The sequence below is a fragment of the Nostoc sp. 'Peltigera membranacea cyanobiont' 210A genome, assembly GCF_002246015.1.
Lineage (GTDB): Bacteria > Cyanobacteriota > Cyanobacteriia > Cyanobacteriales > Nostocaceae > Nostoc.
Genome location: NZ_NOLJ01000004.1, coordinates 136357 through 194027 on the forward strand (window position 1 = coordinate 136357; position 57671 = coordinate 194027).

The 57671-nt window shown below is 41.6% G+C and carries 56 protein-coding genes and 3 pseudogenes (1 of these 59 running past the window's edge); 28 read left to right on the plus strand and 31 right to left on the minus strand.

Features of this window, described 5'->3' with window-relative positions; genetic code table 11:
* Nucleotides 1-145 precede the first annotated feature (145 nt).
* From CDG76_RS37280 to CDG76_RS13540, 3 genes are all read left to right on the plus strand, one after another.
* Nucleotides 146-286 (plus strand): hypothetical protein, encoded by a 141-nt coding sequence (locus tag CDG76_RS37280; RefSeq protein WP_190240844.1) that lies wholly within the window; start codon nt 146-148, stop codon nt 284-286.
* Between the two features lie 61 nt (nt 287-347).
* Nucleotides 348-605: a cytotoxic translational repressor of toxin-antitoxin stability system gene (locus CDG76_RS13535; RefSeq protein WP_094349525.1), complete on the plus strand. Its 258-nt coding sequence runs from the start codon at nt 348-350 to the stop codon at nt 603-605.
* A gap of 317 nt (nt 606-922) precedes the next feature.
* Entirely contained in the window at nt 923-2509 is a 1587-nt protein-coding gene (locus CDG76_RS13540; RefSeq protein ID WP_094349526.1) for a glucose-6-phosphate isomerase, read from the plus strand.
* A 211-nt stretch (nt 2510-2720) separates the two neighbouring features.
* Here the strand turns inward: CDG76_RS13540 and CDG76_RS13545 are convergent, their stop codons facing one another.
* The gene (locus tag CDG76_RS13545) at nt 2721-3380 is read right to left on the minus strand and encodes a Nif11-like leader peptide family natural product precursor (RefSeq protein ID WP_094349527.1); all 660 of its coding nucleotides are present in this window, start codon (nt 3378-3380) and stop codon (nt 2721-2723) included.
* Nucleotides 3381-3855: 475 nt separating this feature from the next.
* Between CDG76_RS13545 and CDG76_RS13550 the strand changes: the two genes are divergently transcribed.
* A complete protein-coding gene (locus CDG76_RS13550) occupies nt 3856-4173 on the plus strand; it encodes a hypothetical protein (RefSeq protein ID WP_094349994.1) in 318 nt (105 codons plus the stop codon).
* The gene (locus CDG76_RS13555) at nt 4170-4532 is read left to right on the plus strand and encodes an aspartyl protease (protein WP_094349528.1); all 363 of its coding nucleotides are present in this window, start codon (nt 4170-4172) and stop codon (nt 4530-4532) included. The genes CDG76_RS13550 and CDG76_RS13555 overlap by 4 nt, the downstream gene beginning before the upstream one ends.
* Before the next feature lie 107 nt (nt 4533-4639).
* On the opposite strand, the gene CDG76_RS13560 is transcribed toward CDG76_RS13555, so the two are convergent.
* Genes CDG76_RS13560 through CDG76_RS13570 form a run of 3 tightly spaced genes read right to left on the minus strand, consistent with a single transcriptional unit; the run spans nt 4640 to nt 8623 of the window.
* Complete coding sequence (locus CDG76_RS13560; protein WP_094349529.1) at nt 4640-6019, minus strand: DUF1802 family protein; 1380 nt, start codon at nt 6017-6019, stop codon at nt 4640-4642.
* 10 nt (nt 6020-6029) lie between these two features.
* A complete protein-coding gene (locus tag CDG76_RS13565; protein WP_094349530.1) occupies nt 6030-7934 on the minus strand; it encodes a hypothetical protein in 1905 nt (634 codons plus the stop codon).
* Between the two features lie 38 nt (nt 7935-7972).
* Nucleotides 7973-8623 (minus strand): hypothetical protein, encoded by a 651-nt coding sequence (locus CDG76_RS13570; RefSeq protein ID WP_094349531.1) that lies wholly within the window; start codon nt 8621-8623, stop codon nt 7973-7975.
* A gap of 339 nt (nt 8624-8962) precedes the next feature.
* On the opposite strand from CDG76_RS13570, the gene CDG76_RS13575 reads away from it, so the two are divergent.
* The gene (locus CDG76_RS13575) at nt 8963-9457 is read left to right on the plus strand and encodes a hypothetical protein (protein WP_094349532.1); all 495 of its coding nucleotides are present in this window, start codon (nt 8963-8965) and stop codon (nt 9455-9457) included.
* Nucleotides 9458-9550: 93 nt separating this feature from the next.
* Complete coding sequence (locus CDG76_RS13580) at nt 9551-9880, plus strand: translation initiation factor (protein ID WP_094349533.1); 330 nt, start codon at nt 9551-9553, stop codon at nt 9878-9880.
* A gap of 113 nt (nt 9881-9993) precedes the next feature.
* Here CDG76_RS13580 and CDG76_RS13585 read toward each other — a convergent pair.
* The 6 genes and pseudogenes from CDG76_RS13585 to CDG76_RS13610 all read right to left on the minus strand — a co-directional run.
* Nucleotides 9994-10215 (minus strand): annotated as a pseudogene (locus CDG76_RS13585) (malate dehydrogenase); the annotation flags it as partial.
* Nucleotides 10216-10383: 168 nt separating this feature from the next.
* Nucleotides 10384-11958: a group II intron reverse transcriptase/maturase gene (locus tag CDG76_RS13590; protein ID WP_094349534.1), complete on the minus strand. Its 1575-nt coding sequence runs from the start codon at nt 11956-11958 to the stop codon at nt 10384-10386.
* A gap of 542 nt (nt 11959-12500) precedes the next feature.
* Nucleotides 12501-12728, minus strand: a complete 228-nt coding sequence (locus tag CDG76_RS13595) for an NAD(P)H-quinone oxidoreductase subunit O (RefSeq protein ID WP_094349535.1) — start codon at nt 12726-12728, stop codon at nt 12501-12503.
* Nucleotides 12729-12814: 86 nt separating this feature from the next.
* On the minus strand, nt 12815-13675 hold the full coding sequence (locus CDG76_RS13600; protein WP_094349536.1) for a DNA-formamidopyrimidine glycosylase: 861 nt from the start codon (nt 13673-13675) through the stop codon (nt 12815-12817).
* Between the two features lie 251 nt (nt 13676-13926).
* Nucleotides 13927-14142: a photosystem I reaction center subunit IV gene (locus CDG76_RS13605; RefSeq protein ID WP_094349537.1), complete on the minus strand. Its 216-nt coding sequence runs from the start codon at nt 14140-14142 to the stop codon at nt 13927-13929.
* 371 nt (nt 14143-14513) lie between these two features.
* Nucleotides 14514-15098 (minus strand): PAP/fibrillin family protein, encoded by a 585-nt coding sequence (locus CDG76_RS13610; RefSeq protein WP_094349538.1) that lies wholly within the window; start codon nt 15096-15098, stop codon nt 14514-14516.
* 244 nt (nt 15099-15342) lie between these two features.
* Between CDG76_RS13610 and CDG76_RS13615 the strand changes: the two genes are divergently transcribed.
* A complete protein-coding gene (locus CDG76_RS13615; RefSeq protein WP_094349539.1) occupies nt 15343-15585 on the plus strand; it encodes a DUF3134 domain-containing protein in 243 nt (80 codons plus the stop codon).
* 79 nt (nt 15586-15664) lie between these two features.
* Nucleotides 15665-16756 carry a phospho-N-acetylmuramoyl-pentapeptide-transferase gene (gene mraY / locus CDG76_RS13620; protein ID WP_094349540.1) on the plus strand — a complete coding sequence of 364 codons (1092 nt, stop codon included), beginning with the start codon at nt 15665-15667 and terminating at the stop codon, nt 16754-16756.
* 332 nt (nt 16757-17088) lie between these two features.
* Here the strand turns inward: mraY and CDG76_RS13625 are convergent, their stop codons facing one another.
* The 5 genes from CDG76_RS13625 to CDG76_RS13650 all read right to left on the minus strand — a co-directional run bounded on the left by CDG76_RS13625 (nt 17089) and on the right by CDG76_RS13650 (nt 22134).
* Entirely contained in the window at nt 17089-18840 is a 1752-nt protein-coding gene (locus CDG76_RS13625) for a diguanylate cyclase (protein WP_094349541.1), read from the minus strand.
* 137 nt (nt 18841-18977) lie between these two features.
* A complete protein-coding gene (locus CDG76_RS13630; protein WP_094349542.1) occupies nt 18978-19490 on the minus strand; it encodes a MogA/MoaB family molybdenum cofactor biosynthesis protein in 513 nt (170 codons plus the stop codon).
* Between the two features lie 88 nt (nt 19491-19578).
* Nucleotides 19579-19920, minus strand: coding sequence for a photosystem II reaction center protein Psb28 (psb28, locus tag CDG76_RS13635; RefSeq protein WP_094349543.1), 342 nt, complete (start codon nt 19918-19920; stop codon nt 19579-19581).
* Nucleotides 19921-20324: 404 nt separating this feature from the next.
* Nucleotides 20325-20777: a D-aminoacyl-tRNA deacylase gene (dtd, locus tag CDG76_RS13645; protein WP_094349545.1), complete on the minus strand. Its 453-nt coding sequence runs from the start codon at nt 20775-20777 to the stop codon at nt 20325-20327.
* 238 nt (nt 20778-21015) lie between these two features.
* The gene (locus tag CDG76_RS13650; protein WP_094349546.1) at nt 21016-22134 is read right to left on the minus strand and encodes a CobW family GTP-binding protein; all 1119 of its coding nucleotides are present in this window, start codon (nt 22132-22134) and stop codon (nt 21016-21018) included.
* 245 nt (nt 22135-22379) lie between these two features.
* Between CDG76_RS13650 and cysS the strand changes: the two genes are divergently transcribed.
* From cysS to CDG76_RS13665, 3 genes are all read left to right on the plus strand, one after another.
* On the plus strand, nt 22380-23825 hold the full coding sequence (gene cysS / locus CDG76_RS13655; RefSeq protein ID WP_094349547.1) for a cysteine--tRNA ligase: 1446 nt from the start codon (nt 22380-22382) through the stop codon (nt 23823-23825).
* 140 nt (nt 23826-23965) lie between these two features.
* Nucleotides 23966-25405 (plus strand): TldD/PmbA family protein, encoded by a 1440-nt coding sequence (locus CDG76_RS13660; protein ID WP_094349548.1) that lies wholly within the window; start codon nt 23966-23968, stop codon nt 25403-25405.
* 240 nt (nt 25406-25645) lie between these two features.
* Nucleotides 25646-26992 carry a TldD/PmbA family protein gene (locus tag CDG76_RS13665; RefSeq protein WP_094349549.1) on the plus strand — a complete coding sequence of 449 codons (1347 nt, stop codon included), beginning with the start codon at nt 25646-25648 and terminating at the stop codon, nt 26990-26992.
* A 400-nt stretch (nt 26993-27392) separates the two neighbouring features.
* On the opposite strand, the gene CDG76_RS13670 is transcribed toward CDG76_RS13665, so the two are convergent.
* Nucleotides 27393-28259, minus strand: a complete 867-nt coding sequence (locus tag CDG76_RS13670; protein WP_094349550.1) for an FG-GAP repeat domain-containing protein — start codon at nt 28257-28259, stop codon at nt 27393-27395.
* A 191-nt stretch (nt 28260-28450) separates the two neighbouring features.
* Here CDG76_RS13670 and CDG76_RS39610 point away from each other — a divergent pair.
* A pseudogene (locus tag CDG76_RS39610) lies at nt 28451-28558 on the plus strand (DUF6887 family protein); the annotation flags it as partial.
* 116 nt (nt 28559-28674) lie between these two features.
* On the opposite strand, the gene CDG76_RS13680 reads toward CDG76_RS39610, so the two are convergent.
* The 3 genes from CDG76_RS13680 to coaD form a co-directional block, all read right to left on the minus strand.
* Nucleotides 28675-29001, minus strand: coding sequence for a Ycf66 family protein (locus CDG76_RS13680; protein WP_094349551.1), 327 nt, complete (start codon nt 28999-29001; stop codon nt 28675-28677).
* A gap of 145 nt (nt 29002-29146) precedes the next feature.
* Nucleotides 29147-29815: a DivIVA domain-containing protein gene (locus tag CDG76_RS13685; RefSeq protein WP_094349552.1), complete on the minus strand. Its 669-nt coding sequence runs from the start codon at nt 29813-29815 to the stop codon at nt 29147-29149.
* Nucleotides 29725-30276 (minus strand): pantetheine-phosphate adenylyltransferase, encoded by a 552-nt coding sequence (coaD, locus tag CDG76_RS13690; protein WP_094349553.1) that lies wholly within the window; start codon nt 30274-30276, stop codon nt 29725-29727. The genes CDG76_RS13685 and coaD overlap by 91 nt, the downstream gene beginning before the upstream one ends.
* Before the next feature lie 295 nt (nt 30277-30571).
* On the opposite strand from coaD, the gene lgt reads away from it, so the two are divergent.
* From lgt to CDG76_RS13720, 6 genes are all read left to right on the plus strand, one after another.
* Nucleotides 30572-31363 (plus strand): prolipoprotein diacylglyceryl transferase, encoded by a 792-nt coding sequence (lgt, locus tag CDG76_RS13695; RefSeq protein ID WP_094349554.1) that lies wholly within the window; start codon nt 30572-30574, stop codon nt 31361-31363.
* Between the two features lie 262 nt (nt 31364-31625).
* The gene (gene cobM / locus CDG76_RS13700) at nt 31626-32444 is read left to right on the plus strand and encodes a precorrin-4 C(11)-methyltransferase (RefSeq protein WP_094349555.1); all 819 of its coding nucleotides are present in this window, start codon (nt 31626-31628) and stop codon (nt 32442-32444) included.
* 22 nt (nt 32445-32466) lie between these two features.
* The gene (locus CDG76_RS13705; RefSeq protein ID WP_094349556.1) at nt 32467-32907 is read left to right on the plus strand and encodes a hypothetical protein; all 441 of its coding nucleotides are present in this window, start codon (nt 32467-32469) and stop codon (nt 32905-32907) included.
* A gap of 84 nt (nt 32908-32991) precedes the next feature.
* Nucleotides 32992-33345 carry a phenylpyruvate tautomerase MIF-related protein gene (locus tag CDG76_RS13710; protein WP_094349557.1) on the plus strand — a complete coding sequence of 118 codons (354 nt, stop codon included), beginning with the start codon at nt 32992-32994 and terminating at the stop codon, nt 33343-33345.
* Between the two features lie 79 nt (nt 33346-33424).
* On the plus strand, nt 33425-34519 hold the full coding sequence (gene rlmN, locus CDG76_RS13715; RefSeq protein ID WP_094349558.1) for a 23S rRNA (adenine(2503)-C(2))-methyltransferase RlmN: 1095 nt from the start codon (nt 33425-33427) through the stop codon (nt 34517-34519).
* 140 nt (nt 34520-34659) lie between these two features.
* Nucleotides 34660-35112: a hypothetical protein gene (locus CDG76_RS13720; protein ID WP_094349559.1), complete on the plus strand. Its 453-nt coding sequence runs from the start codon at nt 34660-34662 to the stop codon at nt 35110-35112.
* Nucleotides 35113-35481: 369 nt separating this feature from the next.
* Here CDG76_RS13720 and CDG76_RS38290 read toward each other — a convergent pair whose 3' ends face one another.
* Both CDG76_RS38290 and uvrC read right to left on the minus strand, forming a co-directional pair.
* The gene (locus tag CDG76_RS38290; protein ID WP_094349560.1) at nt 35482-35661 is read right to left on the minus strand and encodes a replication restart DNA helicase PriA; all 180 of its coding nucleotides are present in this window, start codon (nt 35659-35661) and stop codon (nt 35482-35484) included.
* Between the two features lie 1309 nt (nt 35662-36970).
* Nucleotides 36971-38848, minus strand: coding sequence for an excinuclease ABC subunit UvrC (gene uvrC / locus CDG76_RS13730; RefSeq protein ID WP_094349995.1), 1878 nt, complete (start codon nt 38846-38848; stop codon nt 36971-36973).
* Between the two features lie 679 nt (nt 38849-39527).
* Between uvrC and CDG76_RS13735 the strand changes: the two genes are divergently transcribed.
* Nucleotides 39528-39707 carry a hypothetical protein gene (locus CDG76_RS13735; protein WP_094349561.1) on the plus strand — a complete coding sequence of 60 codons (180 nt, stop codon included), beginning with the start codon at nt 39528-39530 and terminating at the stop codon, nt 39705-39707.
* Nucleotides 39708-39728: 21 nt separating this feature from the next.
* Here the strand turns inward: CDG76_RS13735 and CDG76_RS13740 are convergent, their stop codons facing one another.
* The 8 genes from CDG76_RS13740 to CDG76_RS37290 form a co-directional block, all read right to left on the minus strand.
* The gene (locus CDG76_RS13740) at nt 39729-40151 is read right to left on the minus strand and encodes a response regulator (protein ID WP_094349562.1); all 423 of its coding nucleotides are present in this window, start codon (nt 40149-40151) and stop codon (nt 39729-39731) included.
* Between the two features lie 554 nt (nt 40152-40705).
* Entirely contained in the window at nt 40706-42328 is a 1623-nt protein-coding gene (locus tag CDG76_RS37285) for an NF038130 family PEP-CTERM protein (RefSeq protein ID WP_190240845.1), read from the minus strand.
* Nucleotides 42329-42746: 418 nt separating this feature from the next.
* On the minus strand, nt 42747-44003 hold the full coding sequence (locus CDG76_RS13755; protein WP_190240846.1) for an LL-diaminopimelate aminotransferase: 1257 nt from the start codon (nt 44001-44003) through the stop codon (nt 42747-42749).
* 59 nt (nt 44004-44062) lie between these two features.
* Nucleotides 44063-44398 carry a thioredoxin family protein gene (locus CDG76_RS13760; RefSeq protein ID WP_094349563.1) on the minus strand — a complete coding sequence of 112 codons (336 nt, stop codon included), beginning with the start codon at nt 44396-44398 and terminating at the stop codon, nt 44063-44065.
* 174 nt (nt 44399-44572) lie between these two features.
* Nucleotides 44573-45364: a PspA/IM30 family protein gene (locus CDG76_RS13765; RefSeq protein ID WP_094349564.1), complete on the minus strand. Its 792-nt coding sequence runs from the start codon at nt 45362-45364 to the stop codon at nt 44573-44575.
* A gap of 163 nt (nt 45365-45527) precedes the next feature.
* Nucleotides 45528-46277: a PspA/IM30 family protein gene (locus tag CDG76_RS13770; RefSeq protein ID WP_094349565.1), complete on the minus strand. Its 750-nt coding sequence runs from the start codon at nt 46275-46277 to the stop codon at nt 45528-45530.
* A 311-nt stretch (nt 46278-46588) separates the two neighbouring features.
* Nucleotides 46589-47950 carry a hypothetical protein gene (locus tag CDG76_RS13775; RefSeq protein WP_094349566.1) on the minus strand — a complete coding sequence of 454 codons (1362 nt, stop codon included), beginning with the start codon at nt 47948-47950 and terminating at the stop codon, nt 46589-46591.
* Nucleotides 47904-48167, minus strand: coding sequence for a hypothetical protein (locus CDG76_RS37290; RefSeq protein ID WP_190240847.1), 264 nt, complete (start codon nt 48165-48167; stop codon nt 47904-47906). Before CDG76_RS37290 ends, CDG76_RS13775 begins: the two co-directional genes overlap by 47 nt.
* A 121-nt stretch (nt 48168-48288) precedes the next feature.
* Here CDG76_RS37290 and CDG76_RS13780 point away from each other — a divergent pair, with 121 nt between their 5' ends.
* Nucleotides 48289-48843, plus strand: coding sequence for a DUF721 domain-containing protein (locus tag CDG76_RS13780; RefSeq protein ID WP_094349567.1), 555 nt, complete (start codon nt 48289-48291; stop codon nt 48841-48843).
* Between the two features lie 427 nt (nt 48844-49270).
* Nucleotides 49271-49585, plus strand: a complete 315-nt coding sequence (locus CDG76_RS13785; RefSeq protein WP_094349568.1) for a hypothetical protein — start codon at nt 49271-49273, stop codon at nt 49583-49585.
* A 126-nt stretch (nt 49586-49711) separates the two neighbouring features.
* On the opposite strand, the gene menB is transcribed toward CDG76_RS13785, so the two are convergent.
* The gene (menB, locus tag CDG76_RS13790; RefSeq protein ID WP_094349569.1) at nt 49712-50545 is read right to left on the minus strand and encodes a 1,4-dihydroxy-2-naphthoyl-CoA synthase; all 834 of its coding nucleotides are present in this window, start codon (nt 50543-50545) and stop codon (nt 49712-49714) included.
* A 141-nt stretch (nt 50546-50686) separates the two neighbouring features.
* Between menB and CDG76_RS13795 the strand changes: the two genes are divergently transcribed.
* From CDG76_RS13795 to CDG76_RS13820, 5 genes and pseudogenes are all read left to right on the plus strand, one after another.
* Nucleotides 50687-51559 (plus strand): Rpn family recombination-promoting nuclease/putative transposase, encoded by an 873-nt coding sequence (locus tag CDG76_RS13795; RefSeq protein ID WP_094349570.1) that lies wholly within the window; start codon nt 50687-50689, stop codon nt 51557-51559.
* 116 nt (nt 51560-51675) lie between these two features.
* Nucleotides 51676-52546: pseudogene (locus CDG76_RS13800) on the plus strand (Rpn family recombination-promoting nuclease/putative transposase).
* 619 nt (nt 52547-53165) lie between these two features.
* A complete protein-coding gene (locus CDG76_RS13810) occupies nt 53166-54212 on the plus strand; it encodes a hypothetical protein (protein WP_143854085.1) in 1047 nt (348 codons plus the stop codon).
* Entirely contained in the window at nt 54202-54615 is a 414-nt protein-coding gene (locus CDG76_RS13815; protein ID WP_094349572.1) for a hypothetical protein, read from the plus strand. The genes CDG76_RS13810 and CDG76_RS13815 overlap by 11 nt, the downstream gene beginning before the upstream one ends.
* A gap of 2 nt (nt 54616-54617) precedes the next feature.
* Nucleotides 54618-55280 (plus strand): hypothetical protein, encoded by a 663-nt coding sequence (locus CDG76_RS13820; RefSeq protein WP_094349573.1) that lies wholly within the window; start codon nt 54618-54620, stop codon nt 55278-55280.
* A 123-nt stretch (nt 55281-55403) separates the two neighbouring features.
* On the opposite strand, the gene menD is transcribed toward CDG76_RS13820, so the two are convergent.
* Nucleotides 55404-57182, minus strand: a complete 1779-nt coding sequence (menD, locus tag CDG76_RS13825) for a 2-succinyl-5-enolpyruvyl-6-hydroxy-3-cyclohexene-1-carboxylic-acid synthase (RefSeq protein WP_094349574.1) — start codon at nt 57180-57182, stop codon at nt 55404-55406.
* A 167-nt stretch (nt 57183-57349) separates the two neighbouring features.
* Here menD and folB point away from each other — a divergent pair, with 167 nt between their 5' ends.
* Nucleotides 57350-57671, plus strand: partial view of a dihydroneopterin aldolase gene (gene folB / locus CDG76_RS13830; protein WP_094349575.1) — the 5' portion only. Its footprint extends 47 nt past the window's final position; the window shows 322 of its 369 coding nt (coding positions 1-322); its start codon is at nt 57350-57352; the stop codon falls past the right edge of the window.

Below are 57671 nucleotides of genomic sequence, written 5' to 3' on the forward strand. Positions count from 1 at the left end.
TGTGACGCAAAATCTTGTAAATTGCCTCAACTTGGTCTGATGCGCCTGCCTTCTCGGCGAGTTCGTCAAGAGAAAGGGGAGTTTTTTCTTTTTGTAGTACTGCAACTACTCGTGTTTGTAAATCGAGCAGTTAGGCGATGACGATTTGCAAGATATTTGGAACGTTCTGGAAGGTTTATATTATGACTTTTATATGCTCAAAGCGATACAAAAAGTCAAGCGATCGCAGCAACCGTGGGATATCTTAACCCATGAAGAAGCGGTAAGACTGTTGATGTTTTTCTGATTCAGCAGCGCTTTTGAGCTAGTACCAGTGGCCCCTCAAGTTTTGGTGAAGGTAACGCCCAGTGAGTCTGGAAATGCGCTATGCCAGGTCTTTTTTGCTAGACCTGAAGAATTTAGAACCTGCCGCCTACGAGCGGGTGCATGATTTTGTTTTTATTGAGTTAGCCCAAAAGTGGCAACTGACTGATTTAAAAGAACTGCGACAGCTTGATAGTGAAGGCATTTTTCACCGCTTCACCCTAGATAATTATCTGATTGGTATAGAAATCAGGGGTGAAATTGTGAAATTTCTGCGTGTCATCCCTATACCAGATGTTTAAAGTGAGGAGTCAATCAATTTTGGATTTTGGAATTGCGGATTTTGGATTTATTTCACCCACGTTCGCTTTCTTGGCACGTTCGCGGTAGCGTCTGGTAAAGAAGTGCGGGGCATCAACCGAAATAATTTTTAATCTAAAATCTAAAATCGTTCGACTGAGCGTAGCCGTTCGCGTAGCGTTCCGCAGGAAAGTCTAAAATCTAAAATTGGCACGGTTAAGGGAACACTGAAAACTGTAAACTGTATAAGGCTAGGCAGGGATCGCTATAACCTTACATTAAACTGGTTTTTGAAAAACACTTTATTTGAGATTTCCCTATGGATGCTAGGGCACTTTGGCAACGATACCAAAACTGGTTATATTTCCACGAGGGATTGGGGCTGTACTTAGACGTGAGTCGGATACGGTTCGATGATGCCTTTGTGGAATCGTTGCAGCCGAAGTTTGACAAGGCGTTTGCGGATATGGCTGAACTAGAAAAGGGTGCGATCGCAAATCCCGACGAGAACCGCATGGTTGGACACTACTGGCTGCGAAATCCTGATTTAGCGCCAGCTCCAGAACTTACACAAGAAATAGTCCAAACCCTAGAACTAATCGAAGCCTTTGCGGAAAAAGTCCAAACAGGTGCTATTCATCCTCCCAGAGCAAGCCGCTTCACGGATATTATCTCCATCGGCATTGGTGGTTCCGCTCTCGGCCCCCAATTCGTCGCGGAAGCTCTCGCTCCTGATTTCCCACCCCTGAAACTTCACTTTATCGATAACAACGATCCCGCAGGTATCGATCGCGTTCTCAATCATCTCCGAAATAACCTCGCCAGCACTTTGGTTTTGGTGATCTCCAAATCTGGGGGAACGCCGGAACCTCGCAACGGCATGATTGAAGTTAAAAAAGCCTACGCTGGACACAATTTGGAGTTTGCCCAATATGCGGTAGCAATTACCAGCGTTGATAGCAACCTCGATAAGCTGGCCAAAGATGAAGGCTGGCTGGCGAGATTTCCGATGTATGACTGGGTAGGCGGACGCACCTCAGAAATGTCTGCTGTGGGGCTAGTACCAGCCGCATTACAAGGCATTGATGTTCGCGCCATCCTAGATGGTGCAAAAGAAATGGATGACGCTACTCGCATCCCAGATGTGAAAAATAACCCAGCAGCCTTGCTTGCTTTGTCTTGGTACTTTGCAGGTAACGGCAAGGGCGAAAAAGATATGGTTGTTCTACCTTACAAGGACAGCTTATTTTTATTCAGTCGCTATTTGCAACAGCTGGTGATGGAATCCTTGGGTAAAGAAAAAGACTTAGACGGCAACGTTGTCCATCAAGGTATCGCCGTTTACGGCAACAAAGGCTCAACAGATCAACACGCTTATGTCCAGCAGTTACGCGAGGGTGTAGCGAATTTCTTTGCTACCTTCATCGAAGTGTTGGAAGATCGTCAAGGCCCATCCACTGAAATAGATCCAGGAGTTACATCAGGCGATTATCTTTCCGGTTTTCTCCAAGGAACCCGACAAGCGCTTTATGAAAATCATCGCGATTCAATTACAGTCACGATTCCCCAAGTTAATCCCCGAATTGTAGGGGCATTAATTGCTTTGTACGAACGTGCTGTTGGTTTATATGCTAGTTTGGTCAACGTCAACGCCTACCATCAACCAGGAGTAGAAGCTGGCAAAAAAGCTGCCGCCTCCATTCTCGATTTACAAACACGAGTAGTTGCAGTACTACAAAAAGAAAAAACTCCCCTTTCTCTTGACGAACTCGCCGAGAAGGCAGGCGCATCAGACCAAGTTGAGGCAATTTACAAGATTTTGCGTCACATTCATGCCAATCAGCGGGGTGTAGTTTTACAAGGCGATCTTCAGAAACCCGGTAGTTTGACGGTTTCTGCTAGCTGATAGCTCTAATCTAAATCTCAGATTTTGTCCAGAATTGTTGTCTCAACAACAATTTTTTATTGTGAAGCATCCTAGATAGAAGATATATCTTCTATTTAGGATGCTTCACTGTATAATTCGTAATTCGTAATTCGTAATTAAGTTTTATTACTCAATACCGTTTCGTCTAAGTATTGCTTTCTTCTCTTCCTTTCCCTAATTACAAATTATTTTAATTATGAATTGCCATCAGGCGTTGATTAAAGTAACTCTTAGGTAAGAAACAGCGATCGGGTAAAAAAGGATTGTTAAGATTTTGACATAAGAAAGTACTGGGTTTATCCCGATGACAAAATGGTGGCACAATTCCCCAGTGTTCTGCTAGCCAAATCCAGTATCCTGTTTCAATTCTGCCGTAGCTTGATACCGTGAGAATCTCTCCAACGCTGTTGTTAATAGATACTAAATCTGACGATGATTTGATTTCAATTAACAACCAAGCTAACTCATCTACAGAAAAGTAATAGCCATTTTCGGCAGCGATGTCGATGAACCGCTGTGGCTCTTTAGCTATTAGTAATTCTTCTTTGAGAGATGGCGTTTTTTGGGCAAAATCAAAAAGATCCCAAATCTGTCTTCTCGTAACTAGAAACCAGGCAAGTTCTTCTGCGGTCAGATTGTAACCGTTTTCTCTTGCTAACTTGAGAAACGGCTCAAGGCTATCGGTTTCTGCTAGTTGACTTTTTAACTGGAAAGTTTGCTCTACTAATGACAAGAAATCAGTAATCTTTTGCCATGTCACTTTGTCAAAGTTTTTATTAACTTTTATTTTTTCTTTCCAATAAATGTATTTATCTTCTTTAAGAAAGAAATTCCAAATTTGATAATACATGGGTCATCTTGCCTAAATTTCAACTTGTTAGAGGTTTGTGATTAATGAACACCAGTGTAGTAAGTATAATGTGTTTCTTCGACAGTACTAAACTTTTGTATCATGTAAATGAAGTTACACAGTGGCTAAGTATAAAGTTTCTGTAAAGTTTATCACCATGAATAATATATACTGAGAAAAAGATGAAAGATTGCGATAGTTGCAGTGGGCTACGATTACGCTCATTATTGATTCTCATAAAATAAAATTAAGTCAATAGATAGTATTAATTATTGATGAATGAATCAACTACACAAAACCTGCACTTCAGTTATTTTTAAACGAACCGCCAAGACGCAGAGAACGCAGAGAGAAGAAAAGAGATATATTTTACTATCTTTAGTTAATAAGTAAATTGCGGAGAAAGTAAAAGCGATCGCCTTTATTTTTCTGTAAAATAAAGTTAAGGCAGCATTAACAAATGGGGTTAATTACTATGACTGAATCAACTGCAAAACGACCTGCACGTCGAGGCAGAATATTTCCAGAACGCATTTTACCACCAGAAGAACTTGCTAGACGCAAAGCTGAAGATGAGGCATTTCATAAGCTTTGTCGGGCAATATTTGAGCGTGTAAGTCCAGAATATATCGAAAAAAACTATGGCTGGTATATTGCAGTAGAGCCAGATAGTGGAGATTATTTCATTGATGAAGATATAGAAATAGCTAGCCAGAAGGCACGCATTAAGCACCCAAATGCTGTACATTGTATGTTTTGTTTAAATGAGACTGGAGCCACTGGCACAATATGATACAGGGGTCTTTTGGCAGCAATGGGCAGCTATTTTTTGAAATTGATTTGATTACATCTGATGGATTAAATTTACCTGTGGATACTATGTTAGATACTGGCTTTACAGGTTTTTTAGCTATTAATAAACAAGATTTAGATGGTTTGGACTGGCAATTTATTCGTGGTCAAGAACTACGAACAGCACAGGGTGAAAAAATTTTTGATTTGTATTTAGGTAAGGTGCAGTTGAATACACAGGAGTATGAGATTCCAGTTTTTGCAGGTGACGAAATTATAGAAGTTTTGTTAGGTTCAGAGTGGCTAAAAATTCTGCCGTTGGTGGTGAATTATCAGGCTGGTATATTAACTTTGGGATAAGTGCGATGCTCACGGCTGGCTACGCCTACGCACTTCAGTTATTTTGAAACGAACCGCAAAGTACGCCAAAAGCGCGAAGGGAAGGAAAAAGATATATTTTGCTACATTTAGTTAATAGGTAAATCGCGGAGAAAGTAAAAGCGATCGCTCTTCCAATCACTACCCTTAATTCGCCCCAAATATCCTGTTAATGGTGAAGAAAGTTCAATCAGAATTTCGTGCATTTCTGGTGTTTTTATCGGCTGTGGCGGATTTGAGCCAAAATACGCACCATGTAGAGATTCAACACCAGCAGATTCTATACCTGAGTTTTCTAAATAGTTTTTGACAAGCTGGATAATGTGCGATCGCAATTTAATCTCTCTCTCCGCTTTATCAATATATTCACCGATTTTATAGTCAACTTGCCCAGGTTCTAGATATTGCTGTAATTCGACTAAATTAATAGCACCTGGATATTTTGCTTTGAATTCAACTAGCTTTTGTAGAGTCATTACATTTATAATACTGATTTTCGATATTTCAGCAGATTCTTTCAGATTTTTAGTGGGTTTACCTGGGCCAATAATTAACCTTACAGCTTGAAGATAATTTTCTTTTAGATGCCTTTTGCCAATCCTATCTAATTCTTCTACTGCACGATCAGGAATGCTTTTACCTGCTTTACATTCGCAAACAAGAGGATAAGGTTGTGAGCAAAATAAGTCTAAGCCACCTGCACCGCCTTTGTAGTTTTCTTCAACCTTGAATCCTAAAAAATCGAGGCTACGGCGTGCGATGATTTCAAAATCTGTACCAGCTTGATAGTTATTTTTACCCTCGTCTAGCTCTATGCTGCGATCGCCCAGTTTTACAATATTATTTATCCAAGCTAAATTTGGAGCGGGTTGCTTAATTAGCTTGTCACTACTCCAACCTAAGAATACTTTGATATCGTCGTCTAATTGTTTCGCTGCTGGTTGGCTAATGGTTAAGGATGCGATCGCACTCTGCAATTCTTCCAATTCAGGATGTAGCGAGGGTTCTAGCTTTTCTAATTGGCGTTTGCGTTGGGTAAAGGTGCGATCGGTCATTACTGGGTTGACTTCAGAAACCGTTAGAGAATTAGGTAAACTAACAAATTTTCCTAGCTTTTCCTGAATCTTGGGATTGACTGATATTTCTTGTAACTGAGGTAACTGATAGACACGCAAGTAAGCCAGGAAAAGATACTGTTGTTTTTGTAGTATCTCCTTTAATACTTTTGGTGTCCATATTGTTAATTTAGACAAAATTTCTAATGGTTTAGTCTCGTCTAAGATTTGGCAAAGTTCACATTTAGCCCAAGCTTTAATTGAAGCTGAAGAATCAGCAGGATAAAGTGCAAATCTCTGCCCAGGACGAATAAACATTTTCGGTAAAGCTACAATTGTTCGCCCCTGTATTAAGGCTTCAATATCAGGGACGGGTAGACACAGAGCCGTTGGAATTGAAAACTGCTGATTCATTTATAGTTAGCTATAGATTGAGGTCGATATTATCAGCATTAGCGACACTTTGAGGAATACTAATAGGTAATCCATCATCAGTTAAATTAGTAGGTTCTTGCCCAGAAGGATCGCTAAGTATTTCTCGAATCAAAGGATTGTTGATTGCTAGTTGCTTCTGCTCAATAAAATCAAATACCTCTTCTTCTGTAAGTTCGTAACTATCTTTGTTATACCAAACAAAATAGATAGCTAATAAAGGTTTAATATCTTGGCTTTGCAAGCTTACCCACTCTCCACCCTTTTCTTTCAACAGTATTCTTAAACGTTCTCTAGCTAATCCTGCACCTGAATTAATCTTTTTTGAACGAACCAAACAACCGCGAGTTAGATCAAACCTTCTGTAGTCAATTAATCGATTCAATGCTGCACCAATAAACTTGCCGTCTTGCTGAACTACAGTTACTCCAATTCTCACTTTTCTATTTTTGTCAACAATTCTGAAATCTATATAGCCATCATCTGCTGCACTAGCTGTTATTTCTTCAATGTCTTCAATTGTTACTCCCCCTACAGTTTCACCAATTAAACTATTGAAAGCCAGCCAAAGAGCATTAGCAATTGTTGCTTCTTCTTCTATTAATGAATCAATAGAAGCTTCAACATTTGCTAGTTCACTATTGAAATACGGTTTAACTGGATGTAGTGGTTGTGGAGGCAGTATTACAGGTGGTGGCAGAGGAGGCAATATTTTGCCATCTGGAGGTAAAAGAGGTACAAAATTCTCTGCACACCATTTCAAAACTGACCTAACAGTAGGTCTACTCTTACCAAGTTCTCTGAGTTTAGTTTCATCAAATGGGTAGAGACGATGAGGCGGGGTTTGTTGATGTTCCTCATAAAAATCTTGTAACCATTGACTAACTAGAGCAACAATATCATCAGAATTTAGATATTTTAATGCAATTGGTTGCCTATCAGCTTGTTCACTTGCTAATCTATCAACAACTGCTTCAGCTTCTGGTAAAGCCTTGATTTGATCTTCCCAGGTACGAGGATACATTGCTAACAGTAAAACACCTTGTTTAAGACTGTTATATAAATCCTTAACTAAGTTTGCGATAACTTGTGCTGCTAAAAATCCATTATCAGCAGCATCTGCAATATCTAATTCGTCAAAACAAATCACTGGAACTCGATAATAGCTAGTGATATCTAGAATTTGACGAACATTGCTTAATGCTTCAGCTTCTCTATCCTCGCTTTTAGGATTTGGCAACCCCATTGCTTCAGCTTGTGATTGTGCTAATTCCAAACCAGATAGCCAATAGCTTGCATAATTAATATGGACTGGAGAAAGTGTCCATAAAATTGCTTTCACTATGTAAGGGTTGGTTATTTCAGGTTTGACTTTCAGAACACTTTCTGTCAAATGAACTATCGCCTTAGTTGAGTGTTGGCTCAACCAACCTGGATACATATTAATATATTGTTGTGGTGTATATTCCCACTGTTTGGCTTCGTTAATTAAAGCTGCTGCAATTTCCTGCCATTGCATTACTTTTTGACTACCAAAAGCTCTGAGACTAGATGCGACACTTTGCAGAAAGAGAGACTTAATTTGATTCAAGTTATCATACTTACTCATATAGATAAATAAGCTACCATCCCCTGTCTGTAATTGATGGCGAATCCGACTAATAATATGGCTTTTACCTAACCCTTTTTCTGCTGTAATTGTGATACCTACAGTTTCACGTTTTCCTTTACGGACTTTATCAACAGCATCAAAAACTGCATTAGAAGCATGAGCATTAATTGAGGGAACATCAGGAAAACTTTTACCCCATATTTGTTGCGGTCTGACCACAATATGTCCTGCAAAAGGGTTTTGATTTTGAATCAGATCATCAATGGTAGATGTGGTGACAGTCATAGTGTTGTGAAGTTAATGTGTGAAGAGTCAAATAAGGTTTAAGATTTCAGGCGTGTAGCGTAGCAGCGCAATCCATCTAATTCTGTAGCTACCGAATCTTCAATTTTGTCGGGTGCGCTGTCTTCTACACTGCCGCCTTGCAGTTGCAAAATGTCTTCGGCTTGCGTTTCCAGCAGCCAATCATTAAACTCTGTACGACTCACGCGATCGCCAATTCCTCTTCTAATGCGATAAATTGGCACAAGATTATTAAAGTTGTACTCATAGTTCAACTTGTCGTAGACTTCCAACGCCACAGATTTAAACTCGTCGTAAGATGCGATCGCCCTACTTTTTCCATTAACTGGTACATCTGCACCAGTTACCGCCACATCAATCTGATTAATCCACTTCACCAACGCATTGGCCGCCCAAGTTCCGACAATCGTCCCTTCAAACTTAAACTCGCCACTTCTCAAACCCTCACCCAATACCTCTACACCCTTGCCAGATGTCAGAGAATATCCCTTTTTGGAAATTGCGATCGCACCCTGCTTCTGTAATTCCTCGAATATGCCCTGATAATCTGCTACCTTCTGGCTTTTGGCTACAATTCGCTTAGTGAGTTGACCCTTCTTAACTTCCTGCTGCGTTCCTCCCAAATCCCACAAAGCCAAAAGAAGACGAGTGCTAGTGTTTTTTGATGTCATATTGAGTGTACTTTTTGACAAAAAGCATCATAGTAACTGTATCTTTCTAAGTTATTTATGCAGAAAAAATAACCGAGAAATTGCTGAAGATTTCGGCGTTTCAGCTAAATAGACTCATAAAAAATCAACAATATATTTCCTTGGGATGAATACGATTTCTCTCAAAGGCGGGATGTAATACTTGAGAAAATCCATGAATATGAAAGAGAAACGCTGTAGCTGTGCAGTTGTAAATTGAGTGGTAATATGTTTTTTCAATTCCCAGCGAAATAACAGGAATTCCCACTTTGTTTTTGCAACAGCAAGGCTTTTAGCAAATACAGGTGAGAACGAAATCCAATGAACACAATATATAAAGAACGTAAAATAGTTTCGCGTCTATTTGCAGTGCTGCTTTCGGCATTGTTAATGGTGCCCTTGCTGAGTAGCTGCGGAGGCGGTTCTCAAAAGGCTAATGTGCCACCACCAGTAGATGACACCATTGGTAGAACAGTAAGCGATCGCAAGACTGCAAGCCAACCTGAAGCTAAGAAAGGATTGGGTACAGGGCAAAAAGTGGCACTTTTGGCGGGTGCTGCTGGACTTTATTATCTCTACAACCAGCATAAAAATGCTTCACAAGAAGGAGCGCAAGGTAAGTACTATCTTTCCAAGAACGGGCGTGTATACTACCGCGATGCTGAACATCGCGCTCACTGGGTAACGGCACCAGCAGAAGGAATTCGAGTACCGGAATCTGAAGCACAAAAATATCGGCAATTCCAAGGCTATAACCGGAGTGCCACAGGTCGCGATCTCACTGGTATAACTTCAGAGGCAGCTCCGGCTCTCTAGATCAGGGAAGCGTGTGTAAATATAAAGCGGGTTTCCCGGAGGATAACGCCATCGCGCACGTCGGAAACACGAACTTAAATCAGGAGACAGATTATGGTAGATGAATTTTTCCGAAAGGCGAAGGATTTACTTTTGGGGTCGGACAGCGATCAAGCTGAAGATGCTGAATTCCGCGATCGCGATGTACGTCCAGCCAGCGAAGATCCCTACGGCGATCCCGCAGATCCGGCATCTTACGGCGATGTCCGCCCAGCCAGTGAAGACCCTTACGGCGATCCCGCAGATATCTCATCTTACGGTAATGTTCGCCCAGCTAGCGAAGACCCTTACGGCGACCCCGCCGACACAGGGGAGTTTGGTGATGTCCGTCCAGCCAGCGAAGACCCCTACGGCGACCCCGCAGATCAGGATTCTCGCCGTTAACGCAAAACCAATCTGGTGATATTGGTTTTTATAGGGTGATGAATTTTGGAATAACAAATAAGGCAGTGGGATTTGAACCTACTGCTTTTTATTTTGGCTACTATTTATAAGAATTACGAATTACAAATTATTTCCTGTGATCGCTCAATATTTTGACGCACAGATTGAGCCGAAGTATGCAAACACTCTCTTTCTTCATCAGTAAGCGTTAATTCCAAAATACTCTCAATTCCACCCCATCCCAACCGACAGGGAACACCAATTACAACATCTTCTAAACCGTATTCACCTTGCAGATACGCCGCCACAGGCAATAACCGCGACTGATTTAAGATGCGATTTTTCTCAGCAAGAATTCAGGAGTCAGAATAAATGCTGAATTCTGAATTCTGACTCCTGAATTCTTTTTACTTATTTGGTTGAGTCGATGGCGGGTATTATCCCGCGCACCTCTCAGTTAAATCTGGGCGTGCGACTTTCGCCGCACCCAGCTTCCGATGTTCTTAGCTTGCGCTTTTGCTCATGTGTTTGTAATCGTGGCAACTCTCATGAATTGCTTCAAGATTATTTTTCTTCCAGTTGGCGTGATTTCCGTCGATGTGATGCAGGTGAACCCGTTCCTCATCGAAAAATTTTAAGCCGCAGGAAACACATTTATGGTTTTGCTTTTTGAGAGCTTTAGAGGTTTCCCCGTCGTAGAGCTTACTTTTGCGTTCGCTCCAGTAGGCTATATCTCCGTCGTAAGGTGATTTAGTTCCTTTGACAGAAACGTGTTTGTTTTCGGAGTAGGAAACTGTTGGGAATGCTTTGTCTAGTAATTTCTTGCTAGAGTAGCGGGTTTGCTTGGTTTCCTTGTTAAATACCTTGTAAGCTCTTGTTTTGATGTGGTATAGCGAGTTTTTCGACCCGTCCATCTTGCAGAACTTATGGTAATTTCTCCAACCTCTGACTACCGGGGCTAATTTCTCAGCCTTTGTGGTAGCACCATAATTCGAGTTGTTGACGATGTGTTTTACTTTCTTACGAAAAGCTTTGAAGTTATCCACTGAGGGAGTGCTTCTGAACTTTCCGTTTTTCTGCACTTTGAAGTGCCAGCCGAGGAAATCAAACCCATCTGTCGTGGCGGTAACTTTGGTTTTCTTTTGGCTTACATTCATTCCGCGTTTGCGGAGGAACTCGCTGATTCTTTCAAGTATCTCTGTCGCATCATCTTTGGGTCGGAGTATAATAACCATGTCATCCGCATATCGGATTGATGGCTCGGTGATATCACTGGCTGAGGTTTTGTCAGTGATTTTGTATCCTTGGTTCACATGGTATCTGTGTATACTTTCAATCCCGTTGAGCGCGATGTTAGCTAGTAGGGGACTGACCACTCCCCCTTGGGGCGTTCCTTGTTCGGGGAATTCTGGATTAACCCCCGCCTTGAGGCATCGGAAGATACCGAGTTTTAAGCCTTTGGGGGCAATGAGTTCGTCCATTATTGCTGAGTGATTAATCCTGTCGAAGCACTTTTCGATATCGAGTTCGATTACTCGCTTATTTATTCCGTTGGCTTTGGAATTGAGGTTATTAAAGATGTACCTTTGTGCATCATGGGCGGCACGCCCAGTTCTGAACCCATAACTCCGAGCGTGGAAAGTGGCTTCGTGTGCTGGCTCCAGTGCATATTTTGCTAGGCATTGCCAAGCTCTATCCGCGATGGTTGGTATTTTAAGCATTCTGGTTGTTCCGTCCTTTTTGGGGATGGGGATTTCCCGTAAGCCTTGATGTTTCCAATTCCCGTTCTTGACTTTGAGTAATTCTTCTAAATTGAAGCGTTCCTCAAATGAGAGGGATTTCTTACCATCGATACCAGCCGTCTTTTTACCAGCATTTAGCTGAGATACTTGTCTTATTGCAAGAAATCGAGCCGAGGTGGATTTTAGAATAAGCTTTTGGAGTGACCTAGCTTTCCGCTTGTCTCCAACTTGAACAGCTTTAAATACGCGCTTTTGGAGGCGGAAAAGATTTCGGCGGAATTTCTTCCACGGTAGGGCTTTCCAAGATTCACTAGTTTTATAACTGTGTCTAATCATCTTCTCTTCTAGAGTTTGTATTTTCTGAACACCTCAGACCAATTACGGTCTGTCCTACCCTAACTGTGGGGATTCCTCCGCTCGTCTGGTCTACCTGAGATTCGACTGTCTCAAGACCCACAGTTAGTTTTTATTCGTTCCCTCGGAGAGATTGATTGTTCCGTTAGATGTAGCCAATTCGACTACTGGATTCCCTGGACTCTTTGCCGTTACTGAGCTTCTGTTCGGCGGGAATGAACTCCAGTGAGGTCAGGGGGTTTTGAGTTGCGCCCTGTCTCTCGCTAAGTCGCTTTTATAGGCTCGGTTTCATCATGGGAACTCCCTATTAGTGCCAGTGTCAACCCGCAACGGTTGTCTGATTGCACCCTGTTCCCAGCTTCACTCTACAAGAACCGAGCTTGTTCGGTGTGGGCAGATAAGGAGTCAAATCTGAGTCTGATTGGTAGGGCTTTCACCTACATCTGACCGAGAGTTCAGCCTTTGATGACAGTAATCTGCTGTCGGGCTGGATTGGTTATTTACGGATTGGGTACCGTGATTCACTAATCAACGAATCGCACAAACTCTTCAAGTTGATCCACACGTAACCAAACATTTGGTGTTGGAACTTTCCCAAACTTAATCAGGGCGTAATCACCTTTGATATCGACAATTTCGCCCTTGGTTTCAAACAAATAAGAAGGAAAGCGAGTATCACTGGCTTTAGCCTCCAGACTGTTTTCTAGTTTCTCGCGCACAGCGCGAACCATATCTCCTTTTTTGACTGCCATGAGTTCCTCTCTCAAATTTGTAACGTCTTTCACCTGCATTTTAAAAGAGTTTCGAGTTAGAACTCCTAACTCTTGTAAAGACGCGATTAATCGCGTCTCCTAACTCCCCGTAACGTTTGACACTGGGAGCAAAAATGACTAGATCGCCCAGCTAACCTGATCCGTTGAATTGATGTACCACAAACTCGACAGGGTTCTCCAGCGCGGTTATAAACCCAGGCTACACCACCATAATTGCCATTAGTACCTTTAACATTTAAGAAATTACTAAATGTCGTACCACCAGCCTCAATACTGGTTTCTAACACTTGAATGATGGCGGTTCGCAAAAGTTCAATTTGCTTTAGCTGCAAATCTATACACAAGGTTTCAGGTAAAATTCCACTCTTAAACAGGGCTTCATCAGCATAGATGTTACCTAATCCCGCCACCACCGATTGATCCAGTAGCGCAGTTTTAATCGGACGGCGGCGGTTTTTAAGTTTGCTTGCTAGATATTCAACAGTAAATTCGGGTGAAAATGGATCTGCTGCCAGTTTTGCTAAACCAGTCATAATACTTTCTACAGCAACACCAGGCGGAACCCACCATATTTTCCCGAAGGTTCGCTGATCGACAAAACGTAATTCCTGCCGATCCCCAAAGAATAATCTAACCCGCGTGTGCTTGTGTAATGGTTCATCTCTATCCAGCCATAATAGTTGACCGGTCATTCGCAGATGAACTCCTAGCCAGCCGGAAGACAAGGAGAGTTCGGCGAGGAGATATTTACCGCGACGATGCCAAGCAGCGATGGCATTTTTTTCAATTCCATTAACAAACTCACCAACAGAAAACGGGTAGGCGATGGTGCGATCGAGCAACACATCTCCACCCGTGATTTCTTGATTGAGGGTCAATTGATTTAGACCCCTTCGGACTGTTTCAACTTCAGGCAGTTCGGGCATTCAAGCTGAGTTAAGCAGGCAATTGTGATTTATTTGAGGGATCGAGCTAGAAGAGATGGGGTAGTAACTTACATAGCCCTAGATGGCTCGTATTACTACCCAAAAGAAACCGTAAATACCCGCAGGGCGGCTCTCTTAGATTAGGGTAGGCTAGGACAAAGAATGAATGAACTGAAATTTTCAGACTTCATACTTCAGACTTAACACTACCCTTCATCATCGCATCAAACAACCCCCTTGTAGCTTTGCTGCTATTTTTTCGGTGCTTTAGCCTTTGGTGCTTCAACCTCGACTAATTCATCCTGGGCAAAGTTGTTGGTATTGATACCAGAGTAATTGACCTTTTCAAAGCGGACAATTACAGGGTATTTGATGCCGCTTTGGTCGATGGAAGCCACAGTTCCTAGATCCTGAAACCAGTAGGATTCAGGGCGGAGAATACGTACTTTAGAACCACGTTGAACCATGATTATTTTCCCTTTTAGTTATCAATCGCCAATCTAGAGGGCTAATTGATTTCACTCTACAACCTCAAGGTCGCAGCAAGAGTCTTTGTTAAGTTATTTGTCTGAATTGAGGGGCTGGGCGATCTAGTCATTTTTGCTCCCAGTGTCAAACGTTACGGGGAGTTAGGAGACGCGATTAATCGCGTCTTTACAAGAGNGGGATTGGGGATTGGGGATTGAATATTAGTTATTCTTTCTTCCTTATCTCTCCTCATCTCCCTCATCTTCCCAGTCACATAGCACATCCAAAATTGCAAAAGTGTATTATATCCTACTTGACAAGGTAGACGTTATAGCGTACCTTCATTCGCAAAGAGCTATTTTGTAAAAGCTTATGTTTTAGTTAAGACAAACACACTTCCCTCATTACCTCTGCTGATCCGTAGGTCGTTATCTATATAAGTGATATCTAACCAGCCTTGCTGTTTGTCACTCTTGATGACAAAATCAATTCCGGGAAATTTTCTACCTTCTTCAATTTGTTGGATAAAAGTTACCGGAGAATTGTATTCTATTAAACGTTGTAAGCCGATAATAGAACGCTCAAATTTTACTTGGACACGCCGACCTGAAACAGGCTCAAATTTAGCAGCAACGCTGACTAATCCTTCTAAAAAAGGTAAGCCATAAATCTCAGCTATGTTGTAAACACTGGTAGTATCTACCCGGATATACTGATAGATTTGACCCAGTTTACATAAAGGTAGACGATCTAAGTTTAAAAGAGCCTTGCTAGTGGTGTATAGTAATCGCCAATTGCCATCTAGCAAATTACTAGCTTCCACCGGACGGGGTGTAGGATTAAAGTCTTCTAAATTCGCGATCGCTGCTAAGATAGTCTGTTTCTGTTCTTCGGTCGCCAGTAGACCGCGATTTGTACCAGCGATCGCATCCATAAGAGCCGCTTTTCCCATCATCGCCTGTCACCTCAAAAATCACTCACTTTCCATCAGCATAAACAAGATATTAATGACATATATGTAGAGCCATAAAAATTACTAAGAATCGCTTGACTTAAGCCTTATGCTTATTAAATAAAAAAATTTCTATCTGAATGCGGATTTATCAACTAAAGGGTTGAAAAGATAACTAAATTAATCCGTCTCAAGTGATAGACTCTAAATGTCAACTTACGTAAACCTTTTCTTGACCTGATTCGATATGTTGAACTCTCCATTACGTGAAGCAGCTCGTAACCAAAGAGCCGATGTCATCCCCCTAAAGCCAGAGTCCTCTTTGTTGGACTGGTTACAAAACAACGGTCGCATTATCGCCCGTGACGTTCACGAACCGGATTTTCAAGCTGACGAAGAAGGAATAGACTCCCTAATGGGTGTAGATGATGGAATTGGCTACGACCTCGATGATGATGACGATGATGATATAGGAATCGCTGAGAATTAGCCTTTTCAGGCTAGGGACTTGGTAGTATCCCTAGTTACTAGTATTCAATTTTATAAGTGTGGAGTGAAGGGAAACTTCTGTGGACGCTAAATTATCTCCTGAGCAAGGATTAAACATTTCTGGAATCGCTCTAGCCTCTTTATTAGCCGTAGGGTTAGGTACAACAGCATTTTTCTTGGATTCGATGGCCAATCGGCTACCGTGGCAAAGTATGTCGCTAACTCTGCCACTACTGTTGTGTGCGTTGGGTTCAGGTGTGGTGGGCTATTGGGTAATACCTTTACTTCAAGCACTTAAAACTGGACAAATAATTCGTGAAGATGGACCACAAGCTCATCTCAAAAAGGCAGGCACTCCCACAATGGGCGGTATATTTTTTATACCTGTATCTGTGCTGATTGCCTGTATATTGTCTAACTTTTCTAAAGAGGTGCTTGCAGTTTCGGCTTTGACAATCAGCTATGGATTGATTGGCTGGCTCGACGATTGGCAAATTCTGCGCCGGAAATCAAATAAAGGTATATCTCCCCGCACAAAACTAGCTTTGCAGGTGAGTTTTGCGGCTGTGTTTTGTCTATGGCTGATGTTTAATCAACCTTCTAATATTACAAATATTGCTTTGCCTTGGGTGAGCTTCACACTACCATTAGGATTCCTATTTTGGCCTTTAGCAGGTTTTGTGCTAGTTGCAGAAAGTAATGCGACTAATTTAACAGATGGTATTGATGGCTTGGCAGCAGGAACAGTAGCGATCGCACTTTTGGCATTAGGTGCTTTAGTCGCCCCAACAGCACCAGGATTGATGGTTTTTTGTGCTGCTTTAAGTGGCGGGTGTTTAGGTTTCTTAGCCCATAATCGCAACCCAGCCCGTGTTTTCATGGGAGATACCGGGTCTTTAGCACTGGGAGGAGCTTTAGCTGCTGTAGCGCTATTGACAAACACCTTAGTAGCTCTGTTCATTCTCAGTGGTATCTTCTTCGTAGAAACCCTTTCGGTGATGGCACAGGTAAGTTATTACAAAGCCACGAAAGGCCCAGATGGCAAAGGCAAACGCCTCTTCAAAATGGCACCTTTACACCATCATTTAGAACTTACTGGCTGGTCAGAATTGCAAGTTGTTGGAGTGTTTTATATAATCGCAGCGATTTTGGCTACTATCTGTTTAGCGTAGGCGCAGCCCGCCGCAGGCATCGCTCCATTCTAAATGTTTTAAAAACTGCTTGAATAAAAAAACAACTCCCACATCTTCAGGGAGTTGTTTTTTTATAGGGTAAATTTATAAAGTCATGGAGTCATATCATGTCCGTAGAATTAGTTATGATTTCCACAGTCATTGCACCCCACCCCCAGCCCCTCCCGAAGAGCGGGGAGGGGAGACAAAGCATAGCTTTGGCGGGGTGGGGTTCTTCAGGTTTAATAAGTAATCTAGCGGACATGATATCAATCTAAAATCTAAAATCTAAAATCGTTTGACCGCTTGCGGTGTTCTGAATTCTTTATTCTTCAATTATAGGTATTTATATATTCCCTAACTCGATTCTTCCCTGTTCGCTTTGCCTCAAGCATCGCTTGATTTGCTCGATTCAGAAAATCCTTAACCGTAATCCCTGGTTCTGATACAGCTATTCCAAAAGAAGCGGTGATGCTTTGGAGAATCTGATCGCCGTCCTTCAATTGCATTTGTTCAATATCTAGCCTTAATTGTTCTACTCGCTTTCTGAGCGTTTCTAGTGTCATATTAGGCATCACAATCACAAATTCTTCACCACCCCATCTGCAAGCAATGTCAAAGGAACGAATAGATTTTAACAGTAACTTTGCTAATGCTTGGAGAACAATGTTGGCAGTCACATGGCCATAGCGAGAGTTGTAAGACTTGAAGTTATCGATATCAAGAAAAATAATACTAAGAGGTTGTCCCGATCGTTCAGCTTCTGCTAGCCTTTGTTCCGTTATGCTTTGCATATAGCTTTGATTGAATAGTTGGGTCATCCCATCCCGCAGGCTATCATGAGTTAGACGTTGTTTTATCGATAAATTATTCAGTGCAATGCCTAATGTTCTAGCAATAATCTCAGAAGTTTGTTGAACTTCTGGACTGATTTGTTCAGGTGCATAGATGTGTAAAATCCCAACTAATTCGCCTTGTCCAAACAATGGAACGCACAAATGTGCGCCGCTAACTGGCTCTATTAAGTGACTGCAAATTAATCCTGTATTCCGAGGCGATAAAAGGTTTAATTTTCCTCTCCGCAATGCCCAACACTCAGATAGTGAAAATATTTCTTTACTGCTTCTTTCATCTCCCCAAATACTATTAATCTGAACATAATTCTTGGAATTAGCAATTATACAGACACAACCACTCATATTAGGAAACAGCTTGGAACAAGTTAAAGCGACTACTTGATACACTTCATCTTCAGACTCGCAGGAATAAAGCATATCCGTCATATCTGAGAGATATATAAGTTCTCGTTTTTTTGCCTCTAATTCTAGTGTTTTTTCTTCTAGCTGCCGATTTAGGTCAGTGAGCGATCGCTGTGCTTCTATAGATTCTGTAATATCGATACTGATCCCACCGATACGGTAAGCGCCCGTTGCGTAATCGCTAAACGGAAACTTAAACGATAGCCAGTAGCACGGCTGATTATTACCAGGTATCTTTACCTGTTCAATCAGCTTCAAAGGGCGTAGAGTCTTCAAAACAACTCGATCGTTTTCCATTACCCGCCGCGCCTCTTCTGGATCTGGCAAGAATTCACTATCCGTTTTCCCCAGCCATTCTTGTGGATCTACCGAAAATCTAGACTGTAGCTCCTGGTTGTAGTAAAGCACTCTAGATTGCTCATCTTTGATATAGGCTGCAAAGGGGCCATGATCTAAAAATAGCTGTTGCATTTGCTGGCTGCGTTGAAGTTCGCGGGTATCTTCTTGAGATTTGGCGATCGCTTTTACAATTTGATAAGAGGTTGGCGTCAGGTAGAGTAAGGCAGATAAGGAAATAAACGCCATTACATCAAGTACAGCTAAATGCAGCAGAGACACTGCCATATATGGCTCAAATATCGCCAAAAAGTGATGAAATCCGCAAAATAGTACGAATCCACCCGATAAGAAAAAGGCTAGCCAAAACTTAGAAGGGATAGTTGCCTTAGTTTTGGTAAAGAAAACCCCTATTACTATGGGGATACCAAAGTATGAAAATGCAGTGATGCTGTGAGCAATTGTGCAATTCCAGTAAATAGGCTCCATTACTGACCTGATATTAAAATTTCATCCGCTTCACTATAATTCTGGGTAGTCTTAAGATGTAAGGATAGAAAGGATGATTTCAGTGCCTCATGCCTTAGTTTTACAAAAGTTATCATGGTAACTTTCTGAACGGCTGCTCATGTCACCCCCTTACCAACCTGACTTACCAAGTGAGTGAGTTCGGGTAAAATCAGTTTTTCCATCGCCAGTCTTACAGCATTACTGGAACCAGGAAGCGAGAAAATTAATTTATTTTGATAAACACCAGCAACAGCGCGAGAAGCGATCGCCCGCGAACCAATTTCTTGATAACTTAAAAAACGAAATAACTCACCAAATCCCGGCAAAGTTTTCTCCAGTAACTTCTCAATGGCATCGTAAGTGGTATCTCTTGGTGCAATACCTGTACCACCATTGAAAATTACAGCATCCAAATTTGCGCTTTTACCCAGATTTTCTATCTGCCCTTGAATTTGTGTTGGTTCATCTTTGATAATCGTGTAGGCTCCGACAGTATGGTTAGCACCAAGGAGTAACTGCTGAATTAGCTGGCCACTTTTGTCTGTTTCTAAAGTGCGTGTATCACTGACAGTAACCACAGCACAAGTTACTATAACTCTAGGCGAGTCTGGGTGGGGTTGTGGCATTATATGTCACTCATGAACTTTTAATAATGGATAATTGGGCATGGTAAATGGCGCATTCATTAGAACATGACAATTACCGATGCCCTATGCCCTATGCCTCGTTTTTGCTCAATCCCAGATCGTTTTCTTCAGCATACCGCTCCATGAAGCGCATAAAACGATCCCATTCTTGGACAGATTTCATGACGTAAAGTGCTTCTAATTCTTCCGGTTTCCCGTTAACAAATTTAGCCTTAACTTCACGGGTAATTATTTCGCCTTCTTCGTCAATCAAGTACATTCCGGTAATATCTTCGGTAGTACCTTGATCTAAAATTTTCGGATTCGTAAAAATAAAGGTCGCTGTACCACTGTCTCCAGTACGCGATCGCGTCAAGCGCACATCTGGAGTTACTTCTTCGTCAAGACCTCTAGAAAACTGGATTTTCGCCATGATGAATGAATTTAAACTTTTGTGATGGTTAATTTAATATTCTCTCATCAATTAGAACACCACGGTCTAGACCCGGATTTCTCACGCATAGTGTAGGCAGAGGGGGAAGAGGAGTGTGGGGAGTGTGGGGAGTGTGGGGAGTGTGGGGGGTAAGACTTCTTCCCCATCCTCCCACACCTCCCACACCTCCCACACCCCTTGGATNGTTACCGCCACATCAATCTGATTAATCCACTTCACCAACGCATTGGCCGCCCAAGTTCCGACAATCGTCCCTTCAAACTTAAACTCGCCACTTCTCAAACCCTCACCCAATACCTCCCACACCTCCCACACCCCTTGGATTTCTCACAAGTGAGAAATCCAGGTAGAGGCTGCTGTTATTCAGCTTTTAGTGTATATACTTAAATCGCTTCTTTTTCAAGTAACAAAGTTACGGGACCGTCGTTTTCAATGGTAACTTGCATCATTGCACCAAATTTACCTGTTTCTACCTGTAAACCGCTAGCTTTTAACTTAGTAACAAAGCGATTATACAAATCTTCTGCTGATTGGGGAGCGGCTGAACGGTCAAAAGAAGGACGGCGACCTTTGCGACAGTCACCATAAAGGGTAAACTGACTAACTACTAACAAATCGCCGCCAATTTCTTGTATAGATTTTTGCCAACGGTCGTCTCCCTCTTCGTCAGTAAACAACCGCAATCCTAAGCACTTACGCACCATCCAGTCAATTTCAGCATCAGTGTCGGCATTAGCAATACCTACCAGTAAATTTAGCCCCCGCCCAATTTTGCCGACAATTTCACCATTAACTGTAACTTGAGATGATTTGACTCGCTGGATAACAACGCGCATTTTAATCAGAACATTTATCAACGTTTTGATTTTAGAGCAATATATAAAAACTAAAAACAACGAGTGTCTACCACCTGATAAAATTTCTACGACGGGCTACGCCTACGCTATTCTCTCATTTTCATTGCTAAAAATTGATGGCGGAGCCATTAGGAATGCATTCCCAGGTGGAACCTGGGAACGAGTATTAAACTTTTAACTCTTGTACAGACGCGATTAATCGCGTCTCTCCTAACTTTTATTTGCCAAAGCCTTTACCGCGAGAGGTTGAAGGTAGACAAATGCATTTTTCAAGTTGACTAATTAAAGCCTCACGATCCAAATTTTGACCAATCAGCACTAGTTGGTTTTTCAATTGACCTTTCCATTCATCATCATCCAAGGTAAAGCGTTTACCACAAAGGTGGAAAATATGACGCTTCGGACTTTCATCAAACCACATAATCCCCTTCGCTCGGAAGATATTTGAGGGTAGCTGGTTATCTAAGAAATACTGAAACTTCCTAATAGAAAAAGGCTTGTCACTTTGGAAAGAGATGGAAGTAAAACCATCATTTTCTAAATGGTCAGAATGATGGTGATGATCGTGGTGATCGTGGTCATGGTCGTGATGATCGTGACCACATGTTGAGTGGTCATGCTCGTCATGATGATCGTGATGTTCATGATCATGATGGTCGTGTTCATCCACCACTGTGTCAAAATATTTATCTGACTCAAACAGACCAACACTCAGAATTAAAGGAAGTGGTACTTGCGATCGCGTAGCACGGATAATTCTTGCTCCTTCCTTGACTTCGTTAATTTTTCTTTCTAACTCGTTCAAAGTGGCTTCATCAACCAAATCTGCCTTGTTCAGCACAATTACATCGCCATAAGCAATTTGGCTATATGCTGCCTCAGAGTTAAATAAATCTAGGCTGTAATTGGCCGCGTCTACCACGGTAATAATCGAATCCAAGCGGGTTAAATCCCGCAATTCTGTGCCCAGAAATGTTAAAGCTACTGGTAGTGGATCTGCTAATCCAGTTGTTTCCACTACTAGATAATCTAGATTTTCTTGGCGTTCTAAAACTTTGTAAACTGCATCTACCAAATCATTATTAATAGTGCAGCAGATACAACCATTATTTAACTCCACCATGTTCTCACCAGTGGAAACAATTAGCTCGTTATCGATGCCAATTTCGCCAAATTCATTCACGAGAACAGCGGTTTTTAAACCCTGTTGGTTGTTGAGGATATGATTGAGTAAAGTCGTCTTGCCACTACCGAGGAAACCCGTAATAATTGTTACTGGCATTCCTTGTTTGGGCGTATCCATTGCCGAAGATTCGGGTGTAACTGCTGATTGCATAGCGCTGTTATCAAATAGTCAAAAAATAGTAATGTAGCGCAGATAGTCCAGAAAACACTAGCGCCGCAAAGCGGAAGTCAAAGTCAAAAGTCAAAAGTCAAAAACCCTTGATTTATAGGCTTTAGAGATTTTGTCCAATAGTATGTTGATTTCCGCCGTGACGTACTAGCATAGGGATGCTGGACTGTCATCCCAGCTGCTTTACCCTATTATTACGTATCTCTCTATTTCAGCATTACTCTGTTATGACCCTAACCCTTTACAATACCCTCACCCGTCGTCAAGAACCGTTTGAAACAGTCGAAGCAGGAAAGGTTAAGATGTATTACTGCGGCGTGACGGTATACGACTACTGCCATTTGGGTCATGCTAGAGCTTGCATCGTTTGGGATGTAGTACGCCGATACCTCCAGTTTATCGGTTATCAAGTGCGATATATCCAAAATTTTACCGATATTGATGACAAGATTCTGAATCGAGCCTGTGTTGAACATTCATCAATGGAAGCTGTAGCCGATCGCTTTATCAAAGCATATTTTGAGGATATGGCGCGATTGGGAATCAAAGAAGCTGATGAGTATCCCCGCGCTACCCATACGATGAATGGCATTCAGCGGTTAATTTATGAGTTGGAAAATAAAGGTTTTGCTTACCCCTCTGACGGTGATGTGTATTATGCAGTACGGCAGTTTGCTGAGTATGGCAAGCTTTCGGGACGCAAGTTAGAAGATATGCAAGCCGGGAAAAGCGAGCGCGTCAACATCGAAGATCCAGAATATCAGAAAAAGAAAGACCCCTTCGATTTTGCTTTGTGGAAGGCAGCAAAACCGGGAGAACCCGCTTGGGAATCACCTTGGGGCGCAGGTCGTCCGGGATGGCATATAGAATGCTCGGCAATGGTGCGCGATCGCTTGGGTGATACGATCGATATTCATGCTGGGGGTGCTGACTTAATTTTTCCCCATCACGAAAATGAAATTGCCCAATCTGAGGCTGTGACAGGAAAACCCTTAGCACGTTACTGGTTGCATAACGGCATGGTAAAGGTAGATGGTGAAAAAATGTCCAAATCTTTGGGCAACTTTACCACTATTCGAGAATTGCTAGATCGAGGAGTTGACCCGATGGCAGTACGGTTGTTCGTGCTGACGGCCCAATATCGCACACCGATAGATTTTACCGACGAAGCGATCGCCGCAGCAACTAACGGCTGGCACACCATTAAAGAAGGTTTACTCTTCGGCTACCAATACGGCAAAAAACTAGGCTGGGGAGTGGGAACTGCTTCACTAATCGCTGAAACTGTTGAACGCTTTCAAGAAACCGTAAATAACGACTTTAATTTTCCTGGTGGGTTAACAGTGCTGTTTGAATTAGCCAAAGAACTGCGCCGCGAGGGAAATATTATTGTGCATGAAGGCAAAACCGAAACTTCCCCTGATGAGTTACAGCGTCAATGGCAAACTCTCGTCACATTAGCTGGAGTCTTGGGTTTAGAAGCCGAGATAGAAGCCGAAACTCAAACAAGTAATGGTTTAAGCGATGCGGAAATTGAGGCGAAAATTCAGCAAAGGCAAGAAGCACGTAAAGGCAAGAATTTTGCCGAAAGCGATCGCATTCGTGACGAACTTCAAGCACAAGGTATTACGCTAATTGATAGTCGTGATGGCACACGCTGGCACCGGAATTAGAGGACAGTGGGGGAGTAGGAGGGAAATTCCTCTCCTTTGTACCATTCCCCATACTTCTCTACGAGAGGCTGCGCCAACGACTTCGCTCAGGACAAGCTCAGTACAAGTTCCCCATTCCCCATTCTTTATTCCCCAAAATTATGTGGTCTGAACTCAAAAAAGCGATCGCTAGTTTCGATATTCCTGCTGATTGGATTGGTATTAGAGCCGTAAAGGAGACTTCTACTACCCGTTTTGTCCGTGATGCCTTACCCCAACTAAACGGCAAATCCTTCACAGTTGGAGCCATGCTGGAAGTTTTGGTTAATGGCTGTCTGGGTTATGCAGCTACTAACTCTCTAGAACTGTCTTCCCTGCAAACCGCCGCTCAAACAGCCTATAAACAGGCACTAGCAGCCAGTGAATGGTGGATACATCCCTTCCGTGAAAGTGAGCGCCCTAAAGTCGTTGGTGAATATAAATCTCCATTTCTGGAGCCATTGGATGCTCTGAGTCCAGGAGAAATAAACGATTTACTAATTCGGATTTGCCAAACGCTGAAAGTTGACGACAAAATTGTGCAAACCATAGCTAGTGCCAGCACAACCGAGAGAGAATCTTGGTTTATTAGCACTAATGGTTCAGAAGTCTATCAAAAAATACTATCTATAGGCACTAATTACGGAGCCACTGCCCAAGATGGAGCAGTTGTACAGCAGCGTAGCAACAACGGCTCGCAAGCAAACTGTTACCAAGGCGGACTAGAGCTTTTAAAACAAGAAGACTTATGGTACCGGGTGCGGCAAATTGGCGAACAAGCAGTAGAACTCTTGACAGCAGAAGAATGCCCAAACACCCGCACCAATTTAGTTTTAGCCCCAGATCAAATGATGCTGCAAATCCATGAAAGTGTCGGGCATCCCTTAGAAATTGACCGAATTTTGGGAGATGAGCGTAACTATGCTGGGGGCAGCTTTGTTAATAAAAGTGATTTTGGCAACCTAGCTTATGGTTCGCCGTTGATGAACATTACCTTTGATCCCACCGTGCCTGGTGAATTTGCTAGTTACGGCTTTGATGATACGGGTGCTGTAGCAACACGGGAGTATTTAGTTAAAGAAGGTGTACTCCAACGGGGTTTAGGCAGTCTAGAGAGTCAAGCCAGAGCAGGTGTAGCAGGAGTTGCCTGTGCCCGTGCTTCCTCATGGAATCGACCAGCGATCGATCGCATGGGTAACTTGAATTTAGAGCCTTTAAACGGCACTTTTGAAGACATTATTGGCGGCATACAACACGGCGTTTACATGGAATCTAACCGTTCTTGGTCAATTGACGATCGCCGCTACAAATTCCAATTTGGTTGTGAGTACGCTAAATTAATTGAAAACGGTAAACTTACCAAAACCCTCCGTAATCCCAATTACCGCGCCACAACACCAGAGTTTTGGCATAGTTTAATTAAAGTCGGAGATGCCACAAACTGGCAAATGTATGGTACTCCTTATTGTGGCAAAGGAGAACCAAATCAGGCCATTTGGGTAGGACACGGTTCACCTGTTTGTGTTTTTGCTAATGTCGAAGTTTTTGGTGGAGGAACTTGAAAAATACAATAGTTAGGAGTTGGTAGTTATGAGTTTTGAATTAAGTAAATAGGCATAATTAAACATAAAATAAAATCCTAGCTCGTAGTGAACGATTCAATCGCTCAAAAAAAGGATTATCATCACTAAAGTTTTTACTACAAACTTTAATTTATTTACGCCAAGCTACTTACGAAAATTCTTTTAACTCCTAACTCATAACTTTCTCCTCACCTTATTCCCTATTAATATTTAGTATCCATGAAAATTGAGGAATTATCTACATTAGAAGTCAGCTTTAATCGACTGATTGAAAATCTGTTGCTCAAAAAATTAGAAAATGAACAATTCACTGTGAGACTCAGCAGTGAAATAAGTCAATTTACTCGTTTTAATCATGCGAAAGTGCGACAAACTGGTTGTGTTGCTGATGGTTGGATAGAACTAACTTTGATGAAAGAGCAGCGCAACAGTGTTCGGCAGTTTCCCTTTACTGGAAATTGGGAGATAGACTGGCAATTAGCATATACTGCTTTGCAAGAACTACGTGACGAACTTATTCTACTACCCATCGATCCATATCTAGTTTTGCCATCAGGAAATAATATCAGTCGAGAAATACATTCTGGAAATTTATTGGCGGCTGAGGCAGTAGTCCCGACTGTACTAGAACTAGTTGCTGAATTGGATTTTACAGGGATATACGCAGGGGGATTGGTAGTTAAAGCTTATGGTGATTCCAACGGTCAAAAACACTGGTTTTCTACTGACTCTTTTACCTTAGATTATTCTCTATTTTCCCCATCTGGGCAAGCAGTTAAGGGCACGTTTGCCGGGAGTGATTGGAATGAATCTAAATATATAGCCAAAATTAGCGAAGCCAAAAAACAACTAGAATTACTTGCTCACCCAACGAAAGAACTGCCACGGGGACAGTACAAAACTTATTTTGCACCTGCTGCTGTTGCAGATTTATTATTAATGCTTTCTTGGGGAGCGGTAAGCGAAGCTGATATCCAACAAGGAAACAGTGCTTTAGCTGTTTTATCGCGTCAAGAAAAACAACTTTCTCTAAAATTTAGTTTGAAAGAAAATTTTCAGCGGGGATTAGTGCCACGATTTAATGAATTGGGAGAAATGGCAGCACCGGAGATACCTGTAATAGAAAAAGGATATTTAGTAAATACTTTGGTGAATTCCCGCACTGCTAAGGAATATCAAAAAATTGCCAACGGTGCGAATGGTTCAGAGACTTTACGAGCGCCAGAAGTGAGTACTGGTAATTTAGTATTTGAACAGATTCTTTCAAGTTTAGATACAGGATTATATGTATCGAATTTGCATTACTTGAATTGGAGCGATCGCCACACTGGTAGAATTACAGGTATGACTCGTTATGCTTGTTTTTGGGTAGAAAATGGAGAAATTATCGCACCCATTGAAAACTTACGTTTTGACGAAAGTCTCTATCGCTTTTGGGGAGAAAACTTAGTAGATTTGACAAATTTTCAGGAGTTTATTCCCGAAGTAGGAACTTATGAAAGTCGCCAACTAGGAGGTAGTTTAGTTCCCGGTATGCTGGTAGAAGATTTTACATATACTTTGTAATCATGTGCTGAGAGGAAATCAAAAGCCAACAGATAAAAATAGGCTCTATCGCTCCCTTTATGGTTCCTAATATTAAATCCATGCTTTTTTAAACCTATTATCCTTATGCAGAATGGGTTTTGCAGTTTTCCAGCTTGGTATTTAATAATAGCGTAAGTCACTTTAGGATCAGGGGAGCGATAGAACCGAGAAATTTCCCCTAAGAAGATGTTTGAAAAGTATTGCGCGGATAGAAATCGCTACTACACAAACATTCGCGTAGCGTCCCGTAGATAAGGGGGGTTTCCCCATGAACAACTGGCGCACGACTTATAATCGCCAAGGCTAGTAATAAATTAGACTTTACAAACATCCTCTAACAGGGAGGTGACATTGGAGCTAGCTAATGACAAACAAACTATTAAGCTAGAGCGACGTAGACATCAGCATTTCCAAAACCAACAATATCATTGCGACCATCGCCGTTGATATCGCCAAGTTGACGCGGATATTGGTTAAAGCTAGTCCATCCGCCATCAACCACAGAAAAATTATCGCTTTGAGCGACAAATATCGGACCGAAAGTACCATTGGTTTGACCTAGAGCGGCGTAGACATCATTATTTCCAAAACCGACAATATCATTGAGACCATCGCCGTTGATATCAGCAAGCTGACGCGGATATTGGTTAAAGCTAGTCCATCCGCCATCAACTACAGTAAAATTATCGCTTTGAGCGACAAATATCGAACCGAAAGTGCCATCACTTTGACCTAGAGCGACGTAGACATCACTATTTCCAAAACCGACGATATCATCACGACCATCGCCGTTGACATCACCAAGCTGACGTGGATATAGGTCAAAGCTAGTCCATCCGCCATCAACTACAGAAAAATTATTGTCCTGAGCGACAAATATCGAACCGAAAGTGCCATCACTTTGACCTAGAGCGACGTAGACATCACTATTTCCAAAACCGACAATATCATCGCGACCATCGCCGTTGACATCACCAAGCTGACGTGGATATAGGTCAAAACTAGTCCATCCGCCATCAACGACAGTAAAATTATCGCTTTGAGCGACAAATATCGGACCGAAAGTGCCATTGCTTTGACCTAGAGCGGCGTAGACATCACTATTTCCAAAGCCGACAATATCATCACGACCATCGCCGTTGATATCACCAATCTGACGCGGATATAGGTCAAAGCTAGTCCATCCGCCATCAACGACAGTAAAATTATTGTCCTGAGCTACAAACAACGAACCGAAAGTGCTCATTATAATGCTCCTTTAAGCAATAATATTGCGCGTAGTAAAACTACGTACCTATTTAAGATTCAGTTTTAGTTCCAGAAACTACGCTAATCATTTACAAACCTTTACACCGTAATATTTTTATGGCAGCTTCTAACTACCAAGCGATGACTGATGAAGAGTTATGGGACTGAGTTTGCTAGCATCCCAAAGATGTAGAAGCTTTCCACATTCTCATGGATAGATTAGAGTACCGTCCAAAAATGATTTGTACTACAGATGAAGAAATTGAAGCCAAATTGCAAAAGCGAATTAACCAATAGCGATCGCACTGGAGCATATTGTAGATTAGGTACTTTTCCCATTACCCAGTACCCAGTACCCATTTTTCTGATTTTTCAACACTAATATTATTAATTAAATTTTCTCAATACTAAAGTCATCTATCTCTGTAAACTGCATTAATTACAATATCTTTGATACTTAGATAAAGAATTAATAGCAACAATAAAAATTGCTCAAATTGAAGAACTGGATCTAAACGCCAACCTTGATAATACAAGATTACTCCACTTAACAACATTATAATTGGCATAAATATAAGTTGAAAAATATAAAGGGCTAAAGCCCAACCTCTAAGCCTAGTTCCACGTTGGGATAGCCAAGCTACTGTTAAAATTAAGTAAATAATTGCCCAAAGCAAATAAATAATTCCAATTAAACCAGCTATATTTAATCCAAAGTTAACTTGAGCAAAAGTAAGCATTTATTAAAAATCCTGCTTAATTACAAGCTAAAATTTTAAATCTATTAGTAGGTAGATTCCCTAAAATTATTCCTTCATGAAAATTGTTGGGTTAAGCAATAGCGAAACCCAACCGATAATTTTTCCTCATCTCTGGTTATAACCTCTATCTTTTTTTACCAGGAGGTGAATTACGCTGGGTGAGGTTATCAATTTGCAATTGTTGCCGTCCGTTGGTGATAATTCGCAACATCTCTTTGAGATCCTGCTCGATATTTCCCAAAATGCCATCGGCATAAGCATCAGCACCATCTTCAATTTCTTGAGCATGAGCGATCGCATTTTGTCGCATCAGATCTAACTCTTGCTGACAAGCATACCGCTTGCGGTCAATCTCGGCGAGGGTTTCTTGCATTATTCCCTCACACTCTTGTTGCACTTGTCGCCGCAGTCGTTCAGCTTCCTGTTCAGCCTGGTGAATAATATCGCTTTCAGCTAAAATTTGCGCTCTTTTTGCTTGTGCAGCCTCAACAACCTGCTGTCCATACTCTTCCGCTTCCAGCAATATTTCGTCTTTTTGTTCGAGAACTGATGCCGCTTCTTGAAAAAGTGATGGTAAAGCCAGCCGGATGTAATCAAGCTGATCTAGCAGCTTTTCTTCATCTACGAGTGTGCGTCCCGTCAGCGGAATTCTGAGACTAGAGAGAACCATTTCCTCTAGGCGGTTGAGTTCCTGCTGAATATCTATGCTTCCCTCTCCACCGAGATATTCTTGAGGGGGGGGATTGCTTCCGTTGAGATTGGGTTCAACATTGGAGATTTCTGATTGTAGCATTGGTATATATCTAGGGCAATGTGTGGGGGAACGAGATGATCGATAGAGCCACCAAACCTTGCAATCTCTTTTACCACACTACTACTTAAAAAACTATACTCATTTGAGGTTGCGAGAAAAACTGTTTCTATTTGGGTAGAAAGAGTTTTATTGGTGTGAGCCATTTGCAGTTCCACTTCAAAATCTGACACAGCCCGTAAACCCCGGATCAAAACTTGTGCTTGTTGCATTTGAGCATAATTGACGGTAAGACCATCAAAGCTGTCTACTTTTACATTAGGTAGATGTTCTGTAGAAAGACGGATCTGATCTAGCCGTTGCTCCACACTAAAAAGTGGCATCTTGTTAGGGTTCCGTAGTACAGCGACAATCACCTGCTCAAACAGCCGACTACTGCGCTGGATGAGATCGAGGTGTCCCAAGGTAATGGGGTCGAAGCTACCAGGATAAATAGCAATCACAATTTTAAATATATCAAAGTTGTTTAGGTGATTATATTGAAACCATTTGGTGTAACTTACTCAAATCTACCATCTTGCGCTCTCGGTAAGGATGGTAAACTCAATTGTTTTAGTGGCACAAGTTATGCTCAACTAGGCGTTAGGAACTAGACTCCTAAATATGAATACTGAATTTTTACCTACGTCCCCACAATGTTGTGGAAGATTTAAGTGTAGTTACAGTATTCAAGACACAAGAAACTCCGTACTTAGCAAAGTGCGCGGGTAGTTAACGAACTTTTCTAGGTAATTTTTCATGGCACTGGATTTTCCCACTTTGCCCTTGGCGTTTCAGTTTACTTCTCCAGGACCGATTCTGGTGAAAATAGGGCCACTAAGTATTCGTTGGTACGGCTTGTTAATTGCCACAGCAGTGTTAATTGGCGTTATCCTTTCCCAGAATTTGGCAAAGCGCCGTAACGTTAATCCTGAGTTGCTAGGCGATTTGTTCTTTTGGTTGTTGATTGGGGCGATTCCTGGCGCACGCCTATATTACGTTTTTTTTGAGTGGTCAAAATATGCCCCAACTCCAGGAAAAATATTTGCGATCTGGGAAGGAGGTATTGCCATTCATGGAGCGATTCTTGGTGGCGTTGTGGCTGCGTTAATCTTTGCCAAAATCAAGCAGGTTTCTTTCTGGCAATTGGCAGATTTAGTAGCACCTTCGCTGATTTTAGGTCAGGCGATCGGACGTTGGGGTAATTTCTTTAATTCTGAAGCTTTTGGCGATCCTACTAATTTACCCTGGAAACTCTATATTCCACAAGACCATCGTCCTTTAGACTATGTTAGTTTCGATTATTTTCATCCCACCTTCCTCTACGAATCTCTGTGGGATTTAATGGTGTTTACGCTACTAATAACGTTGTTTTTTCGGTCTTTATCTGGTAAGCCACGCCTGAAGGTAGGCACACTATTTCTAATTTACTGGCCAGCCTACAGCTTAGGACGCTTGTGGATTGAAGGCTTTCGCACTGATAGCTTGATGCTGGGACCATTACGGATGGCACAAGTAGTCAGTAGTCTAGGAATTTTATTACACTGTTAAGTTTATCTAAAAGCAGAATACAGTTTAATATTCTAAAAGTTTTTGCTAATAAAAATTTAAGGGTATTTTTTCCCTAGTTGCAGCTTTTTTTATACTACTGCCAATAACGNCCCAATTCCCAATTCCCAAAAAATAAAAAATGCCCCAGAGTATTCTCTAGGGCTTAACCAGGGTGCATCTACCATTACTCTCTACTAAGGAAAGAGGGTGAATCCGGAAAGATACTGAAGAATTTGCCAAAAAATTTTTTTGAGGGATTGCCGTGTGTTCTTCTAAGAGTGAATATACAGAAAGCCTAAGCTATAAAAAAACACTATCTGCTGTAGAACCATCTGTGTATATTGTCGGAGCTGGCCCTGGAGATCCTGATTTATTAACGGTGAAGGCGCAAAAATTACTGGCTGCTGCTGATGTAATTTTATTTGCTGATTCTTTAGTACCCGAACAAATTTTAGAACTTTGCCGAAAAGATGCCGAGATAATTAGAACTGCGAATCAGACTTTAGAAGAAATTTTGGCGATTATGATTGATAGAGTGCGATCGCAGCACAAATCTCTAGTCCGTCTTCATTCTGGCGATCCTAGTCTCTACAGCGCCATCCACGAGCAAATGCACCTCCTCGCAGAGGCAGATATTCCTTTTGAAGTCATACCTGGTATCAGCGCCTTTCAAGCCGCTGCTGCCAAACTCAAAATAGAACTAACTGTTCCTGGTTTAGTTCAAACAATTATTTTGACACGCATCAGTGGACGTACAGAAGTCCCCGCCACTGAAGAATTAGCCTCTCTTGCAGCACATCAGGCTAGCCTCTGCTTGTATTTAAGTGCGCGTCACGTCGAAAATGCCCAAGCTAAACTACTCGAACACTATCCAGCCGAAACCCTGATTGCGATTTGCTTTCGCATCGGATGGCCCGATGAAAAAATCAGGGTTGTCCCTCTGAATCAAATGGCAGACTGCACTCATCAAGAAAACCTAATCCGCACTACGCTTTATATAATCAGTCCAGCACTCTCGACAACAAAAGGGCGATCGCGTTTATATCATCCCGAACATAGTCATCTATTTCGCTCAGAGTAGTCCAAGAAATATAGCAACAGAGATGTCAATACCGAAAAAAGGTACAAGAAAAATAATAGTTGATAGAGAACCATTCATCTGGCTAATCCGAAGACAAGCTACCAACGTACAAGCAGACGATCCTGATGGATATCTCCATGTTGCTGTAGAACACGCTACTGAGGCTGGCTCAGTATTAGTGATTCTTACTGATAGGCTTCATCCACAGGGGTACAGCCTCATTAATAGCGAACTTGTGCCAATACAACTTCAAGATGCATCAGGAGAGGTTCGGGCTTGGAGAATTGAGCCAAGGTATGAAATAACCGCAGTAACACCAAAAGACGTAGCGTTATGGATAAAACAAGCTATGGAAATAGGATGGTTGCCTAAAAAGTCAGGTATAACCTTTAAAGTTAACGTTATTGGCAGTAGTATAAAAAAAGCTGCAACTAGGGAAAAAATACCCTTAAATTTTTATTAGCAAAAACTTTTAGAATATTAAACTGTATTCTGCTTTTAGATAAACTTAACAGTGTAATAAAATCCAAAATCCCAATTCGGTACTATGCCTTTAATTAAAGTGCAAACTTCTGCATCTGCTCCTCAAAAAGCTGAAATTGAGTCAATGCTTTTAAACCTATCAGCCAAGTTAGCGAAACATTTAGGAAAACCAGAATCCTATGTAATGACTGCTTTTGAACCGGGAATTCCTATGACTTTTGCAGGGAATACAGACCCTGTTTGCTACATTGAAATTAAGAGCGTTGGCACGATGAAGCCAGATCAAACCGCAGCAATGAGTCAAGACTTTTGCCAGCAGATTAACCAAACTCTAGGCGTGCCGAAAAATCGCATTTACATAGAGTTTGCAGACGCTAAGGGGGCAATGTGGGGCTGGAACGGCACAACTTTTGGCTAATTCCCCATCTTCTTTGGTCAAGACTAACTTGATCTGGCAGGTGTAGGATAGAGATTCAACACCAACTCGTGATTTTTTTATGTCTGCTACGCCTCTTGTATCTCAGGTTGACTCACACAACCCAGAAAAATCAGAATTAATCTCTCCCCTTCTCGGTGCTTCTTTGGCGGAGTTAACTGCTTGGGTGCAGCAGCAGGGACAACCTACTTACAGAGGAAAGCAGCTGCATGAATGGATCTATGACAAAGGAGTGCGATCGCTAGCTGATATTTCTGTCTTCTCCAAGCAATGGCGGAAAGAAGTAGCAGAAGTTCCCATAGGGCGCTCAATTTTACATTACCGCTCTGAGGCTCCCGATGGTACGGTGAAATATCTTTTACGATTAATAGACGGACAGATTATTGAAACTGTAGGCATCCCCACCTTCGCAGAAAGGGGAGAAGGCCCAAAAGCCCGTTTGACAGTTTGCGTCTCTACTCAGGTGGGTTGCCCAATGGCGTGTGATTTCTGCGCTACTGGTAAGGGAGGCTTCAAACGCAACCTAGCACGGCACGAAATTGTCGATCAGGTGTTGACTGTACAAGAAGATTTTCAGCAACGGGTTAGCAATGTGGTGTTTATGGGACTGGGTGAACCGTTGTTGAATACTGAGAATGTCTTAGCAGCCCTGAAATCCCTCAATCAAGATGTCGGTATTGGGCAGCGATCGCTTACAGTTTCTACAGTGGGGATTCGCGATCGCATCCGTCAGTTCGCACAAAATAATTTGCAAATCACTCTGGCTGTGAGTCTCCACGCACCCAACCAAGCACTACGAGAAAAACTCATTCCCAGCGCCCGCGCCTATCCTCTCGAAGATTTACTGGCTGAATGTCGGGAATATGTGGAAATCACTGGCCGCCGGGTTACTTTTGAATATGTTCTCCTTGCTGGTGTTAACGATTTACCAGAACACGCATTGGAACTTTCAAAATGCCTGCGAGGATTTCAAAGTCATGTGAATTTGATTCCTTACAACCCCATCCAAGAAGTAGACTACAAACGCCCCAACCGCGATCGCATTCAAGCTTTTGTGAACGTTCTCAAGCAGCAAAATACTGCTGTTAGTGTCCGTTATTCCCGTGGTTTAGAAGCCGATGCTGCTTGCGGACAACTAAGAGCAAGTAAGAATTAAATCTGTTGTACTCAGTAAATTTAATTACTTTAATCTCACAGATATCTTGACATTAGTCGCAATTAGTGCGACAAGACAGCTGTAGGAATTGTTATATTAAGATTAAGCGATCGCTCAACCCAACCGATAACAAATAACTTATGTTGAATCGATCATTGACGCTTAAACTATTGCCACTAGTGATTGTTCTTGCAGAAGCTTTGCCGATAAATTCTCCTGCTTATGGACAAATAATTCGACCGATTTCTCCGCAACCTGAGTCCTTTCAAGAAAGAATGAGACAACAACAAGAGGAACGAACTCAGCAAACACAAGAGCAATTGAGGGAAACATGGCTACGCCAAAATCTTCAACAACAACAACTACAACAGCAAGATTTTACACGACAACGGCAAGAACTAATACGCCAGCAACAATTTAGACTGCAACAGCAAGAAACAAGACTACAACAGCAACAATTTACACGACAGCAACAATTGAGAATACAAGATCAACAACTCAGACAAGATCAACAAATTAGACAACAGCAACAATTTAGATTACAAGAACAGATACGACAGCAAGAACTCAGACAGCAGAAAGAAAACCTGTGAAGTGTTCAGAATTTCTGTTGAAGAAGAATTCAGAATCCAGAATTCTGAATAAGAAAGTGGGGAATACCCTGCAAAAAGCAAGCTACTGACTCGCCACTAATGTAAACAAACCGCTAAATCTTCTTTTTCAGAGACGTGTAAAGGACGACTTAGCGTATTTATTAAACACGCTTCTTCAGAAGTTCTTGACAAGACAATGCGCCTAGCTTGCTTACCCGTAGTAATAGTGGTACGTTGACTCACTACTGCTGCGCGCTAGTCAGACTCCAATTCACCCAGAATTCTAACTCCTGAATTCTCTTTTGATAAAAAACTTTTTTATTAAAAATTAGAGAAAATCTTCTCCAATTTTTAATTTTTTCTTATTAGCTAGCGGTGTGCATGAATGCCAGGGGCATACGCTTCAATTACTTTGCCAGTGCGAGTGCAACTAATCATCAAATAGTCACAACTTGGGCATTGTGTTCGAGTTAATTGACTATCATAAATATAATAACGCTCCGCATGACTACCACAATTTGGGCAGTAAATCTTTTGTACTATCTGCATTTTAAAACCCCTGGTTGTAATTATTTTTTATTTGGTAAAGCTACTAGTTAAACCAGGAAAAAAATCTGGTTCGACCCAAATTAACAAACTGCTGTAATATTGGCTGATTATTTTAAACAAAATTTCAGGTTTGATAACTTTCCGATATCTTTATCTATTATTCTAGAATTTAAGTGATTTTACCCTCCTACTTTAGATACATAAATTGTTTTTTAATTAAATGCTGTTTAGAGATTTACTGATCCCTATGATTAATGGCTTGAGAGAGGCTTGTTTACAGTCATTTCAGACGAATACAAAAAAGCCGTTCTTGTATTCAAAAATTAAATCATATAAATTACTGTATATTTAGTAACAAAATCTCTATCTTAAGATTTAGTTAATATTTGCTGACAAGATTTATAAGATTAAATTCTGGTAAGATAATTTAATTAAAATTAGCAAAATTCATAAAAAGCGGCTTCCTGTGATCGAAGCTTCGGGAGCCGCTAAAAGTTCTCTGCAATGCTAGTAATTAAACCTGAATCTTAGTACAGCAAAATCTAGCATCCTTTTGATAACTAGTCTGTTTTTGACATCTTGGAGAGAAGTTATGGGAATATATCCGGTTCGTACTAAAGTTTTCGCTTGTAGCAATTCTCGTTTACGGGTATACCTCACGTAAACGAGAACTGCTATAAAGGCTCACTACCTTCCCATTACTCAGTCCCCAGTACAACACGGCGTAAATAAACCACCCCTGACGCTCGATGACTCGCTAACGGGTGACGGCTCTCTACGAGACGCTAAAAGCGAACGCAGGCTCGCTAGCGCTGCGCTAACGGCAGTTCCTCATGGGGGAACCCCCTTCTCTACGAGACGCTCCGCGTTCGCGTAGCGTTCCGTTGGCGCAGCCTCTCCAAGAGTTGGAAAGGCGCTAGCCTCTCCCTTTGGGAGAAGACCGGACTGCCTCACCATTCCAAATCAATGAAACGCTTACGCTGTATTGATTTTGAATTTTGAATTATATCATGTTCGCATAATTAGTTATGATTTCCACAGTCATTGCACCCCACCCCTTAATCCCCTCCCCGCTTGCGGGGAGGGGAGACGAAGCGTAGCTTTGGCGGGGTGGGGTTCTTCGGGTTTAATAAGTAATCAAGCGAACATAATATTACGCCTTGCGGTACTAGTGGTCTGTCAAACCCATTTTGATGGTTGGAGAGACGCGATAAATCGCCGTCTCTACATAAAATTTATTCGTCAATTATTTATTGACAGACTACTAGTCCCCAATCCCAAGTTCAAGGTGAAAATGGGAGTTGTGACTTCAAACAGGATGAAAATAATCGTAAATTTCTTGAGCCAAACGCGGCCCAATTCCTGCGACTTCAGCGAGTTGTGTGGTTGTCGCTTGCCGAATATAATCAACTGAGCGAAAATGCCCTAGTAGCTGCTTTTGTCGATGATGTCCTAAGCCAGGAATTTCATCTAAACGCGATCGCTTCAATTTATCACTGCGCTGCTGACGATGGAAACTTACTGCAAACCGATGGGCTTCATCCCGCAACCGCCGCAATAACTGTACCCCTGGTTGTTCTGCATCAGTTGTCAAGGGTTTAGATTCTCCTGGTAAAAAAATCTCTTCTCGCTGCTTTGCTAAACTTACAACTCGCAAGTCTTCTAATAAATTCATCTCTTGCAAAACGGCGACAACCGATGATAACTGACCTTTACCACCATCGATCATGATTAAATCAGGCCAGTCAGGATTACCCAAACGTGTTAATTGCTGATCTTCCGCATACTTGCGAAACCGCCTCTGGATGACTTCAGCAAGACTAGCAAAATCATCTGAATGTCCCGCTGTCACCGTGGGATTTTTAATTTTGTAGTGGCGATAGTGCTGTTTTGCAGGTAATCCGTCGATAAAGACGACTTGGGAAGCTACAGCATTTGACCCTTGAATATGGGAAATGTCATAACCTTCGATGCGGTGGGGTACATCTGGTAAATCAAGAATGGTGGCTAAATCTTGCATTGCTTGGTGATTGCGATCGCCAAATTTCTGCATTCTTTGCAATTCATACTGAGCATTTCGCTCTACCATCTCAATTAATTCTGCCTTAGTTTGCCGCAAAGGAGTCAATATTGTGACTTTTTTGCCTTTGCGTTGAGTTAAGACATCCGCCAATATCTCCGCATCTGGTAAATCATGCTGTACCAAGATTTCTAAAGGTATTTCCACCGAGTCAGCAGTTTGGTAATGTTCCTCTAAAGCTCGTTGTAAAATAGCTCCTGGTTCTGCATGAGCATCCGCCACAAAGGCTAAACGCCCCACCAATTGCCCAGCGCGAATCTGGAATAGTTGAATGCAAGCGTGTTGTTCATCGGCTGCCAGTGCGATCGCATCCCGCGAAACTGTATCATCTGGTAAGGAAACTTTCTGGTCAGCTGTCAGCGACTTTAGCCCAGAAATTTGATCTCGAATCCGCGCCGCTGACTCAAAATTCAAGTTCTCAGCGGCTGCGTTCATCTGTTGGGTCAAAATATCAATCAGTTCTTGAGTTCTACCTTGAAAGACCATCGCTATTTTTTGGACAATTTTGCGATATTCTTCTGGTGAAATCATCTGTTGACACACACCAGGACAACGCCCTAAATCAAAATTCAAGCAAGGGCGGTCTTTAAAAAGTGGTTGGGGTCGTTGTCGCTGTGGAAAGATCCGCTTGCAGATGCGGACAATTTCTCGCAATAAACCAGCATCAGTATAAGGCCCGTAAAATTTATCCTTTTCTTTGCCGAATTGCCGCTTACGGGTAATAAAAATTCGCGGATAATCTTCTGACCAAGTAATGCAGAGATAGGGATATTTTTTATCATCTTTGAGCAGCACGTTGAAGTATGGCTGGTGCTGCTTGATCAAATTGGCTTCTAGCGCTAAAGCTTCGGCTTCAGTATCAGTGACGATGAATTCAATTTCTGTCACCAACTTGACCATCATGGCGATACGTTCAGTCTTATTGTAGCCATCCCGGAAATAGGAACGGACACGCGATCGCAACTTACGTGATTTACCTATATATATAATGCGATCGCTCCTGTCCCGCATGAAATAAACCCCCGGTTCCGGTGGAATTTCGGCTAGACGGTTTTCTAGTCGTTCTGGCTCTTTAACCAGTGGTAATATTTGAGTAGATATTGTCACAACCAAAATTAGGTAATCTTTATCTATTTTAAGAAAAATTATTTTTTCGTGCCGATTTAATAAATTATTTATCAAGTAAATATAAAGTAGCAGTCATGAGTGGCATATACCAGAACAGATGAAAGTGGGGCTGGGGACTGGGGGAGAATAATAACTCCTAACTCAGCACGAGCCAAACCCTAGCTATCTGCTAACAGCATCAATCCAGGTAAGCTTCTAGTCCGCACAAAGAGAAGTCTGCTGTAGTCACTTCTTTGGCTTCCAAGCTAGAGGCTCGCTCGCCAGAAAACTTACTGCAAGCATTAGAACTTTGGAGCTGACGAGAGTTTATCTAGCTGCGACCTTAGCCATTGGCTGCTACTGTCAGAATAAAAACTTTGCTTTTTGAATTTATAATTAATATTTTTAAATTGATAATACTTTATTATCTTAAACTTTATACTTTAGATTAAACGATCATGTTTTTGTATTAACTTCGGTTTTTTGTCAGTTTTTTATGAATTAAGAATATGCTTATATATTGCTTGTATAAATATTACATAAAAATTTTATTTATTGATACTATTTGTGTTTATTTATTGAATTTATAATATTAAGCGAATTAACGGATTTACTCAGTTAAATTTACGATTATGATTGAGAAATATTTATTATGATGATTTCATACGACAGCTAAATTATGAATTTACAAGACTTTGAAATCCAGTATCGTGAGGCTATGGCTGAAACTCTCAATGAACTGCAAACAGCAGTTTTGTTATTAGCGCAAGTACAACATAAAATTTCAACAATTGGCAGTTCTGTACAAAGTCTTAGCGAGTGCGTTGAAGAGTTTATTGCCGATCAAAAAGCAGAATAAATACACACCTAGCAAAAAAGGCTATCTGTGGCGACAAGTAAACTGTTCTTCAATTGCAAGGATGAGATCCTTGAGTTTTAAAGGTTTGACAAAATAGCTACATGCACCCAAACTCAGAGCTAGTTCTTGATCTGCTTTAAAAGCAAAGGCTGAAACCACAATGATAGGTATTTTTGACAAATCAGGTTTTTGCTGGACTTGTTTTAAGAGTGAATAACCGTCAACATCTGGCAATTTCAAGTCCAATAACATTAAATCTGGCTCGAATTCCTCTATGGTTGAGAAAAAAGCAGAACCTTCTGATAAACTTTGGACTTCATACCCACAGTAACTTAGATAGTCACTAAGTAACATCCGATTGAGGTAATGGTCTTCAACTAGTAAAATCCGTCTAACTTTGTGTGACTGCAATGGCTGATTTATATTGAGTAATTCTACTGTCATTGCTACCTATTATCTGATTATCTTAATTAAAAGCCAACAATGATTACCATAAACTAAAACAGTAGTGCATTTAAACAGTAAAATAAATATAAATTGTACTTATGTAGTCTAATCAAATATCTGAAGAAATCAAAATTAGCTGCACTACAAGACTAAAATGATAGTATAATCAAATATAATTAAATCAAAAATTAATCTTTTTTTTACGAACTTTTGATAATTTCGAGTATTAAGTTAACCTCTTTTTTACAATAGTAATTTTCTAAAGTTTATAAGTAAAACTACTTAAGTAATAATGGAACTAATATTATGATAATTTCCCTTCCTAAAGATGTGAAGGGAAGTAATACCATTGTACGAAATCCATATTAAAAACAAATACAGTTGGTAGAGACATATAGATGTCAAATGTTGCAACCGATTTATTTTTTGCAACTATTTTTAAAATTAGTATAACCTAGAAGATTAAATTCTCTTATAGCTGCAAGGAATTATTCATCAAAAAAGGGAGCTGTTAGCTCCCTTACTTATTTTTTGGAATGGAAACCGGAATTTCAACCAGATGCTTTTTTCAATTTGCGTCGGGTAGCAAAGACACCAGCAACACCCATAAGACCAAGTATTACTGATGGTTCTGGTGCTGAGACATACTCAGGTGTTGACCAAGTATAAATTGCACTGTAGGATACGCCATCATCAGAAGCAGTAATACCGGATGCAGTGGGGTTAAAGCTATAGGCATAGTAAGTTTGACCACCAGTAACTACCTTGGCAATTTCACTAGCTCCAATTTCACCTTTATATGCAGTTAATGCAGCTTGTAGAGTCAGTACATCTTTAAATGATGTGAGTTGAGAGATTTGACCTGGTAGCTGATTTTTGAGAGTATTCAGTTGAGAGATTTGGCCTGGCAGTGTCACATTTTTGAAAGTATTCAAGTCAGTAATTTGACCCGTCAGTTGAGTTTTAGTGGTATTCAGTTGAGAGATTTGACTCGTCAGTTGAGTTTTGGTGGTATTTAGTGGAGTGATTTGACTCGTCAGTTGAGTTTTGGTGGTATTTAGTGGAGTGATTTGATTCGTCAGTTGAGTTTTGGTGGTATTTAGTACAGTAATTTGATTCGTCAGTTGAGTTTTGGTGGTATTTAGTACAGTAATTTGACTCGTCAGTGTTTGCCTTTGTACTGCATTGGCTAGAGTGTCAGGAATTGCGTTCAGTTGTGTTTGCAGTGATGCAATTTGGCCAACAGTTGTGTTCAGTTGTGTTTGCAGCGATGTAATTTGGCCAACAGTTGTGTTCAGTTGTGTTTGCAGTGGTGCAATTTTTGCGAGAGTTGCGTCCAGTTGTGTTTGCAGTGGTGCAATTTGTCCAACAGTTGTGTTCAGTTGTGTTTGCAGTGTGGTAATTTGTCCGGGAATTTTGTCCAGTTGTGTTTGCAGTGGTGCAATTTGTCCGGGAATTGCATCCAGTTTTGTTTGCAGTGATGCAATTTGTCCGGGAATTGCGTTCAGCTGTGTTTGTAATTGTGGAATTGAACTTTCAAGTTGTGAAAGGGTTGGTTGAGTTGTTTGTTGAGGAAACTGTGATTTAATTGCATTCCACTTTTCATCAACCTTAGTAGAAATAGTTGTTGCAAGTTTAGTCTTTACATCCAAGTGACCAACTAACTTCAGTTCCACACCGCCATTTTGACCGAATTGGAAACCACCAATGTTCGGATCTCCCATTCCCAAGGAAGGAAAATAACTAGTTACTAGTGATTTGCTGTCGGCTGAAAACCCGTTCCAAACTGATTGAAATGGTGTGTAGCTACTCAATAAATTGCCTAGCCATTGCGAACCAAAACTATTCCAGTCATCAGCAGTGACACTGCTAACGGTGGCTTTATAGTTTCCTTTTGTGGCGGTGAAGCCAACATTAGAACCTGGGGTTTCGCTACTATACCAAAGCTCGACGTTAGAGCTGGGGTTGTTATCTGTCAAAGCTTTGATGGCAGATTTAGTACCACCTTGTGCATTCCCTTTAATGAAGGTACCATTTGAGCCACCAGTGTAAGTGTTAATTTCTCCTGTATTATTGAAGTCAAAAGATGTAGCGTGTGCTGGGGCAGTGGCAAGAGCGCTCACACCAATAGCCATTGAGGCACCAATTACAAGTGTCTGAAAAGTTGTTTTCATTGTTTTCAAGTCTCTGTCAGTTTGGAAGTTAAGTTTTAAACTAGTGCCGTTTTTAGGCTTGAGCTGTCTTGACCACGGGCTTTTTAGCAATACGGCTGCTTAAAAGCACGACCTGTATTTTTATAACCGTCTTTGGTATCTGAGCGTACAAACCCAGTTTAAGAAACGGAGAGACCTGATTGGGTAAAGTTACTCCTGATTATCAATAAAAAGATGAAGAATGTTTTGATAGTTATATACGTTTAATTACGTATTTTAGTCAAATTCTATAGTCGCAAAAAATTACAACACAATATTTTTAAGTTCAGTACAATACGGTAATTAGTTTAGTAGGGATGCACAAATGTGTGCCCCTACCGTATGCTCCATTGGTAAACTTTGCCACTAAAAATCCTTGGCGTTCAGCTTGAGAAGAAATTTAATGAAGAAACTCAGCCATTCTTTCTACAGCAATTTCTAACAAAGGTGGCTCATGCACCAAGGCAAAACGGACATACCCTTCTCCAGATTTGCCAAAGCCAGCACCTGGAGAAGCCGCGACACCAGTTTGTTTGACTAGCTGAGTACAAAATTCTACGGAGTTTTCACTCCAAGGTGAGGGCAATTTTGCCCAGATGTACATTGTGGCTTGGGGAGTAGGAACATTCCAGCCAATGCGGTGTAAAGCACTGATAAAAGCATCACGCCGCCCCTGGAAGGTAGCGACAGCAGATTTTACGCCAGCTTGAGGGCCTGTTAGGGCAGCGATCGCACCATTCAAAATTCCCCGATACTGATTAAAATCAACGGCGGCTTTTACCTGGCGTAAAGCGTTAATTAATTGGGCATTACCGATGGCATAGCCAATACGGAAGCCGCCCATATTGTAGGACTTGGAAAGGGTGAAAAATTCAATCGAGACGCTTTTTTCTGGATCGGCTTGCAGAATTGAAGGAACTAGGGATTTTGGATTTTGGACTTCGACTTCGCTCAGTCGAACGATTTTGGATTTTGGATTGGGAGAAGAATCTGCCGAATCCCCAGTTTCCCCAAATACCAAATCTACGTAGGGGAAATCGTGAACCAGGACGAGATTGTGTTGTTGACAGAAGGCGACAGCTTCTTGGAAGAAAGATAAAGGTGCGATCGCAGCGGTGGGATTATGAGGATAACTTAATACCATCATCCGCGACTGGGCCAAGACTGGGGCGGGAATATCAGCAAACACTGGTAAAAAACCGTTTTCTGCCAGTAGTGGCATCGGGTAGATTTGACCACTGGCTAGGTAGACTCCCCCCGCATGGGAGGGATAACCTGGATCGAGCAACAGGGCAAAATCTCCTGGATTAAGTATGGCTAGGGGTAAATGGGCTGTGCCTTCTTGAGAACCAATTAAAGGTAGTACCTCAGTTTGAGGATCGACTTTGATACCAAATTTTTGTTCGTACCAGTTGGCTGCGGCTTCGCGAAATCCTTGGGTACCGTTAAATAACAGATAGCCGTGGGTACTGCGATCGTGGAGAGATTGGGCGATCGCCTCAATAACGTGTGCCTCCGCTGGTAAATCAGAAGACCCCAACGACAAATCAATTACCTCCCGTCCAGCAGCCAAAGCGACTGCCTTGGCTCTGTCCATATCAGCAAATACATTAGATTTTAGGGGTTGTAAACGTTTTGCAAACTGTATGTTAGTCATTAGTCATTAGTCATTGGTCATTAATCATTGGTCATTTGCTATGAACTATGAACTATTGACTAATTACTATTTAAGTGGGTGTCTAGAAGAGCAAATAATTTCTCTTTGCCGATGACTCCCTCGGTGGATATCAAAACTTCCTGTCCTTGAAATAGTCTGAGGGCGGGTACACCTTCGACTTGGTACTGCTTAACAGTCAGTGGGTTGGGGTCAATTTCCATTTTAACGACTTTGAGGCGATCGCTATATTCGCTGGCAGCTGAGTTAATCGCGGGCGACATCAATTGACAAGGCCCACACCAGGAAGCCCAAAAATAAACTAATACAGGCTGCTCGGCTTTTAACACTTCGGTTTCAAACTCAGCATCGGTTATGGTGATTACAGCCTTACTCATTGCAGTCTCCATCAGGTGGCGATCAAAGTTGGCACACACAATACTTTATCCCAAAGTCGTCAATAGTCCATAGTTAATAATTTATAGTGATTAAGATTGTTAACTATTGACTAATGACGTAAAATCCCACAGCCAACAGGTGTGGGACTAGCTTAAATAAGTTTTCTGTCAATTTTACAGTTGATCCAATTGCTTGCGTAGGGAATCTAACTCAGCATCAACCACTTCATTGGACTTAGGAGCAGTAGATTTAGGAGCAGTGGTTTCTTGTTGCGGTGGCAGTTGGGCTTGATTTTGTGGAGCGGCGGGTGGTAGCATCTGGGCTTTTAAAGCTGCTAATTCATCATCAACATCGTTACCACCTTCCAACAGGGCAAATTGGGTATCTAAATCTGCACCTGCTAACTCTCCTGCTGCCTGGGCCCGGGATTCTTGGATCAAGACTTTTTCTTCCATCCGCTCGAAGGCAGACATTGCACTGTTAGTATTCATCCCACGCACCATGCCTTGGAGTTGCTCTTGGGCTTTGGCAGTAGTGATTCTAGCTTTGAGCATTTCTTTCTTGGTCTTAGCCTCAGAAATTTTGCTTTCCAGCTGGATTAAGTTGCGCTTGAGGGTTTCAACTTGGGTGCTTTGGGTATCTAAACTAGCTTTGAGGGCAGCACTGGTGTCAGTATAAGTCTTCTTGCGCTCTAGAGCTTGTCGTGCTAGGTTTTCATCACCTTTTTGCAGCGCTAGTTGGGCATTGCGTTGCCACTTATTGATTTCATTTTGAGCATCATTATACTGTTTCTCACTGCGTTTTTGGGCGGCGATCGTCTGGGCTACTCCCTGACGCAGCTGTACCAAGTCTTCCTGCATTTCCAGGATGGCTTGCTCTAGCATTTTTTCGGGGTCTTCGGCTTTGTTAACCAGGTCGTTGAGGTTAGAACTAACTACTCGCTTAATACGATCGAATAATCCCATAACTTTGTTTTTCCTTGTGTGATTTACGCTTTTTGTTGGACAGTTAGCTTTTTTACTTTTTTATAGCTACCTATTTCAATGTAATCTTTACCAGTTTGAATCAGTACCTCCTAACAACTCTTAATTGTTAAGATATCGCCAAACTGGGGTAATTAGTAGAACTTCAAGAATCCTGAGTTTTGGGTAACTGCTGTTGGGGAGGTTGCTCTGTCTTTTGGCTCTCCTCGGTTAGGATTTTGTGCTGTGTGTTTTCTGACTGCTTGAAAACCTGTACCTTCATCGCTGCCAATTCGGTATCTACATCATTAGATTCCAAAGAAGTAAATTGTGTTTCCAAGTCGTCGCTACTAAGTTGAGCGATGGCTTCTGATTGAGCTTCTATCTGCAAAACTTTTTCTTCCATGCGCTCAAAGGCACTCAGACTGCTAGTAGCAGAAACTCCGCCGAGCATTTCTTGGAGGCGATAAGACGCTTCAGCAGAACGGGCGCGGGCAATATACATATCTTTTTTAGTTTTCGCCTCGGCAATTTTTAACTCTAGCGATCGCATATCCTTTTTTAGCCTAGCAACTATCTCGTTTTGCTGCTCTATCTGCGAAAAGAGGGCTGTAGTAGTTTCTTTATAGGCTTGACGCTTAGTCAAAGCTTCACGTGCTAGAGGTTCATTACCTTGTTGCAGTGCCAATTGGGCGCGGCGATACCATTCTTCCATTTGAGACTGAGCGGCCGCTGCTTGTCGTTCAGTGCGTTTCTGGGTAGCGATCGCTTGTGCTACACCCTGCCGCAACTGCACCAGATTTTCCTGCATTTCCAGGACAGCTTGCTCCAAAATCTTTTCTGGATCTTCTGCACCACCGATTAAACTATTGAGATTAGCGCGAATCACTCGCAGGATACGCTTGATTAATTCCATATCGGCTCTCCAACGAAATCCAGTTCTGAGTGCTGTTAGCAGGGCGTTTAGCCCGTGCTGAGTAATGAATTTAGTTATAGAGTGCTGAGTGCCTAGTTAAAGTCCTAAGTATAGTAAGTATTTTTTGTCATCGGTGTAGTTATGGAGTGCTGAGTGCCTAATAAAAGTTTTGAGTATAATATTTTTTGTTGTGGGGTCGTAAACAAACAATATTTTGTCTCTACCACTCAGCACGAGCTAAACCCTAGCTATCCGCTAACACAACTCAGCACTCAGCACTGTTATCTCATGGTATCGTAGATTTTTGCAATTCATGGCTGCTGAACTCGTGCCTTAATTCCCTTCGCTTCTAACAGTTTCATCTGTTGTTTTACTTGCTCTTTAGTTTTAAAAGCACCCAGATAAATCAATTCTTTGTTAGGCGATAAATAAGCATCAGGAATTACTTGCCGTGCTGAGGCAAAAGCTGCGCCTTTATTATCTATCACTACATGATAAAACCCATCTGTTCCTGGCTTGATTTCTGCATCTGGCTTTGGTGAGGTTGCGATTGGCTTGGGCGAGGTTTTTGTCGGTGAGGTGGGAGGTAAATTTAGGGGAGGCAAGGATTTTAGCGTCGGCACTGGTGCTAAGGCGATCGGGTTAGTCGGTTGGGCTGTATTGGGGTTAGAAAATGCCCCTTGAGGATTTGCGGGGTTTTGGGTAACAATTCGATTAGGCACTACAGGGGGGGGTGATTGGACTTTGGGTTTTAAGCCAACTACATCATTTGGATCTCTGACTTCAGGAAACTCTTCAGTAGCTAGATTGGGATATTTGGGTATAGATGTGCTTGGTGGCTGAATTTGAGGTTGGACATTACTCCCAACTTCCTCAGTATTTTCTGGTGTGGGAGAGGAGTTGCCATTAAATAAATTGCCTAAATTCCATTGTGGCAAGCTTTTGGGATTGAAGACTGCATAACCCAAGATCAGACTAGCCACCAATAGCAGCAACATGGAGCCAATACCCAAAGGTGATAGCAGACTGTCGCTAGAATTGCTTGGTTTCTTGGTTTCTGGTTGTTCTTCTGTCAGACTTCGCAGCAGTGCTTCACTAGATTCTAAATAGTCATCTGGGTGCTTGGGGCTATCATCTGTCTGCAAATGATTTTCGCTTTTAGTATTTTTAACGATCGCTGGCACAATGCTGCTACTAAAGTTGGGTGGGGGTGGTGGGAGTTGAGTTTGTGTTTTAGCTGCATTGGAGGTGGAGGGCACATTAAGATTATTCAGTTCCTCATTTTTTGCCGTAGTTGGTGCTGGGTTCATCTCAGGATTCACAGCTACAGATGCAGGTGAGACATCAATTTTTGCCGTAGCTGGCGCTGGATTCATCTCAGGATTCACGGGTACAGATGCAGGCGATACGTTGGTTTTAATTTCCGTTGCTGATGACTGAGTTGCGCCCAATATTGTCGAAATGGTAGTTAACGGTTGGGGTTGTCCGCTGATGTAACTTGCAACACGGGACTGCTTAGATGACACCAAACCAGTTCGCGTGCGTCGGTATCGAGCTAATTCTTGATCTAGCGGCACCTCTAAACTTGCTAGTGCTGCTGCTAGTACTGGTTTCAACCCAGGTGTTTTAGACGATTGATGAGTACTGGAGTCGTTCAGGGGGTTTTGAGTCATTGCCTTTGTGCCTCAAACGGAGATTACTGGAATCAACTTTTAGATATATTTTGTGACAATAGTAGCGGAAATTATTTAAATAGATTGGGGATTGACCCGGATTTCTGACGCATAGTGTAGGCAGAGGGGGAAGAGGAGTGTGGGGAGTGTGGGGGGTAAGACTTCTTCCCCATCCTCCCACACCTCCCACACCTCCCACACCCCTTGGATTTCTCACTTGTGAGAAATCCAGGATTGGGGAAGAGGTGACAGGTGATAGGGAATAATCTGCACCCTGTAACCTGTAACCTGTACCCTATCCTATTCCCTTCTTCACTCCTCACTCCCCACTTTGAATAATGTCGTTGAAATCAATTAATGATGTTTTAAGGATTCTGGAAAAGCAGGCTAAATGGCAGGAGCAACCATTTCAACGTCTGCTCAAGTGTTGGGCAGAAGTTGTTGGCCCAGTAGTTGCCGCAAATACTCGACCATTATCGATTCAGCGTGATGTTTTGTCGGTAGCAACTTCTAGTGCTGCTTGGGCGCAAAACCTGACTTTTGGTCGCACATCTCTACTTTTAAAGTTGAATAAAAAGCTGCCAACGCCTTTGGTTGATATTCGCTTCTCTACCGCTAGCTGGCAGAATCCGTCGGTGGAGAGAAAACAGCAACAAACGGTTTCGCCTCATGAGCATCCCAGTTACCTTGGTGATGAGATTAGCCGCCCTGATGCTACACCCACTAAAGATGTAAATGCGGCTTTTGGACATTGGACGAAAATTGTGCGATCGCGATCGCATGGCTTACCCCTTTGTCCCCAGTGCCAATCTCCCACCCCACCCGGTGAACTCCAGCGCTGGGAAGTCTGTTCTGTTTGTGCTGCTAAACAGTTTTCAAAGCAAAATAGTTGAACGATTATCCGTTGAGCAGAGTTTATCCTGAAATAATTTGCTGCCATTACATCAAATCTTTCTAATTCTTGAGAAAAGATATAGTTTATCGCTAAAATCTGCCGAATGTGGTAACTAAAGCAGACTATTTATCTAAAATTCTATGCCTTAAGGATGGCTTAAGGAAGAACTTAAAAGGCTGGACAAATCAAAAGCTTTCCTTTTATTCTTGATCCCTAATAAGTTTTAGACGATAACTATATGTAACTGCTCTAATGATTATTTAAATATATAACAAGATTATAAAAATATCCTGAAGTTTATTTTTTACTTGGGATCGCTGAAACCTATAGAAAATAATGACTTTTTGGCTTTTCTCCGTCTTTATATATAGAAGCAGAATATAAAGATGAAATTCAGCCAGAAACAACACTAAAGATGAATCCGAATGAAACCCATTAAAGTTTTAGCATCTGCCTGTAGATATTGTCGTCATTACCAGCCAGAAGGTCGCCGTGGTGGAACGTGCCAGCAGTTGGGCGCACCAGTTCAAGCGACTTGGAAGGCTTGCTCTTTGGCACTCCCACCTTTTGCACCTTCTTGGGAAACCTTGGAAGATGCTTGGGGTTTACCAGATGCAGCTCCAGTTTTAACATCTTGTCAATCTTTAGCCTCAGATTTCGATAATGCTGCTCTTGCCCCTCTAGAGGAAATAGCTGCCTCCATATCTGAACAGGTAAAAACTAAAGCAGTGGTCATTTAGTCATCCATTATTACTGGACTGAGTTTGTAGTCCATTTAAAATAAGATTTGTTTTTAAGATTTTAGTGCTGTAAAAGTTGATATATAAAAAAATCGCACCCTTTAGTGAGGTGCGATTTTTGCAATTCTATGGTAGCCAAGGAAAAGAGCGAAAGTCTGGTGGACGCTTTTCAAGAAAGGCTTGTTTGCCCTCAGATCCTTCTTCTGTCATGTAATAAAGTAGGGTGGCGTTGCCAGCAAGTTCTTGTAAACCAGCTTGTCCGTCACAATCAGCGTTGAAGGCAGCTTTGAGACATCGAATTGCGATCGGGCTTTTTTCTAAAATCTCTTGCGCCCATTGAATACCTTCCGCTTCTAGTTGTTCCACTGGGACGATGCAATTAATTAAGCCCATTTCTAGAGCTTGTTGTGCATCATATTGGCGGCAGAGAAACCAAATTTCTCTAGCTTTTTTTTGTCCCACAACGCGGGCGAGATAGCTAGCTCCAAAACCACCGTCGAAACTGCCGACTTTCGGGCCAGTCTGTCCAAAAATGGCATTATCTGCGGCGATGGTAAGGTCGCAAATCAAGTGTAGGACGTGTCCACCACCGATCGCATATCCAGCGACTAAAGCAATCACCACTTTCGGCATGGAACGAATCAAACGCTGTAAGTCCAGCACATTCAATCGGGGGATGCCAGTATCATCCACATAACCTCCATGTCCCCGCACGCTTTGATCGCCACCAGAACAGAAAGCATATTTGCCATCAGTGTGTGGGCCATAGCCAGTAAATAGAACAACACCAATAGTAGTATCTTCACGAGCATTACAGAAAGCGTCGTACAGTTCAAAGACTGTTTCAGGACGGAAAGCGTTGCGTTTGTGGGGACGGTTGATGGTGATTTTTGCAATGCCATCAGTTTTTTGATACAGAATATCTTCGTAGGTTTTGGCAGTTTGCCAGTTAATTTGCATTGGTATGGAGTGCGCTGTTGTGCTTGAGAATTTTATCGCGGACGTAGGGACATGCGATACCTGCGGTGGGCTACGCCTACGCTAAAATTGGTATCTCAAGCCTTTACAATCTGGTAATTGTCTGGGTGTTGAGGGATAAAAATGCGACGTGACACCATTTTCTACAAATTATTTAAGCAATTTCCCGGTTTGCTGTTTGAATTAGTAGATGAACCACCTCCAGAAGCAGAAAACTACCAGTTTGAATCAGTTGAGGTGAAAGAAACGGCGTTTCGGATTGATGGAGTATTTTTACCTCCGGCTAATGCAGTTTCCAAAACCGTCTTTTTTGCAGAAGTCCAGTTTCAGAAGGACGAAGACTTATATCACCGCTTCTTTAGCGAATTGTTTTTGTTTCTCTACCGCAACTCTATCCGTTACGATGACTGGTTTGGAGTCATAATTTTTGCTTCTCGCAGCTTGGAACCTTCTTCCTCTTCGATTCACCGTGCTTTGTTGGAAAGTGGCCAAGTCAGGCGGGTTTATCTGGATGAGTTGGGGGATTTGCAACAACAACCTTTGGGATTAGGTTTGATGTTGCTGACAAATGTTACTTCTGAAACGGAAGCAGTAGAAGGGGCGCGGTTTTTACTGGAACAAGCACGGCAACAATCGGAGCAAGCGATAATTGATTTAGTGACGACGATTATCGTCTATAAGTTTTCTAATTTTAGTCGAGAGGAGATTCAAGCGATGTTGGGACTAAATCTCGAAGAACCACGGGCTATTCTGGAAGCGAAGCAAGAAGGGCGAGAGGAAGGAAAGGTTGAAGGACGAGAGGAAGGCAAAGTCGAAGGAGAAAGAGCGATCGTTTTACGACTCTTAAATCGGCGCGTGGGTAATATTCCTGATGCGCTTCTGTCCCAGATTCAAGAGTTATCCGTGGAAAAGTTGGAAGCTTTAGGTGATGCTTTGTTGGATTTCTCTACTCTTGCTGATTTGGAAGGATGGTTACAAGGTGAAGTAAGCGGGTAAGTTTCACCCAGAGACGCAGAGTAGGAGAGCGATACCTGCGGTGGGCTACGCCTACGCTAAAATTGGTGTCTCAAGCCTTTACAATCTGGTAATTGTCTGGGTGTTGAGGGATAAAAATGCGACGTGACACCATCTTCTACAAATTATTTAAGCAATTTCCTGGTTTGCTGTTTGAATTAGTAGATGAACCGCCCCCAGAAGCGGAAAACTACCAGTTTGAATCGGTTGAGGTGAAAGAAACGGCATTTCGGATTGATGGAGTGTTTTTACCTCCCGCGAATGCAGTTTCCAAAACCGTCTTTTTTGCTGAAGTCCAGTTTCAGAAGGACGAAGACTTATATCACCGCTTCTTTAGCGAATTGTTTTTGTTTCTCTACCGCCACTCTATTCGTTACGATGACTGGTTTGGGGTAATAATTTTTGGCTCTCGCAGCCTGGAACCTTCCTCTTCGATTCACCGCGCTTTATTGGAAAGTGGTCAAGTCAGGCGGGTTTATCTGGATGAGTTGGGAGATTTGCGACAGCAACCTTTGGGATTGGGTTTGATGTTGCTAACAAATGTTACTTCTGAAACGGAAGCAGTGGAAGGGGCGCGGTTTTTGTTGGAGCAAGCACAGCAACAATCGGAGCAAGCGATAATTGATTTAGTGACGACGATTATCGTCTATAAGTTTTCTAATTTTAGTCGAGAGGAGATTCAAGCGATGTTGGGACTAAATCTCGAAGAACCACGGGCTATTCTGGAAGCGAAGCAAGAAGGGCGAGAGGAAGGAAAGGTTGAAGGANAAGATTGAAGGAAAGGTTGAAGGAGAAAGAACAATCGTTTTACGATTATTAAATCGGCGCGTGGGTAATATTCCTGATGCGCTTCTATCCCAGATTCAAGGGTTATCGGTGGAACAGTTGGAAGCTTTAAGTGATGCTTTGTTGGATTTCTCTACTTTTGGTGATTTGGAAAGATGGTTACAAGGTGAAGTAAGGGGGTAAGTTTCACTCAGAGGCGCAAAGAAGAAGGGCGATCGCACTCCGTAAAATAATGATGGCTACAAATAAACTTTCCCAAAGTGAAGAAGCATTTGTAGACGCGCAAGTATATCAGAAGCGGTGGAAGAAAAAGTGCGATCGCTCGTCTTGCGACTGTTAAAACGACTTTTTGGTGAAATTGCTGAAGAACGTTGGAAGCGTTAGCTTTGGCGTTGTTGGAATTGAGATTGCTGACTTAGAACGGTAGTTACAAAATCAATCAGTAGATTCCTAAGTTAACTTCGTCGTTTTTCTGATATCTTAAAGCTTCATATTTTCAGCAATAGGCTCTTGAGCGCGAGCTTCAATTTTGGCTCGATATGCTGGTCGGAGTTTTCCCATTATATTATTCAGTTTTGTTGTCATAGTTTTATTCTCCTTTTTCTTTCAATTGATGTCAGCTTAGTTAGACACAGCAGCGTAGTAACTTGATACTTGTTGAAATAAATGTAATACTAGTGAGGCTATTACCAAAAAAGCTAGTACACTAGCTCAAAGAAAGTTGAACACCAGTCACTTGTTAGAATCTGAATCGTCGATATCCATTAATCATATTAATCTTCTACTTGATAATCTTCATAAAATGGTTCCATGGCCAACAATGAAGACTATGTTGAATATCTGTGAGCTATCAATAGGAATGGGACGAGATAAAACTATCGAGAGGCTATTGGATGAGAATAAAAAAGGAAATAAGTTCGATGATAATTTTGAGAAATTGAAAAATCTATATTACGATTATTTATTGGTTGGCAATAAAGCTATAAAGATATTTAATAGCGAAAGAAAAATAATTGACGAATTAATAACTTCATTTCAATCGCATCAAATCGAAGAAACTGTTTTTCAAGAAACTTATCCTTTTTCACTCCCTGAAGAAAAGCTGAAGGAAACCGACTTATTCCCAAAACTTGTTGATATTAAAGATACAAATGAGAATTTATCACTTGTTTTTTGTACGAGACATTCCTTTACCGAGCGTATTGAGATAAATCCTGAAGAACTCAGTATAGAAGCAAAAGATTATTTTAATGACTATGATGAAATTATTGGTATAAAAAGATATATTAGACAGTTTTTCAATGTTGTTGTTTTGTGGAAGAAAAAGATACTTATAGAGGTTAGAATTGATATCGCTAATGGAGTTTCATCACAAGAACGCAACACAGCTTTTTTTGAAACTGTAGGGCAGTTTAACAACTTAGCAAGAGAAAAATTAGGCATTGAGACAACGTTGAACGAATGTATTAACTTCTTCCCACTCATTGACAATCTATATAAATCTAGTGGTGAAGGAAAAGTGGGTGAAATTGCCTTCAATACTGATGAAGGTTCAACTAAGTCTGAAAGAATGCGACGAGGTGCAGTCGATCTCAGGGATGAGATATATCATAAAGCAGGCAGAGAAGCTGTAGATCATATTACTCCATATCGTCTTGCAATTTTGTGGAATTTTAAAATATCGGAATACATAGAAACTCAGATCGAGCTTTTTTTACCAGGGAAATCTCGTGCTTTAAGTAGTACTGAACAACGCCTTGAAGAAGTTATAATAAAAAAATGTAGTGTTCTAGAAGAGTACAACTTTATTCTTGATAAAATTAATATGTATTTGAACAATGTTAGCTAGCAAAGATGAGGTTAGAAGTCAAATTTATGAAGACTGGGGCGAGAATCCACAGTCAGAAATTTGTTTTGCAGTGCTAGATTATTTACTTCGTGTGCCTATAAAAAATTTATTACATATTACTTATGGGAGTTTAAAAAAAGTTGTCGGGCAGAACTATACAAATGATGATCTATTAAAAGCAATTCAGTACTTGTGTGGAGAGCGGATGAATTTGCTAGAAATGAATTTTGAAATTATAGAAAATGATGAAAATATTTTTATGTTATCGAAAGAAGAAGTAAAGATTGCTCAAGAAACAGGACAACTTATTCATCCTGAAACAGGAAAATTAGTTAACAACTTTAAACAAAAAGTTTTTGTCTACTTTCAACCAGGCTCTTTAGTTAAAAGTATTGCTCAGTAATAATGTCAATAGAGAATTTAACCTTACTTGAATTACAAAAACTTGAGGGAAATATTCCAGAACTTGATGGTTTCATATCAAGAATTTTAGCAAAAACCTATGATGACTTCATTGATGTTCTTTATAAAGATATCGACACAATAATTTTTACAAAGGAAGAAAACCCTGAACTCTATCAGTTAGACAAGAAAGAAGATAGATTGACAGTAGAAATAATGCAGCAATTACGTCGCATGGGCTACCAAGCATCACATGATACGAAAATTGGTGGTCATGCTGATCTTGTTGTCAAGAAGAAAGAGTACATATGGATTGGAGAAGCAAAAATTCATAAAGACTACGAATATTTGTGGCAAGGTTTTCAGCAGCTTAATACTCGATACTCAACTGGGGATTGTAATCAAAAAGATGGTGGACTATTAATTTATATTTTTGTGCAAAATACAAAATCTGTTATGGAAAAATGGCAAGAGTATTTATCTGCCAAGAATTTGATAAATTACGCCTATTTCTTTTGTCGAAAGAGGAGTTTGGCTTTCTTTTCAACTCATATACATGATAGTTCTGGACAAGTATTTACAGTTAGACATATGCCAATAATACTTCATTTTAGCCCTAAAGATAAAAGTGCAATGAGAGCAAAGCTAGAGAAAAAGAAAGGGTAAATGTATTTTTAGCTTGAAGCGACGACTGAGTAATAGTAGTAATCAGCATTTGCTTGCATTTGAAATGCATATAGTAAAGCATTTTTAACTTTCATTCCACAAGCATTTCATCTAGTGAGATTATTAAATCGTAATATCTGCGGCAAACTTCCTTAAATTCTCCTGTCGCCACTTAGCATCAGCTTTGCGATTTGTCTGCAACTCCAAAATCCGAATTCCTGTAGCTGGTAGCGAGTTTAATCTTTGCTGCAATTGCTGCCAAGAAGTAATCAATTCATGCTGTACATTATAAGTAGCGCACAACTGAGCAAAATCAATATCCTGGGGAGTGCCGAAAAACTCTTCAAATGGCGGGTCAAATTTAGCAATGGGTAACATTTCAAAAATACCACCACCATTGTTATTGATTAACAAAATTGTGAGATGCCCGACAAACTTATTGCGGATTAAAAAACCATTGGTGTCATGTAACAGCGCTAAATCTCCCGTTAACATCACACTACTTTGCTGGCGATGGGCAATTCCTAAAGCTGTGGATAATGTGCCATCGATGCCATTTGCACCCCGATTAAAATGCGATCGCACTCCTAAATTATTCGGTTTCCAGAAATATTCCACATCCCGCACAGGCATACTATTGGCAATAAACAGAGGCGTTTCTGGCGGTAAAATCTGAGAAATTAACCAAGCTGCTTTACTCTCAATGATTTCATCTATCTTCCCCATCGTCTGATCAACCGCTAACCTAACCTTCGCTTCTGCATTACACCATTGCTTTCCATAGTCTGAAGATAAAGATAAATTTCCCTCCTCAACTTTTATTTCTTCTACAGATATCCGTAAATGCGTCGTCCTCCCATGCAAAGGGTCGAGGTTTTGGTCACTAGGATCGATTACCCAGCGTCGGGGTTGAGTTGTATCTATCCAGCTACGCAGTTCTTTACTCGTAGGCATTTCACCCACCTGAATCACTATTTCGGGCGCTAGCTGCTTTGCTAGTTGCTGATTTCGCAAAATCAGGTCATAAGTGGAAATCAAATAAGGGTTGAGTTCGGCATAATTTCTGACTGGGGAAAGTCCCTCAGCTAGCACGGGCCATTTGAGAGTTTGGGAAAGGTGCGCGATCGCTCTACAATACTCTTCTGGTTGCGACGGTTGAGCAACACCTGCGATGATGATACCGCGATCGCATTCTTTCCATTGTTGGGGAATGGGGAATGGGGCACTTGTACTGAGCGAAGTCGAAGTATTGGGAATGGGGGATGGGTTGGCTATTCCTGCGAAGAAGTCTTCTGATTCCAACTGCGATCGCAAATAACTCAAGTCGGTTCCATCAGGAAGAGGCGCTAAGGGATCGCGAAAGGGAATATTCAAATGTACTGGCCCCTTTGTAGGAGTTTGCGATCTTTCCCAGCTATGAATTACCGTTTGTCGCAGATAAGCTAGCATTCCCAGATCGGCGGAGGGTAAGGCTAACTCTGTTTGCCAATTTGGGTAGTTTCCATATAATCTCAATTGATCTACAGTTTGCCCAGAGTGACAATCTCGCAATTCTGGAGGTCTATCGGTGGTTAATATCAACAGTGGTACGCGACTATATGAAGCTTCTATTACTGCGGAATAAAAATTTGCTCCTGCTGTACCAGAGGTACAAACTATTACCACTGGGCGTCCGGTTGCTTTAGCTTGTCCCAAAGCAAAAAAGGCGGCGGAACGTTCATCGAGAATGGAAATCGCTTCAATCTCAGGTGCTTGTTGAGCAAAAGCGATCGCTAGGGGTGTAGAGCGCGATCCGGGGCAAATGATGGCACAAGTCAATCCCAACCGCTTTAGAGTCTCTGTTAAAATATAAGCCCAAACTTGATTAACATTCCTATAAGCGATCGGCATTAAATCAAACATAGCTATAAAACAATCTTAAATTTTAGATTTTGTCTAGGGAAATTCAATTTAAAATCCATCAATGCGGTGTTGAGTTCCATCACCGCCACACGAGTTTCTGGGAAAGAAAATCTCCAAGCAAACTTGCTGAACTTTCTACAAAATGCACAATTTGCTCTCAAACTTTTATGGACTGCATTCATTTAACGGGAATTCGCGGCTATGGCTACACTGGGTATCTACCAGAAGAACAGGTACTAGGACAATGGTTTGAGGTGGATGTGAGGTTATGGTTGGATATCTCCACAGCGGCCAAGACTGACGCGATCGAAGACACTTTAGATTATCGCAGCGTCATTAGCTTGATACAACATCTGATCAAAACGTCTAAATTTGTTTTGGTGGAGAAATTGGTAACAACGATCGCAGATTCTATTCTCCAAGAGTGCGATCGTGTAACAAAAGTCCAAGTTACTCTCAGCAAACCTGCTGCACCTATTCCAGACTTTG

Coding starts and splice junctions, on each gene's coding strand:
- CDG76_RS13685 (WP_094349552.1), bottom strand. CDS start 29,815: ATGCTACAATCAGAAATCTCCAATGTTGAACCCAATCTCAACGGAAGC.
- CDG76_RS13775 (WP_094349566.1), bottom strand. CDS start 47,950: ATGACTCAAAACCCCCTGAACGACTCCAGTACTCATCAATCGTCTAAA.
- CDG76_RS13795 (WP_094349570.1), top strand. CDS start 50,687: ATGCGACGTGACACCATTTTCTACAAATTATTTAAGCAATTTCCCGGT.
- CDG76_RS13595 (WP_094349535.1), bottom strand. CDS start 12,728: ATGGCAGTCAAAAAAGGAGATATGGTTCGCGCTGTGCGCGAGAAACTA.
- rlmN (WP_094349558.1), top strand. CDS start 33,425: ATGTCTGCTACGCCTCTTGTATCTCAGGTTGACTCACACAACCCAGAA.
- CDG76_RS13765 (WP_094349564.1), bottom strand. CDS start 45,364: ATGGGATTATTCGATCGTATTAAGCGAGTAGTTAGTTCTAACCTCAAC.
- CDG76_RS13815 (WP_094349572.1), top strand. CDS start 54,202: ATGTTAGCTAGCAAAGATGAGGTTAGAAGTCAAATTTATGAAGACTGG.
- dtd (WP_094349545.1), bottom strand. CDS start 20,777: ATGCGCGTTGTTATCCAGCGAGTCAAATCATCTCAAGTTACAGTTAAT.
- CDG76_RS13570 (WP_094349531.1), bottom strand. CDS start 8,623: ATGACATCAAAAAACACTAGCACTCGTCTTCTTTTGGCTTTGTGGGAT.
- CDG76_RS13610 (WP_094349538.1), bottom strand. CDS start 15,098: ATGATGGGAAAAGCGGCTCTTATGGATGCGATCGCTGGTACAAATCGC.
- CDG76_RS13545 (WP_094349527.1), bottom strand. CDS start 3,380: ATGTATTATCAAATTTGGAATTTCTTTCTTAAAGAAGATAAATACATT.
- CDG76_RS13625 (WP_094349541.1), bottom strand. CDS start 18,840: ATGGAGCCTATTTACTGGAATTGCACAATTGCTCACAGCATCACTGCA.
- CDG76_RS13550 (WP_094349994.1), top strand. CDS start 3,856: ATGACTGAATCAACTGCAAAACGACCTGCACGTCGAGGCAGAATATTT.
- lgt (WP_094349554.1), top strand. CDS start 30,572: ATGGCACTGGATTTTCCCACTTTGCCCTTGGCGTTTCAGTTTACTTCT.
- CDG76_RS37285 (WP_190240845.1), bottom strand. CDS start 42,328: ATGAAAACAACTTTTCAGACACTTGTAATTGGTGCCTCAATGGCTATT.
- CDG76_RS13705 (WP_094349556.1), top strand. CDS start 32,467: ATGTCAATACCGAAAAAAGGTACAAGAAAAATAATAGTTGATAGAGAA.
- CDG76_RS13580 (WP_094349533.1), top strand. CDS start 9,551: ATGGTAGATGAATTTTTCCGAAAGGCGAAGGATTTACTTTTGGGGTCG.
- CDG76_RS13770 (WP_094349565.1), bottom strand. CDS start 46,277: ATGGAATTAATCAAGCGTATCCTGCGAGTGATTCGCGCTAATCTCAAT.
- CDG76_RS13680 (WP_094349551.1), bottom strand. CDS start 29,001: ATGCTTACTTTTGCTCAAGTTAACTTTGGATTAAATATAGCTGGTTTA.
- CDG76_RS13755 (WP_190240846.1), bottom strand. CDS start 44,003: ATGACTAACATACAGTTTGCAAAACGTTTACAACCCCTAAAATCTAAT.
- CDG76_RS13540 (WP_094349526.1), top strand. CDS start 923: ATGGATGCTAGGGCACTTTGGCAACGATACCAAAACTGGTTATATTTC.
- CDG76_RS13605 (WP_094349537.1), bottom strand. CDS start 14,142: ATGGTTCAACGTGGTTCTAAAGTACGTATTCTCCGCCCTGAATCCTAC.
- CDG76_RS13600 (WP_094349536.1), bottom strand. CDS start 13,675: ATGCCCGAACTGCCTGAAGTTGAAACAGTCCGAAGGGGTCTAAATCAA.
- CDG76_RS13810 (WP_143854085.1), top strand. CDS start 53,166: ATGGTTCCATGGCCAACAATGAAGACTATGTTGAATATCTGTGAGCTA.
- CDG76_RS38290 (WP_094349560.1), bottom strand. CDS start 35,661: ATGCAGATAGTACAAAAGATTTACTGCCCAAATTGTGGTAGTCATGCG.
- CDG76_RS13590 (WP_094349534.1), bottom strand. CDS start 11,958: ATGATTAGACACAGTTATAAAACTAGTGAATCTTGGAAAGCCCTACCG.
- CDG76_RS13710 (WP_094349557.1), top strand. CDS start 32,992: ATGCCTTTAATTAAAGTGCAAACTTCTGCATCTGCTCCTCAAAAAGCT.
- CDG76_RS13760 (WP_094349563.1), bottom strand. CDS start 44,398: ATGAGTAAGGCTGTAATCACCATAACCGATGCTGAGTTTGAAACCGAA.
- CDG76_RS13555 (WP_094349528.1), top strand. CDS start 4,170: ATGATACAGGGGTCTTTTGGCAGCAATGGGCAGCTATTTTTTGAAATT.
- CDG76_RS13720 (WP_094349559.1), top strand. CDS start 34,660: ATGTTGAATCGATCATTGACGCTTAAACTATTGCCACTAGTGATTGTT.
- menD (WP_094349574.1), bottom strand. CDS start 57,182: ATGTTTGATTTAATGCCGATCGCTTATAGGAATGTTAATCAAGTTTGG.
- CDG76_RS13820 (WP_094349573.1), top strand. CDS start 54,618: ATGTCAATAGAGAATTTAACCTTACTTGAATTACAAAAACTTGAGGGA.
- CDG76_RS13650 (WP_094349546.1), bottom strand. CDS start 22,134: ATGCAATCAGCAGTTACACCCGAATCTTCGGCAATGGATACGCCCAAA.
- CDG76_RS13575 (WP_094349532.1), top strand. CDS start 8,963: ATGAACACAATATATAAAGAACGTAAAATAGTTTCGCGTCTATTTGCA.
- CDG76_RS13615 (WP_094349539.1), top strand. CDS start 15,343: ATGTTGAACTCTCCATTACGTGAAGCAGCTCGTAACCAAAGAGCCGAT.
- cysS (WP_094349547.1), top strand. CDS start 22,380: ATGACCCTAACCCTTTACAATACCCTCACCCGTCGTCAAGAACCGTTT.
- psb28 (WP_094349543.1), bottom strand. CDS start 19,920: ATGGCGAAAATCCAGTTTTCTAGAGGTCTTGACGAAGAAGTAACTCCA.
- CDG76_RS13560 (WP_094349529.1), bottom strand. CDS start 6,019: ATGAATCAGCAGTTTTCAATTCCAACGGCTCTGTGTCTACCCGTCCCT.
- CDG76_RS13740 (WP_094349562.1), bottom strand. CDS start 40,151: ATGACAGTAGAATTACTCAATATAAATCAGCCATTGCAGTCACACAAA.
- CDG76_RS13785 (WP_094349568.1), top strand. CDS start 49,271: ATGAAACCCATTAAAGTTTTAGCATCTGCCTGTAGATATTGTCGTCAT.
- CDG76_RS13660 (WP_094349548.1), top strand. CDS start 23,966: ATGTGGTCTGAACTCAAAAAAGCGATCGCTAGTTTCGATATTCCTGCT.
- CDG76_RS13780 (WP_094349567.1), top strand. CDS start 48,289: ATGTCGTTGAAATCAATTAATGATGTTTTAAGGATTCTGGAAAAGCAG.
- CDG76_RS13670 (WP_094349550.1), bottom strand. CDS start 28,259: ATGAGCACTTTCGGTTCGTTGTTTGTAGCTCAGGACAATAATTTTACT.
- CDG76_RS13735 (WP_094349561.1), top strand. CDS start 39,528: ATGAATTTACAAGACTTTGAAATCCAGTATCGTGAGGCTATGGCTGAA.
- CDG76_RS13565 (WP_094349530.1), bottom strand. CDS start 7,934: ATGACTGTCACCACATCTACCATTGATGATCTGATTCAAAATCAAAAC.
- CDG76_RS13665 (WP_094349549.1), top strand. CDS start 25,646: ATGAAAATTGAGGAATTATCTACATTAGAAGTCAGCTTTAATCGACTG.
- menB (WP_094349569.1), bottom strand. CDS start 50,545: ATGCAAATTAACTGGCAAACTGCCAAAACCTACGAAGATATTCTGTAT.